Annotated in this window: 58 protein-coding genes and 1 tRNA gene (2 of these 59 running past the window's edge); 26 read left to right on the forward strand and 33 right to left on the reverse strand. The window is 61.2% G+C overall.

What is annotated here, in order from left to right:
- The 5 genes from OHD62_RS18925 to OHD62_RS18945 all read right to left on the reverse strand — a co-directional run.
- Positions 1-26: the 5' end (the start) of a Na+/H+ antiporter gene (locus OHD62_RS18925; protein WP_263784700.1), read on the reverse strand. It extends 1,615 nt beyond the left edge of the window; only the first 26 of its 1,641 coding nucleotides appear in the window; it begins with the start codon at positions 24-26; the stop codon falls past the left edge of the window.
- A 143-nt stretch (positions 27-169) separates the two neighbouring features.
- Entirely contained in the window at positions 170-1,423 is a 1,254-nt protein-coding gene (locus tag OHD62_RS18930) for a L,D-transpeptidase family protein (RefSeq protein ID WP_263784702.1), read from the reverse strand.
- A 333-nt stretch (positions 1,424-1,756) separates the two neighbouring features.
- Complete coding sequence (ldtR, locus tag OHD62_RS18935; RefSeq protein WP_008875359.1) at positions 1,757-2,272, reverse strand: transcriptional regulator LdtR; 516 nt, start codon at positions 2,270-2,272, stop codon at positions 1,757-1,759.
- A gap of 286 nt (positions 2,273-2,558) precedes the next feature.
- Positions 2,559-2,981 carry a DUF6163 family protein gene (locus tag OHD62_RS18940; protein ID WP_263784789.1) on the reverse strand — a complete coding sequence of 141 codons (423 nt, stop codon included), beginning with the start codon at positions 2,979-2,981 and terminating at the stop codon, positions 2,559-2,561.
- Complete coding sequence (locus OHD62_RS18945; protein WP_263784791.1) at positions 2,978-4,021, reverse strand: enoyl-CoA hydratase/isomerase family protein; 1,044 nt, start codon at positions 4,019-4,021, stop codon at positions 2,978-2,980. The genes OHD62_RS18940 and OHD62_RS18945 overlap by 4 nt, the downstream gene beginning before the upstream one ends.
- A 332-nt stretch (positions 4,022-4,353) precedes the next feature.
- Between OHD62_RS18945 and OHD62_RS18950 the strand changes: the two genes are divergently transcribed.
- The 4 genes from OHD62_RS18950 to OHD62_RS18965 all read left to right on the forward strand — a co-directional run bounded on the left by OHD62_RS18950 (position 4,354) and on the right by OHD62_RS18965 (position 7,661).
- The gene (locus OHD62_RS18950) at positions 4,354-4,854 is read left to right on the forward strand and encodes a pyridoxamine 5'-phosphate oxidase family protein (protein ID WP_263784793.1); all 501 of its coding nucleotides are present in this window, start codon (positions 4,354-4,356) and stop codon (positions 4,852-4,854) included.
- 20 nt (positions 4,855-4,874) lie between these two features.
- Positions 4,875-5,702, forward strand: a complete 828-nt coding sequence (locus tag OHD62_RS18955) for a DUF2066 domain-containing protein (RefSeq protein WP_263784795.1) — start codon at positions 4,875-4,877, stop codon at positions 5,700-5,702.
- Between the two features lie 73 nt (positions 5,703-5,775).
- Positions 5,776-6,807: a porphobilinogen synthase gene (gene hemB / locus OHD62_RS18960; protein WP_263784797.1), complete on the forward strand. Its 1,032-nt coding sequence runs from the start codon at positions 5,776-5,778 to the stop codon at positions 6,805-6,807.
- A 209-nt stretch (positions 6,808-7,016) separates the two neighbouring features.
- Positions 7,017-7,661: a dihydrofolate reductase family protein gene (locus tag OHD62_RS18965; protein WP_263784798.1), complete on the forward strand. Its 645-nt coding sequence runs from the start codon at positions 7,017-7,019 to the stop codon at positions 7,659-7,661.
- Between the two features lie 52 nt (positions 7,662-7,713).
- Here the strand turns inward: OHD62_RS18965 and ppk2 are convergent, their stop codons facing one another.
- On the reverse strand, positions 7,714-8,634 hold the full coding sequence (gene ppk2, locus OHD62_RS18970) for a polyphosphate kinase 2 (RefSeq protein WP_263784802.1): 921 nt from the start codon (positions 8,632-8,634) through the stop codon (positions 7,714-7,716).
- Between the two features lie 268 nt (positions 8,635-8,902).
- Here ppk2 and OHD62_RS18975 point away from each other — a divergent pair, with 268 nt between their 5' ends.
- Positions 8,903-9,940, forward strand: coding sequence for an aldo/keto reductase (locus tag OHD62_RS18975; protein WP_263784804.1), 1,038 nt, complete (start codon positions 8,903-8,905; stop codon positions 9,938-9,940).
- Positions 9,941-9,983: 43 nt separating this feature from the next.
- Here the strand turns inward: OHD62_RS18975 and OHD62_RS18980 are convergent, their stop codons facing one another.
- On the reverse strand, positions 9,984-10,955 hold the full coding sequence (locus OHD62_RS18980) for a glycosyl transferase family 90 (RefSeq protein ID WP_263784806.1): 972 nt from the start codon (positions 10,953-10,955) through the stop codon (positions 9,984-9,986).
- A gap of 208 nt (positions 10,956-11,163) precedes the next feature.
- On the opposite strand from OHD62_RS18980, the gene OHD62_RS18985 reads away from it, so the two are divergent.
- Positions 11,164-12,156, forward strand: a complete 993-nt coding sequence (locus OHD62_RS18985) for a glycosyltransferase family 8 protein (protein WP_263784808.1) — start codon at positions 11,164-11,166, stop codon at positions 12,154-12,156.
- Between the two features lie 72 nt (positions 12,157-12,228).
- Here OHD62_RS18985 and OHD62_RS18990 read toward each other — a convergent pair whose 3' ends face one another.
- From OHD62_RS18990 to OHD62_RS19005, 4 genes are all read right to left on the reverse strand, one after another.
- On the reverse strand, positions 12,229-12,888 hold the full coding sequence (locus OHD62_RS18990; RefSeq protein WP_263784810.1) for a TylF/MycF family methyltransferase: 660 nt from the start codon (positions 12,886-12,888) through the stop codon (positions 12,229-12,231).
- Between the two features lie 338 nt (positions 12,889-13,226).
- Positions 13,227-13,880, reverse strand: a complete 654-nt coding sequence (locus tag OHD62_RS18995) for a class I SAM-dependent methyltransferase (protein WP_263784812.1) — start codon at positions 13,878-13,880, stop codon at positions 13,227-13,229.
- Positions 13,881-14,206: 326 nt separating this feature from the next.
- Positions 14,207-15,040, reverse strand: coding sequence for a polysaccharide pyruvyl transferase family protein (locus OHD62_RS19000; RefSeq protein WP_263784814.1), 834 nt, complete (start codon positions 15,038-15,040; stop codon positions 14,207-14,209).
- A gap of 92 nt (positions 15,041-15,132) precedes the next feature.
- Positions 15,133-15,282 carry a hypothetical protein gene (locus OHD62_RS19005; RefSeq protein WP_263784816.1) on the reverse strand — a complete coding sequence of 50 codons (150 nt, stop codon included), beginning with the start codon at positions 15,280-15,282 and terminating at the stop codon, positions 15,133-15,135.
- Positions 15,283-15,484: 202 nt separating this feature from the next.
- On the opposite strand from OHD62_RS19005, the gene OHD62_RS19010 reads away from it, so the two are divergent.
- Positions 15,485-15,643 (forward strand): hypothetical protein, encoded by a 159-nt coding sequence (locus OHD62_RS19010; protein ID WP_263784817.1) that lies wholly within the window; start codon positions 15,485-15,487, stop codon positions 15,641-15,643.
- 55 nt (positions 15,644-15,698) lie between these two features.
- Here OHD62_RS19010 and OHD62_RS19015 read toward each other — a convergent pair whose 3' ends face one another.
- Together OHD62_RS19015 and OHD62_RS19020 are read right to left on the reverse strand one after the other, a co-directional pair.
- A complete protein-coding gene (locus tag OHD62_RS19015) occupies positions 15,699-15,959 on the reverse strand; it encodes a DUF982 domain-containing protein (protein WP_318528647.1) in 261 nt (86 codons plus the stop codon).
- Positions 15,960-16,063: 104 nt separating this feature from the next.
- Complete coding sequence (locus OHD62_RS19020) at positions 16,064-16,729, reverse strand: GntR family transcriptional regulator (protein WP_263784820.1); 666 nt, start codon at positions 16,727-16,729, stop codon at positions 16,064-16,066.
- A 115-nt stretch (positions 16,730-16,844) separates the two neighbouring features.
- On the opposite strand from OHD62_RS19020, the gene OHD62_RS19025 reads away from it, so the two are divergent.
- The 3 genes from OHD62_RS19025 to OHD62_RS19035 all read left to right on the forward strand — a co-directional run bounded on the left by OHD62_RS19025 (position 16,845) and on the right by OHD62_RS19035 (position 18,989).
- Entirely contained in the window at positions 16,845-18,098 is a 1,254-nt protein-coding gene (locus OHD62_RS19025; protein WP_263784822.1) for a multidrug efflux MFS transporter, read from the forward strand.
- A gap of 61 nt (positions 18,099-18,159) precedes the next feature.
- Positions 18,160-18,540 carry a YkvA family protein gene (locus OHD62_RS19030; protein WP_263784824.1) on the forward strand — a complete coding sequence of 127 codons (381 nt, stop codon included), beginning with the start codon at positions 18,160-18,162 and terminating at the stop codon, positions 18,538-18,540.
- A 74-nt stretch (positions 18,541-18,614) separates the two neighbouring features.
- Positions 18,615-18,989: a DUF423 domain-containing protein gene (locus OHD62_RS19035; RefSeq protein ID WP_263784827.1), complete on the forward strand. Its 375-nt coding sequence runs from the start codon at positions 18,615-18,617 to the stop codon at positions 18,987-18,989.
- A gap of 27 nt (positions 18,990-19,016) precedes the next feature.
- Here the strand turns inward: OHD62_RS19035 and OHD62_RS19040 are convergent, their stop codons facing one another.
- The gene (locus OHD62_RS19040) at positions 19,017-19,163 is read right to left on the reverse strand and encodes a hypothetical protein (RefSeq protein ID WP_263784830.1); all 147 of its coding nucleotides are present in this window, start codon (positions 19,161-19,163) and stop codon (positions 19,017-19,019) included.
- A 350-nt stretch (positions 19,164-19,513) separates the two neighbouring features.
- Here OHD62_RS19040 and OHD62_RS19045 point away from each other — a divergent pair, with 350 nt between their 5' ends.
- The gene (locus OHD62_RS19045) at positions 19,514-20,590 is read left to right on the forward strand and encodes a LacI family DNA-binding transcriptional regulator (protein WP_263784831.1); all 1,077 of its coding nucleotides are present in this window, start codon (positions 19,514-19,516) and stop codon (positions 20,588-20,590) included.
- 24 nt (positions 20,591-20,614) lie between these two features.
- Here OHD62_RS19045 and OHD62_RS19050 read toward each other — a convergent pair whose 3' ends face one another.
- The gene (locus OHD62_RS19050; RefSeq protein WP_263784833.1) at positions 20,615-21,817 is read right to left on the reverse strand and encodes an OpgC family protein; all 1,203 of its coding nucleotides are present in this window, start codon (positions 21,815-21,817) and stop codon (positions 20,615-20,617) included.
- A 202-nt stretch (positions 21,818-22,019) separates the two neighbouring features.
- Here OHD62_RS19050 and OHD62_RS19055 point away from each other — a divergent pair, with 202 nt between their 5' ends.
- The gene (locus OHD62_RS19055; protein WP_263784835.1) at positions 22,020-22,691 is read left to right on the forward strand and encodes an alpha/beta hydrolase; all 672 of its coding nucleotides are present in this window, start codon (positions 22,020-22,022) and stop codon (positions 22,689-22,691) included.
- A gap of 12 nt (positions 22,692-22,703) precedes the next feature.
- On the opposite strand, the gene sthA is transcribed toward OHD62_RS19055, so the two are convergent.
- Entirely contained in the window at positions 22,704-24,092 is a 1,389-nt protein-coding gene (gene sthA, locus OHD62_RS19060) for a Si-specific NAD(P)(+) transhydrogenase (protein WP_263786800.1), read from the reverse strand.
- A 188-nt stretch (positions 24,093-24,280) separates the two neighbouring features.
- On the opposite strand from sthA, the gene OHD62_RS19065 reads away from it, so the two are divergent.
- The 3 genes from OHD62_RS19065 (at position 24,281) to OHD62_RS19075 (ending at position 26,693) form a co-directional block, all read left to right on the forward strand.
- Positions 24,281-24,751 carry an RDD family protein gene (locus tag OHD62_RS19065; protein ID WP_263784837.1) on the forward strand — a complete coding sequence of 157 codons (471 nt, stop codon included), beginning with the start codon at positions 24,281-24,283 and terminating at the stop codon, positions 24,749-24,751.
- Positions 24,752-24,890: 139 nt separating this feature from the next.
- On the forward strand, positions 24,891-25,655 hold the full coding sequence (locus tag OHD62_RS19070; RefSeq protein ID WP_263784839.1) for an arginyltransferase: 765 nt from the start codon (positions 24,891-24,893) through the stop codon (positions 25,653-25,655).
- A gap of 126 nt (positions 25,656-25,781) precedes the next feature.
- A complete protein-coding gene (locus OHD62_RS19075; RefSeq protein WP_263784841.1) occupies positions 25,782-26,693 on the forward strand; it encodes a DMT family transporter in 912 nt (303 codons plus the stop codon).
- On the opposite strand, the gene OHD62_RS19080 is transcribed toward OHD62_RS19075, so the two are convergent.
- Both OHD62_RS19080 and parC read right to left on the reverse strand, forming a co-directional pair.
- Positions 26,681-27,892 (reverse strand): AI-2E family transporter, encoded by a 1,212-nt coding sequence (locus OHD62_RS19080; protein ID WP_263784842.1) that lies wholly within the window; start codon positions 27,890-27,892, stop codon positions 26,681-26,683. The two genes, OHD62_RS19075 and OHD62_RS19080, sit on opposite strands and share 13 nt — an antisense overlap.
- Before the next feature lie 259 nt (positions 27,893-28,151).
- On the reverse strand, positions 28,152-30,404 hold the full coding sequence (parC, locus tag OHD62_RS19085; RefSeq protein WP_263784845.1) for a DNA topoisomerase IV subunit A: 2,253 nt from the start codon (positions 30,402-30,404) through the stop codon (positions 28,152-28,154).
- A 263-nt stretch (positions 30,405-30,667) separates the two neighbouring features.
- Here parC and OHD62_RS19090 point away from each other — a divergent pair, with 263 nt between their 5' ends.
- Entirely contained in the window at positions 30,668-31,858 is a 1,191-nt protein-coding gene (locus OHD62_RS19090) for a hypothetical protein (protein ID WP_263784846.1), read from the forward strand.
- Between the two features lie 82 nt (positions 31,859-31,940).
- Here OHD62_RS19090 and aspS read toward each other — a convergent pair whose 3' ends face one another.
- From aspS to OHD62_RS19110, 4 genes are all read right to left on the reverse strand, one after another.
- Complete coding sequence (gene aspS, locus OHD62_RS19095; RefSeq protein ID WP_263784848.1) at positions 31,941-33,737, reverse strand: aspartate--tRNA ligase; 1,797 nt, start codon at positions 33,735-33,737, stop codon at positions 31,941-31,943.
- A gap of 133 nt (positions 33,738-33,870) precedes the next feature.
- A complete protein-coding gene (locus OHD62_RS19100) occupies positions 33,871-34,695 on the reverse strand; it encodes a carbohydrate ABC transporter permease (RefSeq protein ID WP_263784850.1) in 825 nt (274 codons plus the stop codon).
- Between the two features lie 17 nt (positions 34,696-34,712).
- A complete protein-coding gene (locus tag OHD62_RS19105; protein ID WP_263786801.1) occupies positions 34,713-35,627 on the reverse strand; it encodes a carbohydrate ABC transporter permease in 915 nt (304 codons plus the stop codon).
- A gap of 26 nt (positions 35,628-35,653) precedes the next feature.
- Positions 35,654-36,922, reverse strand: coding sequence for an ABC transporter substrate-binding protein (locus OHD62_RS19110; protein WP_263784852.1), 1,269 nt, complete (start codon positions 36,920-36,922; stop codon positions 35,654-35,656).
- Between the two features lie 215 nt (positions 36,923-37,137).
- Here OHD62_RS19110 and OHD62_RS19115 point away from each other — a divergent pair, with 215 nt between their 5' ends.
- Both OHD62_RS19115 and rnd read left to right on the forward strand, forming a co-directional pair.
- Complete coding sequence (locus tag OHD62_RS19115; protein WP_263784855.1) at positions 37,138-38,382, forward strand: MFS transporter; 1,245 nt, start codon at positions 37,138-37,140, stop codon at positions 38,380-38,382.
- 56 nt (positions 38,383-38,438) lie between these two features.
- On the forward strand, positions 38,439-39,590 hold the full coding sequence (gene rnd, locus OHD62_RS19120) for a ribonuclease D (RefSeq protein ID WP_263784857.1): 1,152 nt from the start codon (positions 38,439-38,441) through the stop codon (positions 39,588-39,590).
- Positions 39,591-39,637: 47 nt separating this feature from the next.
- Here the strand turns inward: rnd and OHD62_RS19125 are convergent, their stop codons facing one another.
- From OHD62_RS19125 to guaB, 3 genes are read right to left on the reverse strand one after another with little or no spacing between them, the layout of a single operon-like run.
- Positions 39,638-40,057 (reverse strand): MAPEG family protein, encoded by a 420-nt coding sequence (locus OHD62_RS19125; RefSeq protein WP_263784860.1) that lies wholly within the window; start codon positions 40,055-40,057, stop codon positions 39,638-39,640.
- Positions 40,058-40,085: 28 nt separating this feature from the next.
- The gene (locus OHD62_RS19130; RefSeq protein ID WP_263784862.1) at positions 40,086-40,625 is read right to left on the reverse strand and encodes a hypothetical protein; all 540 of its coding nucleotides are present in this window, start codon (positions 40,623-40,625) and stop codon (positions 40,086-40,088) included.
- A gap of 31 nt (positions 40,626-40,656) precedes the next feature.
- Positions 40,657-42,159 (reverse strand): IMP dehydrogenase, encoded by a 1,503-nt coding sequence (gene guaB / locus OHD62_RS19135; RefSeq protein ID WP_263784864.1) that lies wholly within the window; start codon positions 42,157-42,159, stop codon positions 40,657-40,659.
- 303 nt (positions 42,160-42,462) lie between these two features.
- Between guaB and OHD62_RS19140 the strand changes: the two genes are divergently transcribed.
- A complete protein-coding gene (locus OHD62_RS19140) occupies positions 42,463-43,884 on the forward strand; it encodes an MFS transporter (protein ID WP_263784866.1) in 1,422 nt (473 codons plus the stop codon).
- Positions 43,885-44,108: 224 nt separating this feature from the next.
- On the opposite strand, the gene OHD62_RS19145 is transcribed toward OHD62_RS19140, so the two are convergent.
- Entirely contained in the window at positions 44,109-44,831 is a 723-nt protein-coding gene (locus tag OHD62_RS19145; protein ID WP_263784868.1) for an RlmE family RNA methyltransferase, read from the reverse strand.
- Entirely contained in the window at positions 44,828-46,177 is a 1,350-nt protein-coding gene (locus tag OHD62_RS19150; protein WP_263784870.1) for a Ppx/GppA phosphatase family protein, read from the reverse strand. Before OHD62_RS19150 ends, OHD62_RS19145 begins: the two co-directional genes overlap by 4 nt.
- Before the next feature lie 289 nt (positions 46,178-46,466).
- Here OHD62_RS19150 and OHD62_RS19155 point away from each other — a divergent pair, with 289 nt between their 5' ends.
- Both OHD62_RS19155 and OHD62_RS19160 read left to right on the forward strand, forming a co-directional pair.
- Positions 46,467-47,399: a lysylphosphatidylglycerol synthase domain-containing protein gene (locus OHD62_RS19155; RefSeq protein WP_263784873.1), complete on the forward strand. Its 933-nt coding sequence runs from the start codon at positions 46,467-46,469 to the stop codon at positions 47,397-47,399.
- A 189-nt stretch (positions 47,400-47,588) separates the two neighbouring features.
- A tRNA-Gln gene (locus OHD62_RS19160) sits at positions 47,589-47,662 on the forward strand.
- A gap of 304 nt (positions 47,663-47,966) precedes the next feature.
- On the opposite strand, the gene OHD62_RS19165 is transcribed toward OHD62_RS19160, so the two are convergent.
- Both OHD62_RS19165 and OHD62_RS19170 read right to left on the reverse strand, forming a co-directional pair.
- Complete coding sequence (locus tag OHD62_RS19165; protein ID WP_263784875.1) at positions 47,967-48,605, reverse strand: DUF6766 family protein; 639 nt, start codon at positions 48,603-48,605, stop codon at positions 47,967-47,969.
- A 7-nt stretch (positions 48,606-48,612) separates the two neighbouring features.
- Entirely contained in the window at positions 48,613-49,197 is a 585-nt protein-coding gene (locus tag OHD62_RS19170) for a DUF6894 family protein (protein ID WP_263784877.1), read from the reverse strand.
- Between the two features lie 354 nt (positions 49,198-49,551).
- On the opposite strand from OHD62_RS19170, the gene OHD62_RS19175 reads away from it, so the two are divergent.
- From OHD62_RS19175 to OHD62_RS19185, 3 genes are all read left to right on the forward strand, one after another.
- Positions 49,552-49,755: a CsbD family protein gene (locus OHD62_RS19175; protein WP_006337269.1), complete on the forward strand. Its 204-nt coding sequence runs from the start codon at positions 49,552-49,554 to the stop codon at positions 49,753-49,755.
- A 317-nt stretch (positions 49,756-50,072) separates the two neighbouring features.
- Positions 50,073-50,483, forward strand: a complete 411-nt coding sequence (locus tag OHD62_RS19180) for a pyridoxamine 5'-phosphate oxidase family protein (protein WP_263784882.1) — start codon at positions 50,073-50,075, stop codon at positions 50,481-50,483.
- Between the two features lie 473 nt (positions 50,484-50,956).
- Positions 50,957-51,094 (forward strand): hypothetical protein, encoded by a 138-nt coding sequence (locus OHD62_RS19185; RefSeq protein WP_263784884.1) that lies wholly within the window; start codon positions 50,957-50,959, stop codon positions 51,092-51,094.
- A 972-nt stretch (positions 51,095-52,066) separates the two neighbouring features.
- Here OHD62_RS19185 and OHD62_RS19190 read toward each other — a convergent pair.
- From OHD62_RS19190 to OHD62_RS19200, 3 genes are read right to left on the reverse strand one after another with little or no spacing between them, the layout of a single operon-like run.
- On the reverse strand, positions 52,067-52,402 hold the full coding sequence (locus tag OHD62_RS19190) for a hypothetical protein (RefSeq protein WP_263784886.1): 336 nt from the start codon (positions 52,400-52,402) through the stop codon (positions 52,067-52,069).
- Between the two features lie 13 nt (positions 52,403-52,415).
- Positions 52,416-52,877, reverse strand: a complete 462-nt coding sequence (locus tag OHD62_RS19195; RefSeq protein ID WP_263784888.1) for a hypothetical protein — start codon at positions 52,875-52,877, stop codon at positions 52,416-52,418.
- A 2-nt stretch (positions 52,878-52,879) separates the two neighbouring features.
- Positions 52,880-53,089: a hypothetical protein gene (locus OHD62_RS19200; protein ID WP_263784889.1), complete on the reverse strand. Its 210-nt coding sequence runs from the start codon at positions 53,087-53,089 to the stop codon at positions 52,880-52,882.
- 122 nt (positions 53,090-53,211) lie between these two features.
- Here OHD62_RS19200 and OHD62_RS19205 point away from each other — a divergent pair, with 122 nt between their 5' ends.
- Both OHD62_RS19205 and OHD62_RS19210 read left to right on the forward strand, forming a co-directional pair.
- Positions 53,212-53,958 carry a hypothetical protein gene (locus tag OHD62_RS19205; RefSeq protein WP_263784891.1) on the forward strand — a complete coding sequence of 249 codons (747 nt, stop codon included), beginning with the start codon at positions 53,212-53,214 and terminating at the stop codon, positions 53,956-53,958.
- A gap of 44 nt (positions 53,959-54,002) precedes the next feature.
- Entirely contained in the window at positions 54,003-54,311 is a 309-nt protein-coding gene (locus OHD62_RS19210) for a hypothetical protein (protein WP_263784893.1), read from the forward strand.
- A gap of 1 nt (position 54,312) precedes the next feature.
- Here OHD62_RS19210 and OHD62_RS19215 read toward each other — a convergent pair whose 3' ends face one another.
- Positions 54,313-54,473: the end of an SOS response-associated peptidase gene (locus OHD62_RS19215; protein ID WP_263786803.1), read on the reverse strand. Its footprint extends 433 nt past the window's final position; the window shows 161 of its 594 coding nt (coding positions 434-594); its start codon lies off the right edge, out of view; the stop codon is at positions 54,313-54,315.

Genomic DNA, 54,473 nt, shown 5'->3' on the forward strand with positions numbered 1-54,473 from the left:
ACGAGGATGAAGACGGCGACTTGCATGGCCTGATTCCGAACGAGGTTTCCAAGATCGTGCGTAAACCGGACGGGAAGGTCCATCCAGAGTACGCAACAGACTCGCTTGCGGGAACTTGAAAGCAAAAAGGCCGCCTCATCGGCGGCCTTTTCAGCAAAAAATCAATCGCTTAAAGCGCAGAAGTGATTTGCAGCTCATTGGCTCCGTCGAGGCCATAGATGTCGTCGCGGAACTGTACGACGCCCGGCCCCGTCGACCAGGCCGACAGATAGAGGAAATAGACCGCCACCGGATTGGTGACCTGCACCGGGATGTTTTCGCCGCTTTTGATCGCCTGCTCGAAATGCTGGCGGTTCCAGCCCGGCGTGTCGCGCAGGATCCAGGTGACGAGGTCGCGCACGTTCTGGACGCGCACGCAGCCCGAGGAATCGAAGCGCATCATCTTGCCGAACAGGCTCTGCTGCGGCGTGTCGTGCATGTAGACGCCGTCCGGGCTCGGAAAATTGATCTTGACCGAGGCCATCGCGTTGCCTGCGCCCGGATCCTGACGGAAGCGGTATTTCTCGGCGTCGTCGGTCGACCAGTCCACGGTGAGCGGATCGACCTCACTGCCATCCGGCGCGAACAGCCTGATATGGCTGTCCTTGAGATAGTTGGGGTCCTTCCGCATCAGCGGAATGATGTCCTTGCGCACGATCGAGACCGGAGCATTCCAGTAGGGGTTGACGATGATCTCGTTGATCTTGGAATTGACGATCGGCGTCTGGCGGTCGATCTTGCCGACAACGGCGGTGTGGCGCAGCACGACGCGATCGTTCTCGACCGCCTCGACCTGGGCGCCCGGGATGTCAACCAGAACGTAGCGGTTGCCCAGAGTGCCGGCGCGCTCGCGCAGTCGCTGCAGGTTTGTCTGCAACTGGCCAAGCCGGATTGGCGCCGAAACATTCATCGCCGCATAGGTGTACTGGCCCAACGTTCCATCGGACGGCAGGCCATGGCGCGCCTGGAAGCGCTTGACGGCGGCGTCGACATAGGAATCGAAGGCCGTCGAGATGCCGGCGCTCTGCGCCAGATCGCCCGAAACCATCAGACGCTTGCGCAGCGGCACCACGTCCGGATCATCAACGCCGAGCTGCAATTTCTTGGTATCAGGAACCGGCTCCCAGCCGCCCTGGGCGACGATGTTCTGATACTGCGCGACCGCCTGCTCGGTAAACGCAACGGTCTGCAGGCTGAAGATCGGCAGCGTCGAGGCCACCTTGCCGCCCTGGCTGGGGCGGGCGTCGAACTGGTCGTCCCAATTGCCGCGGCCGGAGGACTTCAGGATGTCCCCGATCACGTCCTGGGCGCTGGCGGCGTTCGCTACCATGGCGGCGGCGAGCGCGGAGGCTCCGGAAAGGAAGAAACGGCGGCTGGTTCTCATGGACGTTCCAGACATTCTTGTAGCAATTCTTGTCACGGGCGATCTCGCCCACACACTAAAGTTGGCATTGTTAACAATTAGCCAACCAGCGCCCCATCACTTCGATGTGAAACAGGCAAGGTGTAACGCGCGTTCGAGGTGAATTCATGGCTTCCACCTCACCCGCATTCTCGCTTTCACCGGGAATATGGCGGCAACGTGGCCTTGTCAGCGATTTGGATCGGCTGGCCCATACGAAACGCAAGGACCGGTGCTTTTCGGCACCGGTCCTGATTGGCTGCTCCCCGGCCGCGCTTCTGTGGCGCGGCTTCCGATCTCGATGCGGCGGATGAATTACATCCGATAAGCAATCGTGTCATTCCAGAAGCGGTCCAGCCGCTGGAGCGCACGGTTCATCTGCTTGAACTCGTCGGTGTTGATGCCGCCGACCTGCTCGATCGAGCCGACATGGCGCTCGTAGAGACCGGCGACGACTTCCGCCACCTCGTTGCCCTTCGGCGTCAGCGAGACGCGGACCGAACGGCGGTCGATGCGCGAGCGCTGGTGGTTGATGAAGCCGAGATCGACCAGCTTCTTCAGATTGTAGGAGACGTTCGAGCCGAGATAGTAGCCGCGCGAGCGCAGTTCGCCGGCGGTCAGTTCCGAGTTGCCGATGTTGAAGAGCAGCAGCGCCTGGATGGCGTTGATGTCGGAACGGCCGTTGCGGTCGAATTCGTCCTTGATCACGTCAAGCAGACGGCGGTGCAGACGCTCCACAAGCTGCAGCGATTCCATGTAAAGCGAACGGATTGCCTCGCGGCGATCGTCGGATACGTTGGCGGTCTTCGCCGCCGGACGCGAATTGATCATTGTCTTTGCCTCTCGTTTGTCGCCCTGGTGATTTTTTGTTTTTCACCTTGATCGCGACACTATCGAATACTCATAAAATTCGACTTAAACGCCAAGGCTAACAAGAGCTTACCGGTAAGAGGTTTCGAAAGAGGCTTAACGAACGGTCACCCGAGCAAGGATAATTAACCTAAAGATTTCACCACTGATTCTGGGCGAAATCAGAGCGGGATGGGGCATCCCGTTCTATCTGCTTGTTTAACGGCATTTGCGCGACGCCAAGTCAGTCCATCTGGCTGCAAATGCTCTAGCGCCGGGTCTGGCGCTTCTGCAGCCAGATCACCACGCGAAAGACGATATAAAGCAGCGCCACCGCCGCATGTGAGGCAACGATCAGCAGCCGGTGGCCGAAGAGCTCGGGAAAGCCGGCATACATGACCGTCTCGGTCACCGCGCAGATGAACCATATTACCGGCCCCCAGGAGGCCAGCATCCAGAGGCCCGCGGCGGCGAAGGGGAAGAACACGGCGAGCATCACCGCCGCCACCTGCCAGTGCACAGGCATCAGGTCGAAGCGCCACAGCGGGCCCTGGTAGAAGCCGATCAGCCTGATCCAGTACAATATGCCGAACAGGAGGCAGTAGCCGGCAATGACACGCTGGAACCAGGCGAAGATGACTTCCACCGTCGTCGGCTGCAGCACGACGCGCCTCGAGGTGACTTCGCTCACAGCTCAAGTTCCCGTTCATCGAGCGGCGCGAAATAGGCGTCGACATCGGCAGCGCTGACCGCATCGAGGCTTGCCGGCAGCCAGAGCGGCGTCGAGCCCTTGTCGATGATGGCGGCGCGAATGCCCTCGTAGAAATCATGGCCCGACAGCATGCGGTTGAGGATGCGGAACTCCATCTTCATGCATTCGTCCATGGACAGCGTCAGCCCGGCGCTGATCTGACGCCAGGCGACATGCAGGCTGGTCGGCGAGCGGGTGCGGATCGTCGCCAGCGTCTTTGCCGCGAAATCGTCAGCAGCGGCTGCCAACTCCAGGCTGCCGACGATGTCGGCCAGCGACGGTTGCGCGAAATGGCGGGCGATCGCCTCCAACACCGGCCTGTCCGTCTCGCGCCGGGCCGGGACAAAAAAGCCGCGCAGCACCGATTCCGGATCGCCCGTCGCGCAAAGCCGGTCGAGAAAGCCCGCCTGATCCTGCGCCTTGATCGTGTGCGTCGCCAGGCCCGACCACAGCGCATCGCCGTGGCGGATGCGGTTTCCCGTGAGCGCCAGATACATGCCGAAGCTGCCGCCAAGGTCCGGCAGGAGGTGGCTGGCGCCGACATCCGGGAAAAAGCCGATGCCGACTTCCGGCATGGCGAACTGGGCGTTCTCGGTCATGATCCGCTGCGAGCCATGGAAAGAGACGCCGACGCCGCCGCCCATGACGATGCCGTCGATCAGCGCGACATAGGGTTTTTTGAACCGGGCGATACGGGCGTTGAGCCGGTATTCGTCGGCGAAGAACTCGACCGGCGGCTTTCCCGCACGGCCGGCTTCATAGATATGCAAGATGTCGCCGCCCGCGGAAAACGCCCTGCCCTCGGCCTTGACGACCACCACATCGACCTCGTGATCCCGCTCCCAGGCGCGCAAGGCCCTGTCGAGTGCCTTGACCATGCGATGCGTGACGGCATTGAGCGCCTGTGGCCGCGTCAGCGTGACGATGCCAGCCCGACCCAAATGTTCGAAGCGAATTTCGTCGCCTCCGTCAAAATCCATCGCCAGAGAATCCTCCCCCGCATCTGCGGGACTGAAGTGCTATCGCATCGGCCCGAAAATCGGAATCGATTTTTGCGGCGCTGACCTTCGGTTCGGAAAGCACGATGCGAAGACTCAAAATTCTTGAGACGCGTACTTTGTGCGTCCAAGTGGACGCACGTCGCTCTAATAGCTGGCGCATGGGTGCGTCAATGCCGGGGCCAATCGGTGGCGGGCTGGTTTGGATTTCGGGCGCAACGAGACCGTCCTTTGCGTCCGGCCCAAATGGGCGCAAAATTGCCGTCGAGGGCACGACCGTCCATCTATGCAGCAATCACCTCAGGGGCGAACGCATGATGCTTGAAACCGGAGCGTCGGGGTATGAGATGCCGCGAAAGTTCGACCCGGACGACGTTCTCAGTCGCCCGCTGATGGCGAATCTGGCGACCGTGACCGCGGACGGTGCGCCGCGCAGTGCTCCGGTATGGTTCATCTGGGAGGATGGCGCGATCTGGTTGCTCGGGTCAGCGGACGGCAGCGCGGTAAAACACCTTGAGATAGACCCGCGCTGCGCGGTTGAAATCGTTCACTTCGACAACGAGGCCGGCATCCTGCTCCATCTCGGGCTGCGCGGCGCCGCCACCATCGAAGCGATGTCGCCGGACCGCTTCAAACGGCTGCTTCACAAATATCTTGGTCGAGAAGCAAGCTGGAACCAGTGGTTCATCGACAATGTGGCCCAGATCGAACATCCGGACGGGCGCATGATCAGGCTTGCCCCGGTCAGCATCTTCACCAACAATGTGTCGTTCTTCAGAACCGGTCCCGAGCTGGCGTGGCCGCCAAAGCCGTAGATACCGAAGGACTGTGAGCCATGCCCTGGTTTTCGCGCCTTGCGCTCATGGCGATCGTCCTGACGGCGGGCTTTTTGACGGTGCGTTCCGCAATCACTGCAACAGTCGACGAACTCTACCAGTCGCAAACCATCGTCAACGGTCAGGGTGAGAAAAACCGCCAAGCCGGCTTCAAGCGCTGTCTCGACGCCGTTCTGGTCCGAGTTTCCGGCGATCAGCGCCTGCCAGCGAAACCTGCTATGTCGGCACTGCGCGACAAGGCCGGCAGCTTCGTCACCAGCTTCCGCTATCGCGACCGCATGGAAGGCATTCCCAACCATGACGATCAAGGGACGTACGACCGGCCCCACAATCTTTATTGCCAGTACAGGCCAGCGGTGATCGACCCGGTGCTGGCTTCGCTCGACAGCAGGCCATGGCTGGCCGAGAGGCCGCGGCTGGCGGTGTTTTTAGCGACCGAGCGCGGCGCAAGGCATTTCACGCTCGATGCCGAAGGCGAACGCGGTGAGCTGATGCGTGAATCGTTGGACAATGCCGCCGGGCCACTTGCCATGCAAGTGGCCCTTCCCAAGGCGGCGGCGCTGTCGCAGGCCGGGCTGGTCGACAAGACGTTGCGCGATGCCGGGATGGCGATGCTAGACGCGACCGCAAGAAAGGTCGGCGCCGACCAGGCACTGGCCGGCAGCCTCGTCTGGAGCGACAAGGAGCTGGGCTGGATCGCCGACTGGCGGCTTGCCATGGCCGGCAAGACCTACAAATGGCAAGTGCGCGGCGTCAGTTTCGACGAGGCGTTCCGCGTCGCCATGCGCGGCGCCGCGCAGGTGCTGTCCGGCAATGGGCAGCCGTAGGCTGGCACAAACGTGTCGCATTGGTCAGCAGCATAGGCTCGTGGTAAAAGCTGCCCGATCCGGAGTATAGGCGATGAACAAATTCACCCCCGCAAAGGCTGCCGGCGCGCGCAGCGTCGACGAGATCACCGGCAGCCGACGTCTGCGGCGCATGCGCAAGGCCGACTGGTCGCGCCGCCTCGTCCAGGAGAACCGGCTCACGGTCGACGATCTGATCTGGCCGATCTTCGTCGTCGACGGCAGACAAGTGCGCGAGCCGATCGCAGCCATGCCCGGCGTCTTTCGCCTGTCGCTCGATCTCGCCGTGAAGGAAGCCGAACGCGCGGCGAAGCTCGGCATTCCGGCGATCGCCACCTTCCCCAATGTCGAGCTTTCGCTCCGCGACCAGACCGGCTCGCACATCCTCGACCCGGAAAACATCATCAACCGCGCCACCCGCGCCATCAAGGACGCGGTGCCGGAGATCGGCATCATCACCGATGCCGCGCTCGACCCCTTCACCAGCCATGGCCATGACGGGATCTTGCGCCACGGCATCATCGTCAATGACGAGACGGTGGAACAGGTAACGGCGGCGGCCGTCATCCAGGCGGCGGCGGGCGCCGACATCATCGCGCCTTCCGACATGATGGACGGCCGCATCGGTGCCATCCGCGACGCACTCGACGCCAATGGCTTTTCCGACGTGGCGATCATGTCCTACGCAACGAAGTTCGCCTCCGCCTTCTACGGCCCATACCGCGAGGCGGTCGGTACCGCCGGCCTGCTCAAGGGCGACAAGAAGACCTACTACATCGACCACGCCAATTCCGACGAAGCGGTGCGCGAGGCCGAGCAGGATCTCGCCGAAGGCGCCGACATGCTGATGGTCAAGCCCGGCCTGCCCTATCTCGACATCATCCGGCGGCTGAAGGACGAGTTCCGGGTACCGACCTTCGCCTACCAGGTGTCGGGCGAGTATTCGATGATCAAGGCCGCCGGCGCCAATGGCTGGATCGATGGCGAAAAGGCGATGCTGGAATCGCTTCTCGCCTTCAAGCGTGCCGGTTGCGACGGCATTCTCACCTATTTCGCGCCCGAGGTGGCGGCGATGCTGAAGGGGTAATTCCTATCCGGATGTTCGGCCGCGACCAGTAGCGCCGGCGATCCCCTTCACCACTCAGAACAATTTCCGGCTTTGCGCCCGGTGAACAAGCGCGGAGGTCGCTCGACCTCTTGCTCTGCTTGCCATGCCCGAAAAATACCGCTTGCAATTCGCAATCAGTTTGCTACAACGAAACTGCTTGCAAATTACAACTGGTTTAGGAGGCAATCGTGTCCAAGCTGCGTGTCAATGCTTTCACCCTGTCGATCGACGGTTTCGGCGCCGGTCCCGACCAGGACCTGAAGAACCCGCTGGGTGTGGGTGGGGAAGCCCTGCACAAATGGATGATCGGCACCCGCACCTTTCGCAACATGGTCGGCAAGGATGGCGGGACCACGGACACGGACGAGGCATTCACGGCGCGCAGCTTCGACAATGTCGGGGCATGGATCCTGGGCCGCAACATGTTCGGGCCGATCCGCGGCGAATGGCCGGATGACAACTGGAAAGGCTGGTGGGGCGACAACCCGCCCTATCACGTGCCGGTCTTCGTGCTCACCCATCACAAGCGGGACCCCATCGTCATGAAGGGTGGCACGACCTTTCATTTCGTCACCGACGGCATCCACTCGGCGCTGGAACAGGCGAAGGCAGCGGCCGGCGGCAAGGATGTACGCGTCGGCGGCGGCGTCGCCACGATCCGGCAATACCTCCAGGAAAAGCTCATCGACGAGATGCATCTGGCGATCTCGCCGATGCTGCTCGGCTCCGGAGAGAACCTTTTTGCCGGCATCGACATGGTCAAGCTCGGCTACCGCTGCAGCGAACAGGTGGCCACGGCGAATGCCACGCATGTCATCATCGAGCGGGCGTAATCCGTTGAGGGCGCCGTCACCGAAGATGGCGCGCCCTCCCCTCTGCTTTGTCTCAATATTTTTCCGGCACGTAAAGCTCGCGGGGCAGCACCTGGCGTTCGTATTCGGGATTGAAGACACGCTCCGGCAGCGTGATCTCCTCATGCGGGACCTCCTCATAGGGCATCTGCTTGAGAAGATGGTCGATGCAGTTCAGCCGCGCCCGCTTCTTGTCATTGCCCTCGACGATGAACCAGGGAGCTTCCGGGATGTTGGTGCGGGCGAAGGTCTCTTCCTTGGCCTTGGTGTACTGTTCCCAGCGCACACGCGACTGCAGGTCCATCGGTGATAGCTTCCACTGCTTCATCGGATCATGGATGCGCATCAGGAAGCGCATCTGCTGCTCCTCGTCGGTGATCGAGAACCAGTATTTGACCAGTGTCACCCCGGAACGGACGAGCATGCGTTCGAAATCCGGCACGTCGCGGAAAAACTCCTCGACCTGATCCGGCTGGGCAAAGCCCATCACCCGCTCAACGCCGGAGCGGTTGTACCAGGAACGATCGAACAGCACGATCTCGCCGCCGGCCGGCAGATGCGGAACATAGCGCTGGAAATACCATTGCGACTTCTCGCGCTCGGTCGGCGCCGGAAGTGCTACGACGCGGCAGATGCGCGGATTGAGCCGCTGGGTGATGCGCTTGATAACGCCGCCCTTGCCGGCCGAGTCGCGGCCCTCGAAAATCACCACCAGCTTCTTCTTGTGGTAGGCCACCCAGGACTGCAATTTGATCAATTCGGATTGCAGCGTGATCAGGTCGCGAAAATATTGCTGGCGCTCGATCGATGGTGGATGCGAGTTCTTGTAGATTTTTGCGATCTCCAGCGACAGCGCCGGTTCCGACATTTCGAGCTCATAGTCTTCATCGAGCGTGTCGGCGAGTTCCGCTTCCAGCCAATCCTTGGCCGCAGAATTCTGTCTTGTCTCGGTCATTTTGCGCTGCTCCGCGTGCAAGCCTGCCGGCTTTTGTCCGACGCCCCTAGTCCCAGCCTGCCGACTGCTGATGGGACACCTTGAGCCGACTTCAATATAGACCGGCAATGACGGTTTTATTGCAGAGGGCCAGTGCGCCGATCGCCACCAGATATTAACGGTCAGTGCGCGCGGAGGGCGACAAGCCGCGCGAGTTGTCCTACAAATGCACGTCTCATACCCGGCGCTATGCCAGGCGCCCTCTTCAACGCCATTGCGAGGACCTGACATGGAATACCGCACCCTCGGCCGTTCCGGGCTGAAAGTTTCGACACTGACCATGGGCACCATGACCTTCGGCGGCGGCGGCGCCTTCGCCGCCGTGGGCAAGACCGATCTCAAAGAAGCGAGCCGGATGATCGATATGTGCATCGATGCCGGCATCAACGTTATCGATACCGCCAACGTGTATTCGAACGGGCTTTCGGAAGAGATCATCGGCGAAGCACTTGGCGGCAAGCGCAAGAATGACGTGCTGATCGCCTCCAAGGCGCGCATGCGGATCGGCAACGGCCCCAACGATGAGGGCCTGTCGCGCTACCATCTGATCCGCGAGTGCGAAAGGAGCCTGAAGCGCCTTCGCACCGATGTCATCGACATCTATTTCCTGCATGAATGGGACGGCACGACGCCGCTCGAGGAAACCATCGCCGCGATGGACACGCTCGTAACCCAGGGCAAGGTCCGCTATGCCGGCTGCTCCAACTACTCCGGCTGGCAGGTGATGAAGGCGCTCGGCATCAGCGACCGCCATAACCAGCAACGCTTCATCACCCAGCAGATCCACTACACTCTGGAAGCGCGCGAAGCCGAATATGAACTGCTGCCGATTTCGGTCGACCAGGGGCTCGGCGTGCTGGTCTGGAGCCCGCTCGCCGGTGGATTGCTGTCCGGCAAATACAATCGTGACAGCCCCACAGCCCGCCAGCTCAGCGGCTGGTCGGAACCGCCGATCCGCGACGAGGACCGGCTATGGCGGATCGTCGACGTGCTTGCCTATATCGGCAAGAACCACGGCGTGTCCGCGGCGCAGGTGGCGCTTGCCTGGCTGCTAGGCCGGCCAGCCGTCAGTTCGCTGGTGATCGGCGGACGGACCGAAGCGCAGTTCAAGGACAATATCGCCGCCGCAAGCCTGGTGCTCACCGATGACGACCGCAAACGGCTCGACGCGGTCAGCCGCCCTCCCGTGCTCTACCCCTACTGGCATCAGCAGCAGACGGCAAAGGACCGGTTCGGTCCGGCCGATCTGGTTCTCGACCGGGAATAGTGCCCGACAAGGTCCAATCCCCTTGGGTTCAATCCCGCTGGCGCTATGCCGAAATGTAGCGCCAGACCTCGGCGTCGGGTTCGACCTGGCCGCTGAGAACGAAATATTTGTAGAGCACGAGCAGGCAGATCGCCTGCTCGGTCGGTTCATCGGCAAATTTTCGGCAATAGGCATTGGCCGCGACAACGATGCGCTCAGCCTCGGCAGGGTGCCGTTCGAGATATTGCACCCGTTCAGCGAGATCCGAAAAATCCGGGGCGAGCGGCACGTAGTGAAGATCAGCTACCAGTTCGCTTTCGGCGAACCATGTCTCGTATGTTGGCGGCGGCATCAGACACAGCGAATTCGAGCTCATGATCCATTTGAGGTTGGTCGCGACGTCGTTGCCTTCGAGCGAAATGATGTAGCGATAGCGCCGCTGCTGATCGATGCTCAGATAGGGCTTGCGATACTCGACAGCCGCCGTCCTTTTGGGCGTGCCGACGTCGCAGAACGGCAAGTCGCGGGCGACCTCCAGAAGCAAGGTGCGTATCGGATTGTTGAGATCGCCGCGCCAGACCGCGGCCGGAAGCTTGTCGGCGAACGCAATATCGTCGGCGGGCATGTGGAAATGACGGAACTTGTTGAGCTTGAACAGAACGCCGTTCTTGTTGTCGCCGGCGATCGGCCGATCCTTCACGATCGAAGGCATTTTCGGCACTTCGATGACGTCGCCGAATTCGAGGTCGACGAGCAGGCCGGGATCGAAGTAGCGGGTAAACTCCTTCAAATCGTAATAATACATGCTCCGGTCGGTCGGCAGCCGGCTGACCGGCACGGCATCGGGGCTCGGCGCGAAAGCGTCCTGCAGCCGGTTATAATAGTTCAGGCGTTCGCGCACCGAGCCGTCCGAAAGCCTGGCCTGGTCGAGCAGTCCGGCAAGCCGGCGACGAAACAGTGCCTGCGGAGCGATGTCGCGCATGGCATTGCGCGCATAGTAGAACAGCTTCTGTGCGTTTCTTTGAAGCGTGGCCATCGGTCACTTGGAAGAAAAGTCGTCTTGTTATTTGGTACCTGGTTTCTCTCCTACATCATTGTGCCAGCCATCTTGCAACCCGGAACCGCGTGAAACCCGCATCACAGGCCCATCCATCAGGGAATTTCGCACGTGTTATGCCCCAACGCTATTGCATCTGCACATACTGGCCGGATAGAGGTCTGACTGCTCCTGGGGCGTTCACAATATGTCGCAAAATCCGTGTTTCTTTTTCGCTGCCGATCAAAACTATTTCCCATACGCGTGCTTAGCCGCGCGCCGTGTGTTGGATGTATCCGGCCCTATCAAGGGCTTTATCCTTCAGATTGGTGTCAGCACAGAAGACCTAGAGGTCGGTGACCGCGTACTAGGGTCCGCGGTCAGTATCCTTGACGTGTCGAAGTTCATGGAAGCGACGAATTTTGATCCGGGCCATCTGACCTTGGCGACCTATATCAGACTGTTCGCAGACCAGTTGGCTGAATTCAAGCCTTATGATCATGTTGTCTATGCCGACAGCGACGTCCTTTTTAATCGATCGATAGTCGACCTCGCCCACACACAACTGCAGGCGCCATTATTGGCCGCTCATGATGAGCAATGCTATTTCGACACGAAGTATCGCCGACGCCTGCCGATGAAGCCCGGCGCGCCGAAATTCAATGCGGGCGTGCTGGTGTTCAACATGCCCATGGTGCGGCGAGAGGGGCTATTGCAGAGGACTCGAGAACTCGCCTCGCAGCGCATCGATAATATGGACCAAGGTGCACTCAATGTCGCTTTTGAAGACAGATGGCAAACGATGCACCCCTACTGGAACGTCATGACGAATTTCACCAGCCAAGTACGATTCGACAAGGCATTTGCACGGCATTTCACGCGTGGCAAGCCCTGGTCGAACCGCCCGATCGGTGTCGAGTTGGAAGCGTTGGCCATCTATCGCCATCTCGCAAAGGACACGCCTTGGGCTGGTCATTTTGCCCGGCAGGCGCGGTTCGTTCTCAAACGGTTTACTAGAAAGCTTGATGCCATAACAGGTTTCCTCGTCAACGACGAGAAACGCCGCCGAAGATCCCTGTTCGACGCTGAACAGGTCAGCGCGGTTTTTGCCGAGCATGCGGATCGGTTGATGATGGCCGTGCGATATCCCGAGCGTGTCTCGGGAATTGAAAGTAAAAAAACGACAATCTCTCCCCGTTAGCCTTCAAACACCGTCAATGAACACGGGCTTCAGCGGGTCGCGCAACGCCGAGCACGGAAGTGACGGTGCGACTTATGATCGCTGGACCACCGCATGGGGGAGCGTTCGTATGAGACGGCAGTCAGAACGGCCTGCAAGGAATTGATCGGTCGCTATCCGGCATCCGCCGTAGTCGTTGTAATCGTCAAGGATCATGAGCCCGCCTGGGCTCAGCACCTCTAGTGTCCGCTCAAGGCAGAACTTGACCGGATCGTGCCAATCGCAATCGAGATGGGCCAACGCTATCCTGCTTTTCGGATGAAAGTGCACCGTGTCTTCAAACAGGCCTTTGTGAAAGACGATCCTTTCGCCATCGACCGGGACGCCAAAGTCCATGAAGCTGGCACTCACCTTGTCGAACAGATCGCCTTGATACCCGTAATACGTGTCACCGCCAATGCCCTTGGACCGTCCCGATCGGATGGTCTCGTAACGGGCCTTGGATTTTTCGTCGTCCTGTTCGGTTGGGCTCGGAATCATGCCAAACACATCGTAGCCATGGAAATGACGGTCACCGTCGAGCTCGGACGCGATGTAGATGGCCGAGCCACCGAGTGCGATACCATATTCGATGAAGTCGCCGGGGACCTTTTCACGCCTTACCTGCCTGATCGCATCGCGGAGGCTGACAAACTTTGCGTCCGAAAGATACGTCAGCCGAGCGCGCTGCACCGAACGGGCGACTGCCGGCACTCTAAGCCCGTTCGCATTCTTCAATAAGCGTCGAGTCAATTCTGACAGCATCGTGTGAGGCTAAACAGCAGCCTAAAGATTTACAAGGTGCAATGAAGACCGCCCTAAGTGAATACTTGTTTTGCTCCCAGAAGTATCCTGCTCCTCATGGTCGTGCGACGGATTTCTACCTTATCACCAGGCCAGCCGCGGAGGCTCGGTAGCTGCCTCCTCGCCGCTCACCCCATGTGCTCACACCCTGGCTGCGTCGATCGCGCAATGAGATGGATCACGTCCTCAGCGTCCGCACTCATCCTCATTTGCGCTCGCCGCGTTCAGGTAAAACTAAATACCGGCCGCTATTTCAACATCCTGCCGATGGCATTACGCCTTTTGCGCACGGATCGGGCGGTCTTTGCCATAAATTTCTTGATTCCGCGCTCGGTAAAAAGGAAATCGGTAATCGGTCGGTCATTGATCCATTGAACACCGCCACCAGCCGACAGCGTGGCACTGACGAAGATCGTGTCCCCGCGCGCTGCCACGATGTCGACGTGTGAGAGAGCAAAATTGATGTGTGATAGGAGGGCGTCGCCGGTCGCGAAATTGTTATGTATTTTCATGCCGGCGCGTCGCCACTTCGCCGGATTAAGAAAGTATGTGAAGATCACTTGACGGTCCGGCGCATGCGCGGCAAGTGCCCGGAAAAATCCGGCTAGATCATTGATATATTCGAGCGATCCCGCGCAAACGACAACATTGAAAGGCACGTTTGGTAGCCTGAACTCCTTGTTGAAGTCTACGACAAAGGTTCCAGGAAGATCATCGACGCAATCGACCGGGATATACGTACAGGCGGGGGAAATGAACTTCTTCAGTTTCTGATCGCCCGCACCTATGTCGAGAACGGTGTCTGTCGCTCGGATTAGCTTTGCGATGATACCTGCCCTGAATTCCCAATTGGGCTGTGTCCCGACTGCTACGCTGCGCCATTCGTCAATGTCTGTTTGCATCTTTCGCCCCTTAGCCTGCATCGCGTGAACATAGCCCCTAGTTCCACGTCAGAGGCCGGGTACGAAATATACAACTCGCCGTTAGCAGATCAAAAAATCGAAATGGACGATCGCGGCAACAACGCCCTGGTCAGGGGCTATCTGCAATCTAGCTGACTGCAAAGCGCCAGCCTTCATAAATCGCCTGAGCGACATATTTGGCACAATCCGGCCGATACGAGCCGCGCCGAGGCGAACAAGAAGATGGTGCTCGACAGGACCGAGGCTGCCCGCCTTCGCAACAAAGCCGTTCAGACGCCAAGCTTGCCATAAAGCTTCGCGAACAGCTAAAGCGACGTCGGAGCTTTCACCTTCACGCCATGGGCTTCTAAACGTGCGTGAAGGTCACTGGCGATGCGCTTTTTCACGTCATCGAATGCCGGCTGGCGTGCGGGTAAGCTCTCGATGCGCGTGCGCGGGAACCACTTTGTTCGAACCGACGGGATACCGATCAGGTCGATGATCGCAGTCCGGCCGTCGCGACGACCGGTGTAAACGACCGGGATGCCCATCGCTGCGCAAGGCATAGCGCTGTGAATGCGGCTAGTGACGACTAAGCCCGCATTGAGGCGGTAGAAGTCGAGCAGGTTCTTTGCCGCCTCAAATTTGACTTCGCTCGCTATCGGAAACGGCAAAATGTGCCCGATCTGGCTAGCCCGCTTGCGCTCCGACCGTGCGAAGTGGCCCCGTTTCTGATCCACTAGGATTACCTTCGGCTCGGCAGGTTCCTTCTTTCGGGCCGGAAATGTCATCGTCGCGCAGCCGCTCACATAGGTATCGACACCCCATGACTTGATAACGTCGGCCGTCGCTTGATCACGGCATCCGATCGGCGCAAAGCGCGCGAAATATGCCTTATGCTTTTCGAACACGGACGCCGCCTTCGGGGTCAGATGAAAGCCGAAGAAGATCGGCGTGATCGCTGGTGCAGGTGGCCAGTTCTGCGGCTCATGCGTGAACCAGCCGTTCATGACGACGACGCACGGCTCGCCATCATATCGATGCAAGAAGTCACGGTCGACCAAGCTGTATTCCTGATCGATGTGCTGCGCGACAGCGAGCGTCTGTATATTGTCTCCGATGTTGTTGGTGTTAGGGTAATTCAGCAGTGCGATATTCATTCTCTGTTCTCAAGCCCCGAGGCATAATGAATCCCGCGGTCCCGTTACGCCTGATGAATGCAGAGATCAACATCAATTGCCACGCCCGGAGTTTAAGACGCGCGAACCGAGCCGTCCGAAAGCCTGGCCTGATCGAGCAGTCCGGCAAGCCTGCGGCGGAACAAAGCCTGCGTGGCGATGTCGCGTATGGCATTGCGCGCGTAGTAGAACAGCTTCTGTGCGTTTCTTTGAAGCGTGGCCATCGGTCACTTGATTCAAAATAGTCTGGCGGCTGTCAGCGTCTGTACCCCGGTCTTTCCTACACCATTGTGCCAGCCATCTTGCAAGCCCCCGCACGGCCTGGAACCAAACTGCCCGCAAACTATGCAGCCGATCGCCCCTTGCGGTGTTGTGTTTGTGACCCAATGCTCCTAGGCAGGGTCCAGCATAGTGAAAGGAAACAATATGGCGCGAGCACCGAATTACGGTCAGGAACGCAAGGAGCGCGACCGGCAGAAGGCCGCCAAGAAGGCGGAGAAGCAGGCTGCCAAGGTGGCGGCCAAGGAACGGTCGAAGCCCGAGGACGAGGCCAACTCCGAAACCCAAACGGAAACGGCAGAGTAAAACATCATCCAGCCCGTGCGGTGGGCTGGATTGCACCCAGGCCTCCGCCGTGCCTTCAGGCCGGCGTTTTGTCGCTGACGAAGACGTTCACTTCGCGCGCCGCTGCGATGAAAGCGCGCCTTGCGTTCATCGCCGGCTTGTCGCCGGCCAGCGCATCATGGCAGGCCTGTAGCGCTTCGCGATGCTTGGGACTGCGCTTGCCGGGCCAGTTGTTCAGGAGGTAGTCGGAAGCCTCCCGAGCCGTGCGCAGGAGCTGGTTGGTCCCATCCGTGGCCGACTTGACAGTCACGGGTGTTTCAAATCGGTTGTTTTCCATCGCCGCTCTTACGCCATCGCTGCTCGCGAAGCGAGGGCGAAAGTGTGCTCCACGTTCGCGCACCGGCTTTTGCGCGACGACACCGCGCCCTATGCCTGGCGAGATCAAGCGGCAACGACTGCAAATCCCCTGGCGCGCAGGCCGCGCCGGTCATTGTGCAGCGACGTCACTAGCCGGTCGCGGCTGCCGACGATGTGCGCCGAAAGCCGGCTTGCCGCCTCATCGGCATCGCCGGCCCGCACCGCCGCCAGAATGGCATGGTGCTCGGCCCAGGCACGGCTGAGTGCCGCCTCGTCGCGAACCTCCAGCCAGCGGGCGCGCGACAGCCGGATCATCGCATCACGGACCGCCCTGAACAGGAACTCGTTGCCGGACAGGCGCGCCAGCTCAATGTGGAAATCCATGCCGACGCGGTGCCATTCCTCGCGCGGGGTGCTGGCGCTACAGGAGTCGAGCATCGCTTCGATGACATCGACGCCGCTTCTGTCGCCCTGCGCGCAGGTCAGCCTGAGCGCGGCGACTTCAACCGCCTCGCGGTAGACCGCGATCTGCTCGAGCTCGGCGAGATTGATGGGCGAGACCGTCCAGCCGCGCCCGTCGCGGCAGATCAGGCCTTCGGTTTCGAGCCGCAGCAGTGCTGCCCTGACCGGCGTGCGCGAGGCGCCGAACCGGCTTTCGATCCAGCGTTCGGTCAGCCGTTCGCCCGGACCGATCTCGAGGCCGAGGATCATCTCGCGTAGCTGCTTTTCGACACTCTGCATCTGCGACATCGTGGTCCATTCCTGGCGGCCGCATTGACAGCGGCTGGGTTGAAGTGCATGACGGATACCGACTTGGTATCCCAAATTGGTATCCGTAACAAGCCCGATGGCGGGCAGGACAGACATGGCGCAGGGCAATACGGAACACGGCACCTACAACATTCATTGGCGGCGCAATCTTGCGGTGTGCTTTGCCGGTTCGTTCAGCACGCTCATCGCGATGACCCTGCTGTTGCCCTTCCTGCCGCTCTATGTCGAACAGCTCGGCGCCGAGGGCCACGCAGCGATCGTGCAGTGGTCCGGCATCGCCTATGGCGCTACCTTCTTTGCCGCCGCGCTGGTGGCGCCGCTCTGGGGACGGCTGGGCGACCGCTATGGCCGCAAGCTGATGCTGGTGCGGGCGAGTTTCGGCATGGCGATTTGCATGTCGCTGACCGGCATGGTGCAGAGTGTGTGGCAACTGGTGCTGCTGCGCCTGCTGATCGGTTTCGCCGGCGGCTATTCCTCCGGCTCGACCATTCTCGTCGCCATGCAGACGCCGAAGGACCGTTCAGGCTGGGCGCTCGGCGTGCTGTCGGCCGGCATCACCGCCGGCGCACTCGTCGGTCCCCTGCTCGGCGGCGCGCTGCCGCCGGTGATCGGCATCCGCGCCACGTTCCTCCTCGCCGGCAGCGTTATCTTCCTGGCGTTCCTGGCGACGACCTTCCTCATCAAGGAGAACCCTCGCCCGGCAGTCGACAAGACAGCATCGACCGAGAAGCCGAAGGGCGGCTGGGCGCAAATTCCCGACAAGCGGCCCGTCGTCGCCATGCTGGCGACCGGCATGCTGTTGAGTTTCGCCACCATGTCGATCGAGCCGATCATCACGGTCTATGTCCAGCAGCTCATCGAGGATCAAAGCCGGGTCACGCTGATCTCCGGCGTCGTCATGTCGGCGGCGGCACTCGGTGCCATACTGTCGGCCTCGCGGCTCGGCAAGCTCGCCGACCGCATCGGCCACTGGAATGTCATTGTCGCAGCACTTGCCGTCTCGGCGCTGCTCTTGATCCCGCAGGCCTTCGTCACACAGGGCTGGCAGCTCATCGGCCTGCGTTTCCTGATGGGCCTGGCGCTTGGCGGCCTCCTGCCCTGCATCACCAGCGTCATCCGCCACAATGTTCCGGACGGTGTCGGCGGCAATGTGCTTGGCCTGTCTATCTCGGCGCAATATGTCGGGCAGGTCGCCGGGCCGCTGCTCGGCGGCTTCGTCGGCGGTCATTTCGGCATGCGCGCGGTGTTTCTCGGCACATCCGTGCTGATGGCGGGCGGAGCTGCATATAACTGGCTGGTCCAGTCACGCCGCGCACGCGACATGCTGGTGGAAGCCGGTAAATCCTGACGCGGTTCCGCAGTTCCGGTTTAAATTGTCGGCCGCCGCCTTTTGCGGATAAAGCCGTTAGATGAACAGCAAGCTGAGAGACTGGGCACGCACGATCAAGCGAGACGTGCATGCTGTTTACCTTGCCGCCGACGATCCTCGCACGCCTTGGTACGCAAAGGCGCTGGCGCTATTGGTTGCCGGATACGCACTGTCGCCCATAGACCTGATTCCCGACTTCATACCGCTGCTGGGATATCTCGATGACGCGATAATCGTGCCGCTCGGCATTCTGGCCGTGGTGAAAATGATCCCGCCGGAGGTCATGGCAGAACATCGAGCCGCCGCCGCGCTTGCAGCTGAGCGGCCGGTGAGCAAAACCGCCGCCGTGGTGATCGCCAGCGTCTGGGGCGCATCGGTCGCACTGGCTGCGTGGCTCGGCTATCGCTACTTCATCGGCTGAACTTCAAATCGAGACAGTATCCACGTCTCACAAAACCATACTTGTCGTTTGGCAATTCACGGAGGCACCCCAGGATGAACACGACCGAACACCCAGCAAGCGGCATAGGCCGCATCCTTGTTTTGGCCGGCGGCCTGTGCGGTGCGGCTGGAGTGGCGCTGTCGGCCGCTGCGGCGCATCTGGGTGGCACCTTCGTTGGCACGGCCGCGTCCTTCCTCATGATGCACGCGCCGGTTTTCCTGGCCGTCGGACTGCTTGGTGCAAACCGGATCCTGCGAACCGGAAGCCTCGTTCTTCTCGTCGGGCTTGTCTTGTTCTGCGGCGACCTTCTCGCCCGGGACTTCATTGGCTCGCGGCTTTTCCCGATGTCGGCGCCGATCGGCGGCACGTTGCTCATCGGCGGCTGGCTGGTGCTTGCCGCCTCGGCACTGGTGCGCCCGCGCGCCTGAGGCGGCAAGTCCGCCAAGGGGCGCGGCTCAATCCTGCTGGCGCTCGGGCCGGACAAGCAGTTCGCGATTGCGCGCGGCCTTGGTCAAGCGCAGGCGCTCCGGCCGGCGGGAGGCCGGCGAGATGCCCCAATAGTTGCGGTAGATGTCCTCGAACAGATAGCTGACGGGATGCATGGCTTGGTCTCCTCTTGAACTTATCAAGAAATTGAATCGATCCAATCGACAGGCACAAAAAACCTCTGCCGATCAGCTCCGCTTGCGCTCCACGAGGAAGCGTGGATCGCGGACCCAAGGACTGGTTCCGCCTCGGCGTTTCTGGGTCACCGCGTTCGACCTGATGCTCCAGTCATTGCGGTAGATGTCTTCAAACAGATAATTTACGGGATGCATCGCACCCTCCTCGGTCCAACATGAACATCGGAAACACTTGGATCGATTCAAAAATAGCTCATGACCAGCCAAAGTCAAGCAAAAATTTGAATCGATCCAACAAAAGTGCTAGCTGGAGTCCGGAGGCAAGCAAAATGGTACGCATCGTAGGCAATACAAGACCTGTCCGGCTGGCCGACATCGCCAAAGCCGCCGGTGTTTCGCACGGCACCGCTTCCAACGTCTTCAGCCGTCCCGAGATCGTGCGCGAGGAAGTGCGCGAGCGGGTCAAGGCGGCAGCGGAAGCGATGGGCTATGCCGGCCCCGACCCCAAGGGCCGACTGCTGCGCGCCGGCAAGGTCAACGCGATCGGTGTCGCCACGACAGAGCCCCTGTCCTATTTCTTCGACGATCCCTTTGCCCGCGTGATGATGTCTGGCATCTCCGAGGCATGCGACGCCACAGGTGCTGGCATCGCTCTCGTTTCGGCCGGCAATGAGGAGAAACTGGCCTGGAACATCCAGAGCGCGCTGGTCGACGGCTTCATCCTGTTCTGCATCGAGGGTGGCTCGCGCCTCGTCGAACTGACACTCGAACGCAAGCTCCCCTTCGTCGCGCTTGAACTCGGCTTCGAAGACGACAGGGTTTCGGCGATCGGCGTCGACAATGTCGCCGGCGCCCGCTTGGCGGCGCGCCATCTGGCGGAGCTTGGGCATCGCCGCTTCGCCGTGCTATCGCTGCAATTCGCCGATGACAGAACCGGTCTTGTTTCGCGCGAACAGATCGAGGCTGCGGTTTACACCGGAACGCGCGACCGCCTTGTCGGCTATTTCGAGACGCTTTCCGGCTTCGGCATCGATACCGCCAAGGTGCCGGTCTACGAGACCGAAAACGACGAAGCCAGCACCAAGGCTGGCCTCGAAACGATTTTCGCCTTGCCAGAACCGCCAACGGCCATCCTGGCGATGTCGGACCGGATTGCCATGATCGCGATCGAATGGTTGGCCGCGCGTGGCATCGCGGTGCCCCGCGATGTCTCCATCGTCGGCTTCGACGGCGTGCCCGACGCCGCGCTTTGCGAGCCTCCGCTCACCACGGTTGCCCAGCCGATCGCCGAGATCGGCCGCAGGGCGGCGCGACGGATCCTCGATTTCGACGGCGCGGTGCGGCGCGAAACGCTCGACGTCGAACTTGTCGTCAGGGCCTCTTCCGGGCCACCGCCGGCCGCCTGACTCCGGCAGATCATCCGCTACGCCTTATCGATTGGCGCTTGTCGCCATCGCCCCCACACCAAAGGACGTACGCACCGGCGATGTCTCGTTGCGGACCGGCTTGCTCTTGCTGGACCACCCAATACCCGACAGCCATTCGAGATAGTAGGCGAGCGCGAACTGCATGGCGATGCCGGCTGATATCAACAAACTGTCGTAGGCAAAGCCACCAGGATTGATCAGCTTCATCACCTGCGCCGCCATGGCGATCACCGTGCCGGCGATGAAAACCGGCAATGATCGCTTGCCCAATATGGCGAGCGGGTGGTCACGGCTCGTACGGAACAGGTTCGAGACGGACGGAATGGCCACGACCAGATAGCTCACGGCCAGGATGTGCAGCAGTCTCGGCAGCGACAGGAACGTCTTGTCGAAGCCGGTCAGTACCACCGGAAGATCCAGCCACGATACGTGCCCCCAGAGCGGGCTGTGCACCCAGACCAGCGCCCCGGCGACATAGGTCGCCGCCGCGCTTACCAGCCAGCGATTGACCGGAATGGTGCCGCCGCGCCTGACATGCAGCATGGCCGCCACGCCGATGTTGAAAAGGAACTGCCACGACAGCGGATTGAGGAACCAGAAGCCAGGCTCCGGATAGTTCGGTGGAGCGATCTGGTAGATCCCGGCAACCAGCCACAGAGTTCCGGATACGGCAAGCGTCGCCAAGGGCCTGCTGCTGATGAACAGCAGGAAGACTGGCGTCACCAAAAGCAGCACCGCATAGACCGGCAAGATGTTGTTGTAGCCGAGCTGATGGCCGAGCGTGACAATGCCGACCAGCACTTCCGGCGTGTTCTTCATCAGCGGCTCGATGTTGATCATCGCCAGAATGTCCGGCCGCTTCGAGAACACCGCCGCCGCACAGAAGATGGCCATCACCACCATCGTCGTGACGATGTGGGCGGTATAGAGTACGCCTGCGCGCCGCCACAGTTTGAGCGTCGCGAGCAGCCGGCTTCCGGGCTGGAATTTTGTGCCATAGGCGAGAGCGACCGACATGCCGGAGATCAGCACGAAGGCCTCCGCGGCATCCGAGAATCCGAAATTCTTGTAGGTCAGGTACTCGTAAGCGGTGCCCGGCACGTGGTCGACATATATGGTCAGGAGAGCGAGAGCCCGGAACACGTCTATGCGTGTATCGCGTTCCGGGATACGCGTCCCGCGAACGGGCGAAACTGGCAGGGTCATCGATAAAAGGCCTCAAAGCTGTTTGTTCATGCCCGGCAATGCGACCATGTCGGCGCACCGCTCGATTCCTCCCGAGGGATCAATACCAGTGAAAAACGGATTGAAATGCGCCCGGTTCGATCAACTTTATAGGAGGTCGAAAATATTCCGTTTTGAAGCCGGCAAATTAAGAAAAATCGCATGAAATCAAAAGGATGCAACTATGGTGGAAAAACCTCCGGAAGATGGCTTTTTGCGGCGCGATCTGGCGTTTTCCTATCGCCTGTACAAGCCGGCAAAGCCAAATAGCGAATGCCTTTTCCTGCTGCATGGATCGGGTGTCGACGAGACGACGCTGGTGGCGCTGGGGCGTCAGATCGCACCGCGCGCCGTGCTGGTGGCGGTGCGTGGCCGCATCGCCCAGGAGGACGGTTTCCGCTGGTTTACACGGATCACGCCGACGCGCTTCGAACAGACCAGCATCCGCAGTGAGGCAGACGCGTTCGCGGACTTCGTCGTCGAGGCCACGAAGCGTCATGGCCTCGATCTCTCCCGCACGATTTTCCTTGGTTATTCGAACGGCGCCAATCTGGTTTCGAGCGTGATGCTGCTGCATCCGCACCTCATCGAAAAGGCAGCGTTGCTGCGCCCGATGCCGGTGCTCGACGATTTGCTGCCTGCGGACCTGTCCAAAGCGCGCGTGCTGATCATCGCCGGCGCCGCCGACCTGACCTACGCGCCCTTTGCACCGGCTCTGGTCAGTCTGCTCAGCCAGCATGGCGCCGAGGTCGACGCCCGGATTGTCCCCTCAGGCCACGAATTCGGCGATCGCGACGCGGCGATCGTCAGGCAATGGCTGTCGGAACAGGCGGCCATCGTCGCACAGGCAAATTGACGAGCTACCGCCCTAGCCTCGCCCCATGCGATTCCACGCATCCAGGCCGGCGATCTTGTAGGCTTCGGCCAGCGTCGGATAGTTGAAGGTGTTGTTGACGAAGAAGTCGACGGTGCCGCCGAGATTGATCACCGCCTGGCCGATATGGATCAGTTCGGTGGCGCCTTCGCCGACGATGTGGGCGCCGAGCAGCCGGCGCGTTTCGACCGAAAATAGCAGCTTTAGGAAGCCGGTGTTGACGCCCATGATGTGGCCGCGCGAGGTCTCGCGAAAACGCGCCACGCCGACCTCGTAGGCAGCACCACTCTCGCGCACCTGCTCCTCGGACTGGCCGACGGTGGAGATTTCCGGCACGGCGTAGATGCCGTAGGGAAAAGTTTCCGGCGGTGGCGGCAGCGGCACGCCGAAGGCGTGGCAGGCAGCCACCCTGCCCTGCTCCATCGATGTGGAGGCAAGGCTCGGAAAGCCGATGACGTCGCCGGTCGCATAGATGTTGGGCGCACTGGTCTGGAAGGTATTCGGGTCAACCTTGATGCGCCCTCTGGAGTCAGCCTCGATGCCGACCACGTCGAGGCCAAGGCTGCCGAGATTACCGCTGCGGCCGGCGGCATAAAGCACGATCTCGGAGCGGATGGTGCGGCCGTCGGCAAGCGTCACCTCGGCATAGTCGGGTTTGGAGGCGATTTCCTTGACCGTGCTGCCCAAACGGATCGTCATGCCACGGTCGCGCATCTGATGGATGAAATCGTCGACGATTTCGCGGTCGACGAAATCGAGGATGGTGTTGCGCGGCTCGACAAGCGTCACCGGCACGTCGAGCGCCGAAAAGATGGTCGCATATTCGACACCGATGACGCCGGCGCCAATCACCGTCAGCGTGCGCGGCAATCGGCCGAGTTCAAGCATCTCGTCGCTGTCGAAGATACGGGTCTGGTCGAACGGCACATCGCGCGGCCGGTGTGGCCTCGTGCCGACCGCGATCAGCGCATTGGCGAAACCAACCTCGCTATAGTCGCCATTGTCGGTGGTCAGGCTGATCTTGTTGGCACCGACGAATTTTGCCGTAGCGCGCACGCTCTTGACCGCATTGCGCATGAACTGGTGCTGCAGCACCTCGACCTCGTGGTCGAGCGTCTTGTGCAGGCGCTCGACCAGATCGCCGATGGAAATGTCCTGCTTGACCCGGTAGCCGCGACCGTAGAAGCCGCGCTCGCGCCAGCCGGAGAGGTTCAGCACGGTCTCGCGCAGCGTCTTAGAGGGAATGGTGCCGGTATGCACGGAAACACCGCCGAGGCGCCGGCCCCTGTCAACCACCAGAACCGATTTGCCTAGCTTGGCCGATTGCACCGCGGCGCGACGCCCGGAAGGGCCGCTGCCGATGACCAGCATGTCGTAGTCCATATCGCCCCATCCCCTCGGCGTCTTGTTGCGCCGCAGCAAGCTAACGCCATCCACGCCGTGAATTCAACCGGTTCACCCCGGCAAGCGCATGCTGGCTGAATCGACCACCTTGATTCCGTCACCGGCTTTCACCATTTCAATGACGGTTGGCTCGCACCCTATTCCGGGCCTGATTACTAGGAAATGACATGAACGCGCGCGTTCTCGACGGCGAAATCATCACCACCAGGCTCGACGATGTCAGGGCCTATGAGGGCGTGCGCACGCGGCGCATCTTTGCCTTCATTCTTGACTATTGCATCGTGGCTCTGCTCACCATCCCGTTCGCGATTCTGGTGTTCTTCCTCGGGATTTTGACGCTCGGACTCGGCTGGATGCTGTTTTCAGTCCTCGTGCCGGTCGTTGCCATCCTCTATATCTGGAACACCCTGGGCAGCGCCGACCAGGCCACCACGGGCATGAAGATGATGGGCATCAGGCTCGACCGCCTCGACGGCACCCGCATCGATGGGCTGACCGCCGTCGTCCATTCGGTGCTGTTCTGGGCCGGCAATGTCATCCTGACGCCGCTGATCCTCCTGGTGACGCTGTTTTCCGACCGCAAGCGCACGCTGCACGACCTGTTGCTCGGCACGGTGGTCAGCCGCAGCGGTCGTTGAAACAGCTTTTGAAGAGTCAATGCAGCCGCTTACGCACAAATGCGAAGGCGTCCAGTCAACCACGCCTGCACAATCCTGTTGAATTTTTCGCCGTCCGCGCCAAAGGTAGAGCGATTCGCAGGAGTGTCTCCAAGGCTCGATGACGCAGCACCCGACCCAGTCGCCGCAGTTCTTCCTGACCGCGCCATCGCCGTGCCCCTATCTTGAGGGCCAGTTCGAGCGCAAGGTGTTCACGCATTTGGTCGGCGACAAGGCGCCGGAGATGAACGACCTGTTGACGCAAGGCGGCTTCCGGCGTTCGCAGAACATCGCCTACAGGCCGGCCTGCGAGACCTGCCGCGCCTGCGTTTCGGTGCGCATCCTGGCGCAGGAATTCACTGCCAGCCGCAACATGAAGCGGGTGATCCAGCACAATTCGGACCTCGTCGGCGCCATGCACGACGCGCAGCCGTCCACAGAGCAATATTCGCTGTTTCGCAGCTACCTCGACGCCCGCCACCGCCGCGGCGGCATGTCCGACATGACGGTGCTCGACTATGCCATGATGGTGGAAGACACTCATGTCGACACCAAGGTCATCGAATATAGGCGCCGTGGTCCCGACACGTTCATCACCGGCAAGGGCCAGGGCGAGCTGATCGCGGTGGCGCTTACCGACAAGATGGCCGACGGTCTGTCGATGGTCTATTCCTACTTCAACCCCGACTTCGAGGATCGCTCGCTCGGCACCTTCATGATCCTCGACCACATCGCCCGTGCCAAGGCGATGGGCCTGCCCCATGTCTATCTCGGCTACTGGGTCAACGGCTCGCGCAAGATGAATTATAAGATGCGCTTCATGCCGCAGGAGCATCTCGGCCCGAAGGGCTGGGAACGCTACGAACACGAAGCGGTTTCGCGCTGACCTTTTCTTCCGCCACTCATTCCTAAACTGTTTCAAGGAGGAGGATGCTGGTCTTGCAGCCGCGCGGCTGGAAGACAGGCACCGGGTCGATTTGCGACCTGCCTCCCCATACATTGCGAGACCGGCATGTCATCTCCCACCCAAAAGGGCCACACCGATCACCAAAAGGGCCTTCTCGTCACCGCCATTGGCGGGTTGATACTAACCGTCGATATTCCGCTGATCCGGCTAGCGGATGGCGGCGCCTGGACGATCCTGTTGCTGCGCACTGGCTCCACCCTTTTGGCGGCGCTGATCATCTGGGCCATCTGGCGCTCGCTGAGCAGGAATGCGCCGCAACTCATCCCCGGCTGGACGGGGCTCGTGGTGGCCCTATGCTACGGGCTGACCTCGGTCACTTTCGTCACCGCCGTCTATCACACCTCGACCGCCAATCTGGTCTTCATCCTGGCCTTCAGCACCGTTTTCACGGCTTTGCTGTCCTGGTTGTTCCTGAAGGAGCGGTTGCGGCTGGGCACCGTGGTGGCGATGCTGGTCATGATCCTTGGCGTGCTGATCATCGTCGGCGGCTCGATCGGCACCGGGCACCTGTTCGGCGATTTCATGGCGCTGTGCTCGGCGTTCTTCATTGCCCTGGCGATCACCATCTCACGCGCCAGTGGCAAGGACATGGGCTTCACCTCGCTGGTCGGTTGCGTCCTGCCCCTGGCCGTGGCGGTGTTCATGGTTTCGGGCGAAGGCTTTCAGGTGAACGCGCCGTGGTGGGTCATTTTCGACGGCGCTGTCATCATGCCGATCTCGTTCTTCTGCCTCGCCAACGGCCCGAAATACATTTCCGGACCGGAAGTGGCGATGTTCTATCTCCTCGAAACCGTGCTGGCGCCGGTCTGGGTGTGGATGATCTTTGCCGAAACGCCGACGCGCGACAGCCTCATCGGCGGCGCGATCCTCATCATTGCGCTCGTCGCGCATTCGGTGTGGCAATTGCACGAGGGTCGCAAGCGCCGCGCCACGCTCGCCGTCTCTCACCCGGCCTGAATCTTTTTCGCGTCGGCGACGATCTCGATCTGCGGCGGGGCGCCCTCCGCTCCAGCGGGCGCTTCCGAGGCGGGCTCGTCGGCCAGTTCCACCTCGCGCAGCCATTCGCGCCAGATCGCAACCAGCAGCGCCATCAGCACCGGGCCGATGAACAGGCCGAGAAAGCCCATCGTCTTGACGCCGCCGATCAGGCCGAAGAAGGTCGGCAGGAACGGCAGCTTTATCGGACCGCCGACCAGTTTCGGGCGCAATGTCTTGTCGACGATGAAGAGTTCGACCGCGCCCCAGATGAACAGCGCAAGCCCGGCCATCGGCGAGCCGCTGGCCGCGAGATAGATCGAGACAAGGGTAAAAGACAGAGGCGCGCCGCCAGGGATCAGCGCCATGATGCCGGTCAGTGCGCCGAGCGTCACTGGCGACGGCACGCCGGCCAGCCAGTAGGCGACGCCTAGCACCAGCCCCTCGCCGATGGCGATCACGGTCATGCCGGTCACCGTCGAGGAGATCGTCGCCGGCACCACGCGCGAGATCCGCTCCCACCTTGTCGGCAGGATGCGTTCGCCGAGACGGTCGACCTGCCCGGCGAAATGTTCGCCGTCGCGATAGGCGAAGAACAGCGCGATCATCATGAACAGCAGCGTCAGCAGAAGACCGAAGGCGCTGCCGCCGGCGGCCAGCACGCCGCGATAGATGCTGCCAATATTGGCGCCGCTGATCAGCTGGATCAGCTCGCCGATGCCGCCGGGATGGCCGAAATTGCGCGTCCATTGCTCGTTCAGCCACTCGCCGACGACGGGCAGCGTGGCGATCCAGTGCGGCGTCGGCGCGCCATGCCGGTTGGTCTCGATCGCCCAGCCGACCCATTCGCGGACCTCGTTGATGGCATAGGTGCCGGCGAGCGCGATCGGCACCACCAGGAAGGTCAGGATGAACAGGATCGCCAATGTCGCGGCGATCGTGCGGTTGCCGCCGACGCCGGCAAGCAGCCGCCGATAGAGCGGCCAGCTGGCGAAGGCGATGACGAGAGCGGCCAGAACCGGGAACAGGAAGCCATGGAAGAAATAGACGCCGGCGGCGACGATCAGCACCAGCAGCCAGCGCGCGGCAGACAACGGCGGAATGACGGCCGCCCTGAGCGGCGTCGACAGGCCGAACAGGCGCTGCTGGCGTTCCGGTTTCTGGATTTTTGCTTCCTTCAAATGCCCGACTCTCCCACCCGTGTCGCTTCAGGCGATGCTTATGCACTGTTATAGTGCAGCAATCGTGACGACATTCCAAATGTTTGGGTGGAGCTGCTAATCTCCCCCCTTGAGGGGGAGATGGCCGGCAGGCCAGAGGGGGTCGCCGCGCAAAAAGCGCCGGCGTCCTCAGTCCACAATAGGAAGTCGCGTCAGGACGTACCGACCCCCTCTGTCGCCTTCGGCGACATCTCCCCCTCGAGTGGGGAGATTAGCGGCGCTACCCGAACTTGCCCGTCCTTGGAAAACCCTTCGGCACCATGCGGCCGGCGGACGCCCGGGCGCCAATCCATTCCGCCAGTTCCTCACGCGACCTGGTGAAAGTGCGGTCGGCCGAATCCTGCCAGGAGAGGCCGCTTTCGAGCGTGAAAGTTTTCAGGTCGAGAACGCCGCCATCCTTGTATTTCTGCAGGCGCACACCCTTGCCGCGTCCCATTTCGGGGATCTCGGAGAGCGGGAACACTAGCATCTTGCGGTTCTCGCCGACGATGGCGAGATGGTCGCCGGTGACCGTCACGCAGCGCTTGGCCTCATCGGGCGCCTTGACGTTCATCACCTGCTTGCCCTTGCGGGTGTTGGCCACGACCTCCTCTTCCGGCACGACAAAGCCGTTGGCGTCGTATGACACCAGGAGCAGCTTGCGCTTGGGGTCGTGGACGAAGGCGGTGACGATATCCTGGTCGTTGTCCATGTCGACGATGATGCGGATTGGCTCGCCATGGCCGCGGCCGCCCGGCAGCCGGTCGGCGCCGATCGTGTAGAACTTGCCACCAGTGGTGAAGACCAGCACCTTGTCGGTGGTCTGCGCATGGAAGGCAAGCTTGAGGCTGTCGCCCTCCTTGAAGGTCAGCGTCGAATGGTCGGTCAGATGACCCTTCATCGCCCGCAGCCAGCCCTTTTCAGAGACGACGACGGTGACCGGCTCGCGCTCGATCATGGCGTGCGCAATGTCGGTCAGATCATGTTCGGGCGCGTCGGCGAACTGGGTCCGGCGCTTGCCGAGCTCGGTCTCCGGTCCGAATTTCTCACGGATGCTGGAGACTTCCCATTTGATCGTCGCCCACTGCTTGGCGTCGGAGGCGAGCAGCACCTCGATCTGCTTCTTCTCGGTGGTCAGACCGTCGAACTCCTTGCGGATCTCGATCTCTTCCAGCTTGCGCAAAGCGCGCAGCCGCATGTTGAGGATGGCTTCGGCCTGGTTGTCGGTCAGCGACCAGCGCGCCATCATCACTTGCTTGGGCTCGTCCTCCTCACGGATGATCCTGATCACTTCGTCGATGTTGAGATAGGCGATCAGATAGCCGGCGAGTATCTCCAGCCGCCTTTCGATCTCGCCGAGGCGATGTTTCGAGCGGCGGATCAGCACCTCGCGGCGGTGCTCCAGCCACTCCTTGAGCACGCCCTTCAGCGACAGCACGTTAGGCACCTTGCCGCGCGACAGCACGTTCATGTTAAGCGGGAAGCGGCTTTCCAACTCAGTCAGCTTGAACAGCGATTCCATCAAAATGCCGGGATCGACCGAACGGCTCTTCGGCACCAGCACGACGCGGATGTCTTCCGCGCTTTCATCGCGGATGTCTTCCAAGAGCGGCAATTTGCGCGCCATCAAAAGCTCGGCGATCTTTTCGATCAGCCGGGCCTTCTGGACGCCATAGGGGATTTCGGTGACGACGATGCTCCAGGTGCCCCTGCCCTGGTCCTCCTGGCCCCATTTGGCCCGGACGCGGAAACCGCCGCGGCCGGTTTCGTAGGCTTCGAGGATCGAGGCGCGGCCGTCGACGATGATGCCGCCGGTCGGGAAGTCCGGCCCCTGGACGAACTCCATCAGCTTCGTCACCGGCGCATCCGGATGTTCGATCAGATGCAAGGCGGCATCGCAAAGTTCGGCGGCATTGTGCGGTGGAATCGAGGTCGCCATGCCGACCGCAATGCCGGACGAACCGTTGGCAAGCAGGTTCGGGAAGGCGCCGGGCAGCACGACCGGCTCCTCGTCCTCCTCATTGTAGGTTGGCCGGTAGTCGACCGCATCCTCGGTGATGCCGGAAAGCAGCTCGGTCGCCACGTCGGTCATGCGCGCTTCGGTGTAGCGCATTGCAGCGGCGTTATCGCCGTCGATATTGCCGAAATTGCCTTGCCCGTCGACCAGCGGGTAGCGCATCGAAAAATCCTGCGCCAGGCGCACCAGCGCATCGTAGATCGACTGGTCGCCATGCGGATGGAACTTGCCCATCACCTCGCCGACGATGCGGGCGCATTTGGCAAAACCCTGGTCGGGATTGAGCCTGAGCAGCCGCATGGCATGCATGATGCGGCGATGGACCGGCTTCAGTCCGTCGCGCACGTCCGGCAATGCCCGGTGCATGATGGTCGACAGCGCATAGGCGAGATAGCGCTCTTCCAGCGCCTTCTTCAGATCGACCGGCTCAATATTGTCGCCGCCGCCATCTTCAGGCGGCAAAAGCCTTTTTCCCATGGTCTGGGACTAGCCGAGCGGGTGATTCGCGGCAAGAGGCGCCCGAAAGGAGTACCCATTCTGCAACAGGAATTGGGAGCCCTCCCGCGCCGGCCAACATCAACCTGTTACATGGCGGCTCTAGGCCGTGAACGGGTTTGCCTTTCGCTGTGATTTTCGACCATTGTGCGGGGATGCGCCTTTTTCCCGTCCAGTTCGTCACGGAATGGTGAGGGCGCAAAGAAATTCGAAAAACAATTCAGGACACTCTCAGGGAACTCGCGATGACAATCAAACGCTCGACTCTCCAAAAGCTTGCTTTTTCGACCTTTTTGCTGACGCTGCCACTGAACGCGGCATTCGCGCAGGATACGGCGGTTGCCGACCGGCTGAAGGCGGCCATGGCCGCCCAGGGCGTTGACATCTCCTGGACAGGGGTGAGCGGCGATGCTTCCAGCATGGTGCTGCAAGGCGTGTCCGTCAAACCGGCGGCCGAGAAGGAACCTCTGGCGATCGGCGACGTCAAACTCGAAGGCGTAACCGAGGCCAATGGCGGTTACGCCATCGCGACCGTATCGACTTCGGCCTTCCAGCACAGCCAGGACGGGGTCACACTCAACCTCAGCCCTTTCGTCATCCATGACATGACTGTTCCGGCGGACGGCGCCACGGGACCGCTGGGTTCGCTGATGATGTACAAGTCGGCCGAACTCAACAACATGACGGTCAAGGTCGCCGACAAGACCGCCTTCTCGATGGACGGGCTTGCCATCGAAATCACGCCGCCGGCCGACGGCAAGGCGATGGCGTTTTCCGGCACGACAGAAAAGTTCAATGCCGACCTGACGCTGGTCGACGATCCGAAATCCAAGGAGGTGATCAACGCCCTCGGTTACCAGAATATCACCGGCAACCTTGAAATGGCCGGCACCTGGCAGCCCTCGGACGGCAAGATGGAACTGTCGAAATACGACATCTCCGTCGACAATGCCGGCACGCTTGGCATGACCTTCGACCTCGGTGGCTACACGCTGGACGTCATCAAGTCGCTGCAGGAGATGCAGAAGAAGATGGCGGCGCAGCCCGAAGGCGCCGACAAATCGGCTGAGGGCATGGCCATGCTCGGCATTCTGCAGCAGCTCTCCTTCAACAGCGCCAGCGTCCGCTTCGACGACGATTCACTGACCAACAAGGTGCTGGATTATGTCGGCAAGCAGCAAGGCATGTCCGGCAAGGACATTGCCAACCAGGCCAAGGCGATCGTGCCTTTCGGCATGGCGCAGCTCAACAATCCAGAATTGACCGCCGAGGTGACGGCCGCGGTCAGCAAATATCTCGACGATCCGCAGAGCCTCGAGATCTCGGCCGCGCCGCCGGCAGCAGTGCCTTTCGCGCTGATCATGGCGGGCGCCATGTCCAACCCGCTCGACCTGCCGAAGACGCTTGGCGTGAAGGTCAAGGCAAACGAAGACTGAGCGAGACTACGGCTCGAACAGAAAAAGCCCGGCGCGAAGCCGGGCTTTTTCATGAATCAATTTAATCTGTTGCTGGAGGTTTCTAAGCCTCTTTCTTGGTCGCCACGACGCGCAGCGACAGCTCGCGAAGCTGCTGCGGCGTGGCTTCCGACGGTGCGTTCATCAGAAGGTCGTAGGCTTGCTGGTTCATCGGGAACATGGTCACTTCGCGCAGGTTCCTGGCGCCGACCAGAAGCATGACGACGCGGTCGATACCGGCCGCCATGCCGCCATGCGGCGGCGCGCCGTACTGGAAGGCCCGATAGAGGCCGCCGAAGCGCTCCTCGACCGTTTCGCGATCCAGCCCGACGGTCTCGAACGCCTTGACCATGGTCTCGGGCAGATGGTTGCGGATGCCGCCGGAGGCGATCTCGAAACCGTTGCAGACCATGTCGTACTGGAATGCCTTGATGCCGAGCAGATCATCGCCTTTTAGCGCCTCAATGCCGCCCTGCGGCATCGAGAACGGGTTGTGAGCGAAATCGATCTTCTTCTCTTCCTCATTCCATTCAAAGAATGGGAAGTCGACGATCCAGCAAAGCTCAAAGCGATCGCGGTCGACGAGGTTCAGCTCCTCGCCGGCACGCGTGCGCGCCGCGCCCGCGAAGGAGACGAATTTCTTCGGGTCGCCAGCGACGAAGAAAGCGGCGTCGCCATCGGCAAGGCCGAGCTGGAGGCGGATCGCCTCGGTGCGCTCCTCGCCGATGTTCTTGGCCAGTGGCCCCGCGCCTTCGAGCTTCTCGCCTTCCTTGCGCCAGAAGATGTAGCCCAGCCCCGGCTGGCCCTCGCCCTGTGCCCAGGAATTCATGCGGTCGCAGAAGGCACGGCTGCCACCCGTTTTGGCCGGGATGGCCCAGACCTCGGCCTTCGGGTCGTTGGCCAGGATGTTGGCGAACACCTTGAAGCCTGAATTGCGAAAATGATCGGAGACGGCCTGCATTTCGATCGGGTTGCGCAGATCCGGTTTGTCGGTGCCGTATTTGCGCATGGCCACATCGTAGGGAATGCGCTGGAATTTCTGCGTTACCGGTTTGCCGTTGGCGAAGGTCTCAAAGACCCCGCGCATCACCGGTTCCATTGTCGACAGCACATCGTCCTGTTCGACGAAGCTCATCTCAAGGTCGAGCTGGTAGAACTCGCCGGGCAGACGGTCGGCGCGCGGGTCCTCGTCGCGGAAGCACGGCGCGATCTGGAAATAGCGGTCGAAACCCGACACCATGATCAGCTGCTTGTACTGCTGCGGCGCCTGCGGCAGCGCGTAGAAAGTGCCGGGATGGATGCGTGACGGCACCAGGAAGTCGCGCGCGCCTTCCGGCGAAGAAGCGGTCAGGATCGGCGTCGAGAATTCGGTGAAGCCGACCTCGCCCATGCGCTTGCGCATCTCGGCGATGATCCTGGTACGCGCCATGATGTTCCTGTGCAGCGTGTCGCGGCGCAGGTCGAGGAAACGGTATTTGAGGCGGATGTCTTCGGGATAATCCGGCTCGCCGAACACCGGCAGCGGCAATTCCTTGGCCGCCGACAGCACTTCGATCTCGCGCGCGAAAATCTCGATCTCGCCAGTCGGCAGGTTGGCGTTGGTGGTCTCTGGCAAGCGCGCCTTGACCTCGCCGTCGACGCGGATGACCCATTCGCCGCGCACGGTCTCAGCGATCTTGAAGGCCGGCGAATCCGGATCGGCGACGATCTGGGTCAGGCCATAATGGTCGCGCAAATCGATGAACAGCAGGCCGCCATGATCGCGCACGCGATGCACCCAGCCCGACAGGCGGACGGAGGAGCCGACGTCGCTCTTCCTCAACTGGGCACAGGTATGGCTGCGGTAACGATGCATTGTCATTGCTAGGTCCGGATGCTGAGTTGTGGCCGAAGCACGATGGCCTGGCCCGAAAATTTGCGCGAAAAGCACATGAGAGGCCGCCTTTGTCAAGGCAGGCAGCGTCCCGGGCGGCATCTCCGTGGTGTTCACTACCTCATCCCTTGACCCCGCCCGCGGTGAGGCCGGCGATGATCTTGCGCTGGAAGATGAGGACGAGGATGACGAGCGGCACGGTGACGATCACCGATGCGGCCATGATGTTGCCCCAGGGGATTTCGAACTGGGAGCTGCCGGAGAGCAGCGCGATCACGACAGGCACGGTTCGTTGCTCGTTGTTGGAGGTAAACGTCAGAGCGAACAGGAACTCGTTCCACGCGCCGATGAAGGCGAGAAGCCCGGTGGCCGCCAGCGCCGGCCACATCAGCGGCAGGAAAACGCGCGTGATGATGATCCAGGGGGTCGCGCCGTCGAGGATCGCCGCCTCCTCGAGCTCGATCGGCAGGTCGCGAACGAAGGCGGTTAGCACCCAGACCGTGAACGGCAAGGTGAAGATCATGTAGGAGAAAATCAGCGCGAAGAGCGAATTGTAGAGGCCCAGCGTCCGGATCAGTTCGAAAAGGCCGGCAAGCACCGCCACTTGCGGGAACATCGAGACGGACAGGATGATGAAAAGCAGAGCCGAGCGGCCACGAAAGCGGATGCGCGCAAGCGCATAGGCGGCGGTGACGCCGAGAAATAGCGAAATGACGACGACGGCGCTGGAGACGAACAACGAGTTCAACAGGTTGCGCAGGAAGCTCCCTTCGGTGAAGACGCTCCTGTAATTACTGAAGCTGATCATCTTCGGCCAGTAGTCGACCTCAAACAGCGCGGACCCTGATTTCAGGCTGGTGATGATGGCGTAGTAGAATGGGAACACCGCGACGAGGACGATGACGGCGACGAGGAGGTAAAAGGCCGTGCGCTTGACGATCCACATGGTCGATGGCCCCTGTATCAATAGCTTCTGTCCAGTTTCACCCGGCCGAACCGCAGAACGAGCATGGTCAGCAGCACGAGGATGACGAAGAGCAGCGTCGAGGCGGCGGACCCGTAGGCGAATTTGTCGAATTCGAACAGGTTCTCGCGGGCAAATACCGACATCGACTTGGTGCGGACGTTATTCGGTGTGAGCACGTAGATCAGGTCGAAGATGCGCAGAGCGTCGAGGCCGCGGAAGATGACAGCCACCATCAGCGCCGGCCGGATGAGCGGCAAGGTGACCTTCCAGAAAACCTTCCATGGGCTCACGCCATCGAGCCTGGTGACCTCGTAGATTTCCTGCGGCAGCATCTGCAGGGCGGCGAGGATGAGCAGCGCCATGAACGGCGTCGTCTTCCAGATATCGACGATCAGGACGGCGAACATCGCCGTATCGGCGCTGGCCGTCCAGGCGATCTTCGTGCTGATCAAACCAAGCCTGAGAAGGGCGTCGTTGATGATGCCGAACTGGTCGTTGAGCATCCACTGCCACATCTTCGCCGAGACGATGGTCGGGATCGCCCAGGGAATGAGGATCGCGGCGCGCACGACGCCACGGCCCGGGAATTCGGCGTTGAGCACCAGCGCGACGATCATGCCCAGGATGGTCTCGCAGGTCACCGAAATCACCGCGAAGCGCACCGTGTTCCAGACCGCGCGCCACCAGACCGGGTCGGCGAGCAGGCCGTCATAGATGATCCGCCCGCTCGGCATATGCAGGACCGAGAAATAATTGGCGAAGCCAACCCACCGGCCGGCCTCGAGGTCCGTCAGCGAGGCATCGGTGAAGCCGAAATAGATCGTACGCAGAAGCGGCCAGCCGGCAACGGCGGCGAGCACGATGAGCATCGGGGCAAGGAACAGCCATGCCGAGCGCGCGCGCTGGCGCATCAACAGCGAGCCTTGACGCGGCGAGGTCACCAGGCGGTGCCTTTGAGCCTGGTCAAGGAGAATTCGAGATCGGCAAGGTTGTCTGCAGCCGTGCCGTCGCCGGACAGGGTGTTGTGGACAGCGGTCCAGAACTCGCTCGATGCCTCGTTGTACCTGCTCTTGGCCTGGGCCGAGGGACGCGGTACCGCGTTGAGAACGACGTCCTTCCAGCGCGGAATGACCGGCTGCGCGCTGGCAATTTCGGCATCGTCGTAGAGCGCCTGGATGGTCGGCAGATATGCCCCCTTCAAGGCGCGGTACTTCTGCATCCCAGGAGAGGCGATCCATTTGACAAGCTCGATCGCTACGTCCGGGTTCTTCGAATATCTGGAAACCGCGAGGTTCCAGCCGCCAAGCGTTGCAGCAGGGCGCGCGCCCTCACCCGACCCCGGCGGCAGGGTCGCCACCTCGAACTTGCCTCTGATGGGCGAGCCTTCGCTATTGCCAAGCGCATAGGCGTAGGGCCAGTTGCGCATGAAGACGGCGTTGCCGGTCTGCCAGACACCGCGCGACTCTTCTTCCTGGTAGGCCAGAACGCCGGGAGGCGAGATGGTTCCCACCCAGCTCCTCGCCATTTCCAGCGCTGCGGCTGCTTGCGGATTGTTGATGGAGATGGTGCCGTCCGGCTCGACAATCTGGCCGCCGCCGTTCGACTTGACCCATTCGAGTGCATCGCAGGTCAGCCCTTCATAAGCGTTGCCCTGGAAGACGAAGCCCCACATATCCTTGTTGCCGGCCTCGCGCTCCTTGTCCATGACAAGCTTGGCAGTGTAGGCAAGTTCGGCCCAGGTCGTGGGAACCTTGGCGCCATATTTGTCGAGCAGGTCCTTGCGGTAGTAGAGCGCCGGAGCGTCAGTGAAAATCGGCAAGGCGACGAGTTTACCGTCGACGGTCTGCGATTGGATGATCGATGGGAAATGGGCGCCAACGACATCCTTGGTCGCCTCGGTCAGGTCAACGAGCTGCTTTGCAAGCTGCGGGGCCCAGATGATATCCGTCTGATAGACGTCGATGTCACTGCTTCCAGCGGCGAGCCAAAGCCTGTATTGGCCGAACTGGTCCGTCCCCGATGACGGCACCGGAACGACGGTGACCTTGTTGCCGGTCTTCTTCTCGTATTGATCGAGTATCTCGCGAAGGATTCTCTGGCCGTTGCCGGTATCGCCCGACACGATGGCGAGGTCGACAGCTCGCGCCGGGCTTGCCGCCAGGACAGCGCCGACAACAAGCGCAAGAAGTGCGTGGCGAAACGTCATGATGGCGGGCTCTCCTTGGAACTTCAGGCCGGGCGGCAGAACAGACAAGCCACATCTGGCACATTCCTCGGCGCATTCGCCCCCTTCCCTTGAACTGCAAAGACACGTTTTGGGTTCCCAACCAAAGCCGTCAGCCGGTGCCGCCGGCAATTGCCGCTGGCATTGGCGGGAACGATGGTTCAATAAGGATCAACGAAAAGTGATTGCCTTCCTTCATGTCTTCCATCCGCCCGCTGATCCCGCTCCTCATTGCCGCCGGCATCCTTTTGGGCGGCAACGGCCTGCAGAGCACGCTGATCGCACTGCGCGGCGCGCAGGAAGGGTTTCCCGCCTCGACCATCGGCCTGATGGGCACGTTCTATTTCGCCGGCTTCCTGCTCGGCTGCCTTGCCGTCACCCGCATCATGAAGGCGGTCGGCCATGTCCGCGCCTTTTCGGCGCTGGCGGCGATCGCCTCGGCCGGCACGCTGCTGCTGGTGCTGGTCATCGATCCTGTTATGTGGTGCGCGGTGCGCTTTGCCGGCGGCTTCTGCTTTGCCGGCCTGTTCACCATCATGGAAGCCTGGCTCAATTCGGGGGTCGCCAACAAGGATCGCGCGCGGGTGCTGGCGATCTACCGGATGGTCGACATCGGTTCAGTGACGGGCGCGCAGTTCCTGATCCCGATCTTCGGCGCCGGCGGCTTCGCCATCTTCGCCATCATGTCGATCATGATCACGCTCTCGCTGGTGCCGGTCTCGCTCGGTGACCGCTCCAACCCTGCCGCGCCCGAAGATGTCAAGCTCGATCTGGCGCGTGTCTGGCGGATCTCGCCGCTCGGCTGCTTCGGCTGCATTGCCGTCGGCGTCACCAACAGTGCCTTCCGCACGCTGTCGCCGGTCTATGCCGAGCAGATCGGCATGTCGGTCGCCGACGTCGTTACCTTCGTCAGTGTCGGCATCTTCGGCGGCGCCATCATCCAGTATCCGCTCGGCTATCTTTCCGACCGCTGGGACCGGCGCTCGGTGCTGTTGATGACGACGTGCTGCGCCATGTTCGCAGCGCTTGCGCTGGCGCTTTTGGCCGGAAGCAATCCCGCGCTCAACTTCCTGATCGTCTTCATCTTCGGCTGCTTCGCCATGCCGCTCTACTCGCTGTCCGCGGCGCATTCCAACGACCGCGCCGACAAGGGCGAGTTCGTGCTGATCAACGCGGCGCTGATGCTGTTCTATTCATTCGGCGCCATTGGCGGCCCGTTCGCCGCCTCGACGGCGATGCAATATTTCGGGCCAAGCGCGCTGTTCGTGTTCTGCGCTGTCGTCTACGTGATCTTCGTCGTCGTCATCCTCTATCGGATGCAGGTGCGATCCGGCGTGCCGGCAGGCCATCGCAGCCGTTTCATCGCCCTTTTGCGGACATCGACGGTTTTCGCCCGGCTGGCCAGGCGCAATGGCGATTCCGACGGGCCCGCTGACCCTTGACGAAAGCCTGCGCGGCTGAAATTGAAGGAGACCTTACCTTTGCCAAAAGCGATTTGATGCACGTCATCACCACCCAAAAAGAACTCGAAACCGTTCTTGCCGCGTTCGAAAAGTCGGATTTCGTCACCGTCGACACCGAATTCATTCGCGAAACGACCTTCTGGCCGATCCTCTGCCTGATCCAGATGGCGGCGCCCGGCGTGACCGCGCTGATCGATCCTTTGTCGCCGGACATCGACCTGAAGCCGTTCTTCAGGCTGATGGCCAACGAGGCTGTCGTCAAAGTCTTCCACGCCGCGCGCCAGGATATCGAAATCATCGTCCATCTCGGCGATCTGGTGCCGCATCCGGTGTTCGACACCCAGGTGGCGGCGATGGTCTGCGGCTTCGGCGACAGCGTCTCCTACGACCAGCTGGTGCAGCGGGTCACCGGGGCGCGGCTCGACAAATCCTCGCGTTTCACCGACTGGCGCCACCGCCCGCTTTCCGACAAGCAGCTCGACTATGCGCTTGCCGACGTCACCCATCTGATCGAGGTCTACCAGCATCTCAGCGCCGAGCTTGAGCGGGAAAACCGCGCCCACTGGCTGAACGAGGAAATGGAGGTGCTGACCTCGCGCGAAACCTACGACCCGCATCCGGAGGATGCCTGGAAGCGGTTGAAGATGCGGCTGCGCAAGCCGCAGGAACTGGCGATCGTGCAAGCCGTGGCGGCCTGGCGAGAGCGGGAAGCGCGCGAACGCGACGTGCCGCGCGGCCGGGTGCTCAAGGACGACGCCATCTACGAGATCGCGCAGCAGGCGCCCCGCGATGCGGCAGCGCTCGGCAAGCTGCGCACCACGCCGAAGGGCTGGGAGCGGTCGGCGACGGCAACGGCACTGCTTGGCGCGGTGAACAGCGCGCTTGCCTTGCCCAGGGAAGATATGCCGAAGCTGCCGAAGAGTTTTCAGCCGCCCGAAGGCTCCAATGCCGCGGCGGAATTGCTGAAAGTGCTTTTGCGGATCGTCGCCGAAAAGGAAGGCGTCGCCTCGAAAGTGCTGGCCTCGAGTGACGACATCGACCGTATCGCCGCCGAGGGCGAGGCCGCCGACGTGCCGGCCTTGCAAGGCTGGCGGCGCGCCGTGTTCGGCGAGGCGGCGCTGAAGCTGGTGCGCGGCGAGATCGGCATCAAGTTCGACAAGCGCAAGATCGCGCTGTTCGATTTATAGCGTCTGCCACCTTCCCCCTTGTAAGAGAAGGGCAAGCCAATGTCGGCTCAAACCACCCCGAGCAGGTGGAGCGCGAACCATATCCATGCCAGCAAGAGAACCACCGCACTGAAGTAGAAGATGCGGCTGCGCAAGCGCAGATCGTTGATGGTGAGGTGAACCCAGGCGTGGGCGTAGCGCGAAATCACGAAAATCCACATCAGGGCCAGCGTCAGGTAGTTGACGCCGTTGGTCTGGTGCAGCGCCAGGCACAGAACGTAGAAGAGCACCGGCAGTTCGAACTGATTGCTCAGATTGTTGGCGACCGTGACGCTGGATGCCGGCTCGGTCGAGCGGGTCTTGAACTGGCCGGCCTTGGCCTCGCCTGACCTCATGGCACCGTATCTGCGGCGGCCCATCACGAGATAGACGATGTAGACCAGAAGCACCTGCGCCAAAACAGGCCAGAAGATCGCGGTCTGGTTCAAGAAGCCCCTCCGCCCTTGTTACCCCGACTCAAAGCCGTTTCTGGCCAGCCAGGTAGAAAACCACAATGACCGCCAAGGGTATCGTCAGCAGCGCGAATTTGGTGACGATCAGCGCCGAGGCGAAAGACAGCGAATCCGGATTGGCCGACAGGAAATCGGACAACAGCCGCGCCACGGCTATGTTCTGCGCATAATCGGCAAGCGTGTATGGCAGCACCAGAACAACCGCAAGCAGGGATTGCAGTTGCGCTGGCATCGCCCGGAAATTCTTCAGCCGCCGTCCGGTGGCAAGGATCAGGCTGACCATGGTCAGCGACAGCAGCGCCGGGAACAAAAGGTCGAAGGTCAGATAATGCCAGACCAGGATAATCTCGCCGCCGCGCCGGCCGAGCGCCGTCAACCAGGCCATGCCCTCGTCGGGCGTGAACCCGGCAAAGCGCATGTCGAGCGACGGCAGTCCCCCGCTCAATTGGCGGAAATAGAGAAACTCCATCGCCGTCATGGCGATGAAAACCGCCGCGGATGCAAAACACAGCGCTGCGACGTGGCGCGACAGCCGCAGGATCATTGCCGTCAGACTCCGCCCGACGGCATTCTGATCAAATTCCGCCGGGATAATTCGGGCTTTCGCGGGTAATCGTGACGTCATGAGCGTGGCTTTCACGAAGTCCGGCATTGGATATGCGAACAAAAGTGGCGCGGTCGCGGAAATCGGCAAGGTCGCGGCCGCCGACATAACCCATAGCGGCTTTCAGGCCGCCTGCAAGCTGGTGCAGCACGCCAGACACAGGTCCTTTGTAAGGAACCTGCCCTTCAATGCCCTCAGGAACCAATTTCAGCGTGTCGCGCACCTCGGCCTGGAAGTAGCGATCGGCCGAGCCGCGGGCCATGGCGCCAACCGAACCCATGCCGCGATAGGCCTTGAAGGAGCGACCCTGGTGCAGATAGACCTCGCCCGGGCTCTCGTCGGTGCCGGCCAGCAACGAACCGATCATGGCGGCACTGGCGCCGGCGGCGAGCGCCTTGGCCAGATCGCCGGAGTATTTGATGCCGCCATCGGCGATGACTGAAGCACCCGATTTCTGCGCCGTCTCGACCGCCGACATGATCGCCGAAAGCTGCGGCACACCGACGCCGGCGACGATGCGGGTGGTGCAGATGGACCCCGGCCCGATGCCGACCTTGACGGCGTCGGCTCCGGCATCGATCAGCGCCTGCGCGCCTTCCGATGTGGCGACGTTGCCGGCCAGGATGCGGACCGAGTTGGACAGTTTTTTCGCCCGGGTCACCGCATCCAGCACGCGCTGCGAATGACCATGCGCGGTATCGACCACCAGAAGGTCGACGCCGGCGTCGATAAGACGCTCGGCGCGCTCGAAGCCGTCATCGCCGACGCTGGTGGCCGCGGCGGCGCGCAGTCGCCCCTGCGCATCCTTAGTGGCGTGCGGATTGAGCTGCGACTTCTCGATGTCCTTGACGGTGATCAGGCCGACGCAATTGCCTGATTTGTCAACAACAACCAGCTTTTCGATGCGGTGCTGGTGCAGCAGGCGCTTGGCCTCGTCCTGGTCGACATTCTCCTTGACTGTGATCAGCTTGTCGCGGGTCATCAGTTCGTAGACTTTCTGCGCCGGGTCGGAGGCGAAACGCACGTCGCGGTTGGTCAGGATGCCGACCAGCCGGCCGATCTTCTGGCCGCCGGTGCCACCATTCTCGACCACCGGAATACCTGAGATGCTGTAGGTGCGCATCAGACCGAGTGCGTCGGCAAGTGTGGCGTCGGGGCCGATGGTGACGGGGTTGACCACCATGCCGGATTCGAATTTCTTGACCTGCCGCACCTGCTCGGCCTGTTCGGCCGGCGTAAAATTGCGGTGGATGACGCCGATGCCACCAGCCTGGGCCATGGCGATGGCAAGACGCGCCTCGGTGACCGTATCCATGGCGGCCGACAGGATCGGCACGTTGAGGTCGATGTCGCCGGCGATGCGGGTGCGGATATCGGTCTCGCCGGGCATGACCTCGGAATGACCCGGCTGCAGCAGCACGTCGTCAAATGTCAGCGCCAATGCGCCGGTGGACGTTTCGATGATTTTTGCCATGGCCAGCCCTTGGTGTACAAAAGTGCGGGGGAATACAAAAAAGCGCTGGACCGAAATGGACAGCGCCGACTCGTTTCTTCCCTTTCAGGATTGGCGCTGGCTCGTAACACGTCCCGCCGCCGATGAAAAGCCGATGATTGCACATGGGCCAGCGCCCGTTTTTGCGCGAAAGCCCGCTAATGTCCGTCAGTCGCACAAATGTGACAGCAAATTAATGCGACATCCGGCGCAAGGCATGATAACCGCCCCTCGTGTCGGCTTGCCCCGGTCGACGACACATAGAATCAAGTCCGGACGCGTTTTGTGAACCGCATCATCCCGCTTATCCTGGCGGTCGCTCTTTTCATGGAAAACATGGATTCGACCGTTATAGCGACATCGCTGCCGGCGATTGCCGTCGACATCCATACCAGCCCGATCGCGCTGAAACTGGCGCTGACAGCCTATCTGGTGTCGCTGGCGATCTTCATTCCAATCAGCGGCTGGATGGCCGACCGCTTCGGCGCCAAGAATGTGTTTCGCGCCGCAATCGCCGTCTTCATCATCGGTTCGATCGCCTGTGCCATCTCCAATTCGCTGCCGGCCTTCGTGGTGTCGCGCTTCCTGCAAGGCATTGGCGGCGCCATGATGACGCCTGTGGGACGCCTGGTGCTGGTGCGCGCCACGCCGAAGAGCGAACTCGTCGCCGCGATGTCCTGGCTGACCGTGCCGGCGCTGGTCGGGCCACTGGTCGGGCCGCCGATCGGCGGCTTCATCACAACCTATTTCACCTGGCACTGGATCTTCCTGATCAACGTGCCGATCGGGCTGATGGGCATCTGGCTCGCCACCCGCTTCTTGCCGGACACCGACGCGACGGAGACCCCGCCGCTCGATTTCACCGGTTTCGTGCTGAGCGGGCTTGCGGCATCGGGCGTCGTCTTCGGTCTTTCCGTGGTCAGCCTGCCCGCCTTGCCGCCGGCGACCGGCTTCATCACCGTGGCCGTCGGGCTGGTATCGGGTGCACTCTACCTCATGCACGCGCGGCGCGCCAAAAACCCGCTGCTGGCGCTAGAGCTGTTCCGCAACCAGGTGTTCCGTTCGTCCGTGCTTGGCGGCTCGCTGTTTCGCATCGGTATCGGCGCGGTGCCGTTTTTGCTCCCGCTGATGTTCCAGATCGGCTTCGGGATGACGCCGTTCCAGTCGGGCATGATCACCTTCGTCTCGGCGATCGGCGCCATTGGCATGAAGTTCGTCACCGCACTGATCTTCCGGCTCGCCGGATTCCGCCGTGTGCTGATTTCGGGCTCGCTGATCGCGGCCGGGTCGATTGCCATCTACGGCCTCTTCACCCCGGAAACGCCCTATGCGCTGATGCTTGCCATATTGCTGGTTGGCGGCTTCATCCGTTCGATGTTCTTCACCGGCGTCAACGCGCTCTCCTATGCCGAGGTGTCGGCCGAAGATACCAGCAAGGCAACGCCGATTACGGCGGTGTTCCAGCAGTTGTCGATCGCGCTCGGCGTGGCGCTGGCCGGCGGCATACTGGAAGTGTCGACGTCGATCCATGGCGGGCCACTGACGCTGGCCGACTTCCACACAGCCTTCTTCATCGTGGCGGCGGTTTCGGCGGCGGCGTCGCTGACATTCATGCGGCTGGCGCCCGACGCCGGCAACGCCGTTTCGGGTCACGGCAGGCTGACGACGCCCAAGACGCTGGAGCCGGTCAGATCACCGGGGGAGTGAGGAAGTTCAGACCCCTCGCCACTTCGTCATCCTAGGGCGAAGCGATGCGAAGCGTCGCGCAGACCCTAGGATCCATGCCGTGACATTAGAGCGTCTCAGCGTTGCAGAATCGGTGTTCAACGAGGCGACATAAACGAGCATTATTCTGCGACGTGGTCTTCTTCGGCGAAGGTAACGGCATGGATCCTAGGGTCTGCGCGCGTCGCTTCGCTCCTTGCTCCGCCCTAGGATGACGATGTAACCGATGCCTCTCGCCCCTTGAAATCCTTGGCCAACAAATACAGCTCCACTGACTCGTCGCGCGAGGCCGGCGGCTTGACGTGGTGCACCGAGCGGAAATTCTGCTTGAGCCGCGTGAGCAACTCGTTCTCGGCGCCGCCCTGGAAGGTCTTGGCCAGGAAATGCCCGCCGGGCTTCAGCACCGAGAGCGCGAAATCGGCCGCCACTTCACACAGATACATGGTGCGGATGTGATCGGTCCTTTTGTGGCCGGTGGTAGGGGCGGCCATGTCGGAGAGCACGATATCGGGCTGACCGCCCAACGTCTCGGCAAGCTTCTGCGGCGCCTCGGGATCGAGGAAATCCATCAGCAGCACCGGCGCGCCGGGCACCGCGTCCATTTCGAGATAGTCGATGCCGACGACATGCGGATTGTCCGCCGTCGATTTGGTGCGCGCGGCGGCGACCTGGCACCAGCCGCCGGGCGCCGCACCGAGATCGATCACCTTCATGCCTGGCTTCAAGAGGTGATGCTTGTCGTCGATCTCGATCAGCTTGTAAGCGGCGCGGGATCTGTAACCGTCAGCCTTGGAGCGCTGGACATAGGGGTCGTTGATGTGGCGCTGAAGCCAGCGGCGCGACGATTCCTTCAGGCCGCTCTTCTTCTTGATTCTGGTCTTCAGCACACGAATGCCGCCGGCGCCAGGCTTCTGCGGTTTCTTGGTCATTGCCGGCCACGCCCGCCATTGCGCCAAGCACCGTCGTCGGCCATCAATTCGCTCAATATGCCCTCGCGCAGGCCGCGGTCGGCAACGCGCAGCCGTTCCGATGGCCAGACGGCGCGGATCGCTTCCAGAATGGCACAGCCGGCCAGCACGAGGTCGGCGCGGTCGGCGCCGATGCACGGGTTGGCGACACGCTGGTGGAAATCCCAGCCGACCAGTTTTTCGACCATGCGGTCGACGCTGTCGCGGTCCATCCACAGCCCGTCGACGCGGCGGCGGTCGTAGCGCTCCAGGTCGAGGTGAACGCCGGCCAGCGTCGTCACCGTGCCCGAGGTGCCGAGCAAATGGAATTTCGGGCTGGCCAGCACATGGCTCAGCCGGTCGCGCCCGTCAAAGGCGTGCAGGCGCACGGCGACATCTTCGACCATGGCGGCGAAGATGTCGCGGGTCACCATGCGGCCGCCGAAGCGCTCGGCCAGCGAGACGACGCCGACCGGCAGCGACGTCCATGAGACGATGTGGTTGGCGAGCCTGGGCGAGCGGTGGCCGGTGAGGTCGATCAGCGCGATTTCGGAAGAGCCGCCGCCAATGTCGAACAGGACGACGCCTTGCGTGTCGCGCTCGACCAGCGAGCCGCAGCCCGAAACCGCCAGCCGCGCCTCGGTCTGGCGGTCGATGATCTCGAGCTTGAGGCCTGCCTCGCGCTCGACACGGTCGAGGAACTCGACGCCGTTTGCGGCGGTGCGGCAGGCTTCGGTGGCGATCAATCTCGCCTTCCTGATCTTGCGGCCGCGCAATTTGTCACCGCAGATCTTGAGCGCCTCGACGGCGCGATCCATTGCCGCCTGCCCGAGGCGGCCATTGGCGGTGAGCCCCTCGCCCAGCCTGACGATGCGCGAGAAAGCATCGATGACGCGGAACTGGCCATGGCGCGTCGGCACGGCCACCAGCAGCCGGCAATTGTTGGTGCCAAGGTCGAGTGCCGCAAACACCGGCAATTCCTGCAGCGGCGGACGGCGAATACCCTGTTCCGGCCGCGCCTGCGAAGCCGGAGGCAAAGGCGTAGCCGTTGTCTCTTGCGGGCGGCTGGCTGGAGCGCCGGCGGCGGCCGACGGTGCGGCCACTATCGCGTGATTGTCGTCGCGAGCGAAAACCTTGCGGCCGCGCCGGCGCTTGCGCCGCTTCCTGGCCTTGCCCTTCTGGTGCTCGCCCTGATGGTCGGCATGCCCTGGCCGGGAGCCCGCCTGACGATCAAGACGCCCGACGGATGGACTTGCCTGGCCTGACGACGGCGAAGCCCTGGACACGCCCACTGCCGGCGCGCCAGCGCCGGTGTCGTGGTCTTCCACTTCAGTTCCTTCCGGCGCCGCGCGAACCGAGGACCGGACGCAGCAGGCGCTTTCATGTGTTTCAAGTTGCCGCCAGCCTAGCAGCGCCGCGCCGGATCACCAAGAGCGCTGGCGGCGAATTTTACCAGCGGCACGAGACTGCGACACGAAGAGCCGCGCCTTGCCGGTTGAATAGCCGGCTTCGATAAGGCATTTCTGAAATGGAGGGGTGAACACTCGGAATCGTCGGCGATCTTTCCTGCCGCGAGCCGGAAAAGGGCATCGAGCTGCAACGCATGACGATCACGCCATGAACTGGAGGCGCTATTTCTGGCCGGTCGTCGGCATTGCCGCAGTGATTTTCTCGCTGCTGCTGCTCTGGCACGAATTGCGTGGCATTTCGCTCGACGATGTCAGGGCCGGCATCACAGCCATTCCCGCACGCGGCTGGATGCTCGCGGCGCTGAGCTCGGTCGTCGCCTATGCCTCGCTCGCCGGCTACGACCACATCGCGCTGCTGCATATTGGCAAGAAAGTCTCATGGTTGTTCGTCACCCTGTGCTCGTTCACCACCTACGCGCTGTCCCACAATATCGGCGGCTCGGTGTTTTCCGGCGCCGTGATCCGCTACCGCGCCTATGGCACAAGAGGGCTGACCGGGCAGGATGTCGGCATTCTGGTGGCGATCTGCTGGATCACCTTCGTGCTGTCGACGATCCTCGTCTCCGGCCTCGTGCTGGTGTTCGAGCCCGAGATCATCGACCGGTTTTCCGGCGCGCCGCATCATGGCCTGGCGATCGCGGCGGGCCTCGCCATGCTGATCCTGGTGGCGGCCTATGTGTTCGGGAGCTGGCTGCATCTGCGGCCCCTCAAGATCGGTGGCTTCCAGTTGCACTATCCGGCCCTGCCGATCGTGGCGCGGCAATTGCTGATCGGCCCGATCGAGCTTCTGGCGGCGGCGGCGATCATCTTCTTCGCCCTGCCCGTATCAGGCAATCCCGGCTATTTCGTCGTGCTCGGCGTCTTCCTGGTATCATTCTCGGTCGCGCAGATCTCGCATGCGCCGGGCGGGCTCGGCGTGTTCGAGGTCGTGTTCCTCACCGGGCTGTCACACATGGACCCGGTCGGCGTGCTGGCCGCTCTGCTGGTGTTCCGGCTGTTCTACCTGATCATCCCGCTGCTGATCGCTCTCGGTGTCGTGCTGTTCTTCGAGCACTTGCAATACAGCCGGGGCGAGGATTGAGGCGCTGGACACGTCTCCCCAGGTAGGTTCCGGGTCTGAACGCCGGGGCCTGAAACGTGGCGCGCGCCCGTCTGACGAAACGTGGTGATTGAAACGCGGGGCAGGCTTGACTATTTTCCGGCGGCAGCTACAAGGCACGCGCGGCGACATCGCCGCCCTGCCCGCGCGGTTTTTGAGAACCGCGCCTACTGGGGAATAGGTTAACGGTAGACCCACGGACTCTGACTCCGTTAGTCCTGGTTCGAATCCAGGTTCCCCAGCCATCCTATTTTAAGCAAATAAATCAACCACTTAGGTTTTCTTATTAGCAGTGTTCGTTAGCACCTTTTGTGAGCTCCGAGAGGGTGGATATCGCCGTCAATCTTCCCGGTCGGTATAGACCCAAGCGCCCGCTTCCTCGATCCGGAAGTTCGACCATTGCTTGCAACTTCCTCCGGAACACAACAAGAACATATAGAACGCCGACCGGTATGCGCGCTAATTTGCGCGGGGGCGACTCGGTTTAGAGGTAAGGGCGACGACGGTTTTAACGTAAGGAAGTATATTCGCCGCGCGATGTTGAGGCGATTATGCCCCAGTCTCATCATTCCCGGCACCGGCTGGTTTAGATTCCGGAGAGCCCTTGTGCCGGAGAAAAATCGACAGCACCACGAGGACAGCCGTCGACATGAATTCCGATTGCCAGTTCTGAAAGGACTCAAACCAAAGCTGTTCATCAAATAGATAGCTGCTAATGGTCAGAACCTCGCCACCGTGGCGAACAGCTTCATCGTTCGCGGCCACAAAGCTCGCACACCAGTGAAGCACGAATGACGCGATGAAGAGCAGCCCAAGGGATATGCCGAGAGAATACGAATAGAGCCAGGAGAGGATTGGGCTGCGTCTTCGACGGGCCAGAGGCAGATCGTCGTCCGGTCGATCAGGATCGTCAGGGTCGCGAGATTCTGCTGATCCTCGCTGAAACAGCATTGCTGTAAGCATGACGTAGGCGGACATTTGCAGGAATTCGCTCTCCCAGTTTTCGAACAATGCCGAAAGGAAATCGCCGCTTACCAGGTAGGCCATAATGCCGATTGCGGCTCGGCCGTGTTTTTCGAGTTCTGTGTTGTGAACTGCATGACCCGAAAAGATCATGCCTACCACACTGACTAGAAACAGCGTCACAAGTGCAATCGTAAGGCCATTATCTCGGAAAAAAACTTTCAACGTCGCCTCACACCAGCGCGAAAGAGCCAACGAGAACGAGGTTTTCGCCGCAAACTTTGGCCACCATGGATGCCAAGCCTCCCTGGTTCGCCTGGCGGGCAGCCTCTGCCTCGGCCACATCAATGGTGCAAATCAGTTCGCCGCTTTGGTTAGAGACCCGAACCAGCCAGCCGGACAGATTGGCAGAACCGGGCTGTAAGTCCACCAATAGATCAACCGCACAGCGGGTTGCCTCCGACCGAGCAGCATCAAGGCTAGGCATCCTGGACGGCGGAATGCGGCGGCTGCCCTCTCCATCGCGATATTCAAAAATATACACGTCGCCAGTTTCATCGCTCGCGGACGTGACCGCGACTTCATCAAAATTGCCGTTGCTTGTTGCGTCGTAATCGTTAGCGGCAAGGCCGAACGTAGCGGTCTGGATCAAAATCGCCTTCGCTCGGTCTAGCGCGGCGGGATCACCATCTGTGCCATCGCCGTTCGCCATATCCACGGTGACACACTCGCCACTCTCGCCGCAAAAGATGACGCGGAGGACCTGTTGCCCGTCCAGTGCAGTAGCTTTGGCAACTTCAGTCCGAACGATCTGCATTTGAGCCTCCCAGATGTGTCCCCTCAATGCCGGGATCGCTGTTCGGTTCCTGGGCGAGCACGTTTGAATTTACGGCGGCCGCGAGCGACCCTGAGCGATACACTGAAGTCCCCTCATCGACATGTGGATTGTTGCAAGGCTCTACGTCTGCGGTCCAGCTTCGCCAGCTGCCGCGACGACCACATGCCGTTAGAGCGATTGTGCACGGGCTACGCTACGTCTTCGACGTCCCGCCCAGTCGCAGAATCGTTTGCGCCGCGCCCTTTGCTCAACTGAACCTTTGACTTGTCGGAACCTCGCGGGCCGAGCGTCGTTTCACCTTCTCTGAAACTGAAGTAATGGAGGTCACGCACCATGGATTGGAACCGCGTCGAAGGAAACTGGAAGCAGGTCAAAGGCAAGGTGAAAGAACAGTGGGGTAAGCTCACTGACGACGATCTCGATCGGATCGCCGGAAAACGCGACCAGCTCGAAGGCAAGATCCAGGAACGCTACGGTATCGAGAAGGATCGCGTCCGGAAGGATGTGGACGATTGGTATGGCCAGCAGGGCTGGTAGGGATCGCTTTTGATCAAAAGCAAAAGGGGGCGCTGTCACACGGCAGCGCCCCCCTTTTGTTGCAGCGGTAGCGGGGCCGGCGTCAGTTAGAAGCCGAGATACATCGAGAGGGAGCTCTTCCACGACCGCAAGCGATGCTCTCAGAGCGCCAGTTCGACATGTGGACGATTTAGGCAGTGGCCCTGCGCATAGGAATAAGCGGCAACGAGCCATGATGTCGCCGTCCTCTCAATGCTGCGCTCTAGGGACACTGATCCCAGCAAGAATAGGAACCTTGGCACCACCGCGACGTTTGGCTGTCTCGCAGGAGCCACGATATGCACGACAATCACGAATTCGAAGGACAGTTCTGGAAGTCAATCCGCTCAGATATGACGGCCATGGTCGGGGTTCCCGGCGTTAATCCTCGGCCCATGACGGCGCAGTTCGACGGTGATCGGGAGGTCATTTATTTCTTCACCGCAAGAGATACTGAACTTGCAGAAAACGCCTCAAGCCCCAAAGCAGCAACCCTTGTTTACGCGGCGAAAGGCCATGACCTTTTCGCTACTGTCCACGGTACTTTACAGACCGACAATGACCGCGCCACAATCGATCGATTATGGAATCCCTTTGTTGCAGCCTGGTTTGAGCAGGGGAAAGAAGATCCCAAGCTCTGTTTGCTGCGGTTTGAGACGCTTCCAGCGTGGTGCCGGAATAAAGATGTTCCTCGGCATGGGGGATCCTAAGGAAGACTTCAAAGACAGCGTGGCAAAAGTTAGCCTGACGTAGCGACATGCGCCCGGCCGCCGCGCCAAGGCAAGCGCGACGGCGAAGCGTCGAAGGAACACCTTACGCGATCCTCGAATGGCCGAGCTTGTCACCATCCATGGCGGCGGACCCCAAAGAGGCCGGCGACACCTCTTCGCGGGCGCCAAACGCGTGCCCTGAGGCTTGCTTGCCGCAGATCATGAGATGCCGTCGCCTTTAGATGACGATGTCTGCTTCCCTATTCGCATGCTTCGTTAATATCAACGTTGATGCATATCTCTCCTCGCCATACGGTCTCCACAACGCCACCCCGTCGGGCCAAGGCACAGGCCAGGCCGTTCTCAGACCCAAAGAGAATTGATATGCTACGCGAAATACTAAGCAAATTCCTGACTCCTGAAGATCGGGCGATGTGCCAACGGGTGGTCGACCAGGTTACTGCTGACGCCAAATGTACAAGACCTCAATAGACGACGAGATTCTGGCCTCGACCACGCTAGCTCTGTTCCAGGCCGGCATCGTCAACGAGACGAACTTGCCCTCACATGTTCGCGCGCGCCGCCACGACTTCACGAAGCGGATCGGTTAGCCCGAGATCGGCGCACAATGCATATTCAGCAAGTCGTGAATTGACCTGCGTTCTTGGAACCAGCATGCTGCGCTGCACAAATCATGGATAATCAGATGGCGTTGCGGATCAAGTTGCCGAAAGGCATCCTGAAGGTGAAGACCTATTGAGAACTGCGGACTCGCGAACGCGAACGGCGTGTGAAGATCGGATCGATGTACGTGATTTGGTGGTCGAACAAACAGATGTCTGCGGAGGATCGGCAGCAGGATCGCTGAGGGAACCCCTTTGAGAACAACTGCAATACGCGAGGGAGCGCCGCATCCTGTGCAGCGGATGCCATAGGGCTGACAACCAGTGGAGGCCTGCCTCTCCATTTGCGAAGAGACAGGCCCTTCCCCCTGCCCCCAATTTCATCGATGCAATTGCGATGCCAACTTTTTGACCCATTTCGGGTCAGCTTTCAGATCTCATACCGGCTAGCGCTCGGGAGAATTAGCCGGCGTAGATCATTCTGATGTTTCGCGCCAAAATCCCGTTGGCTCATGTTCGCCCGCCGGCGATCCCCCGCCCCCCCGCACCGCTGGTTAAGGCCCTGCGGCTGTAGCGTGTAGTCTACTAGCCGCAGGGCCATGCGGAGGTCCGCCGCGCTGACGATTGAGGAAGATGATAGGCCGCCGAAAGTTGCAGCAGACAGCGGCCTTTGCGTGTTTGCCCAATTCCCCGCCAAGTCACGCAATGGACGGACATTAGCGGCAGCGAAAACACTGGATCAAGATCGGCTTCTGTGGATAAGATCATCAAAATTGATCTGTGACAAAAATGCCGTAGAGAAGTTCTCGACAGATGAGGCAGTCATCCGCCAATCGTCGATAACAAGGGCGAATGGTATAGCTCGAGCGAACTGTTCCAGCCTTCCTGCCGACCAAACCCGAAATGGAACACCGTCCGCGCGGTCAACCACTGGCTCGCTTGCGGGACGATGGATGGCTGTCACGACTGACTGAGACGTATCTCTTCTTCGGTGTGGATGAGTAGACCACCGGCGAGCATCGCGCTCTCTTCATCACCCCACTCGGCCTTGGCGGCCATGATGGGCACCGCTGGCAGTTCAAGTTCATTTGCAGTTGATCGTCCCTGTTTGAGTTCGGCAATCTCTTCATCGCGCTTCGCGATCCGGCTTTCAAGATTGGCGATGCGCTCAGCCAGGAAGTAGCGTCCAACCCAAAAGCCTCCACTTCCAAAAAGCACGGCCAAGGTTGCGAACGCTAGCGGGTTTGCCAGTACTAGCGTGGAATTGACTTGTAGAAATTCGATAAGCTCCTGCATCTCTTACATCCCTTCAATTCCTGGGGAGTCTGTGGATCTCCAGCCTTACCGGGCCGCCACGGTCGCAGCTGGTGCAGAACAGCGCTCTCTCGACGGTGCTGAACAGCGCAGCCTTCCCATATTTTCGAATGAGAGCCGCTGGCTTTACCCCCGCATGATGGGAGCAGTTCTTGCACCAGGCACGCAGCTTGTGCCATTCTCGCAGGTCACCCAGCGACACATCGAGTCCAGCATGCACGCTGCCGTCGATGATTGTCTGTGGTGGAATGCTCACTTCGCCTGGCGTGACGATTTTCTCCATGACGTGACGGCTGTTGTAGTGGATCAGCAGCATGCCAGGGCGGCGTCGGATGGCTGCTTGCCAAGCTGCCTGACTGACCATCGCGTCCGGCGATCGGGATATCGTTTCAAGATGCGTTTTCTCCTCTCGGTCCCAAACCTCAATCCGGAAATTGTCTTCTGCCGTGTCCGCCATGGCTAGGGTCGCGCCTTGTGCCAGCCGCGAGAAAAGCCGTTCGAGATCGCTCCCCGCGATAAGGCGAGTTCGCGCTCAAGGTCGGCATTCCTGACGAGCACGTTCAGCAGTGCAGCCACGGCATCTCCATCTGCGGCGGCTATCGCCTGCTGGGCAGCCAATTCCAATTCAGCCATGGCTTCGCCGGCCGGCGCGTTTTGGCGCTTTCCCATAGCCCTTCCCTGAGTAGATACAGCAGGAATAAGGAACATATTCCTCTGGCGTCAAGGTCCCGGCTTGACATTTTTGTTCTCATTTTGTTCACTATCGGCAGAACAGCCACATGGAGGCCAAAATGCCGCTCCGCTTAGTGATTGAGAACGCATCGCCTGAGGAAATGGCGCGGGGGATCGCCGCAGCCGAAGCAGTTTTCAAAACCTCAGATGTCGACCCATGGGATGCAGCCAACGGCATGTTTGCCGTGGAGGGTTGGGACATCAAAGGATTTCCCGAAGACGCTGAGCCAAGCGACGATGAGAAGGCAGCGGCAGCTGTCTGGACCAGGGCCGAGCGCGCCGCCTGTGAGGCATGTTGTGCTGGGTGGCCCGAAGACAAGGTCGTTCGACATAAAGCATTGGGTATTGGGCCAACGGAACCAAAGGCGAAAACGGCAAACCCTGCAACCTGGCCGGAAAGGAAGCTGCTGCACCCCAAGGTGATCGAACGGCTCGAAACAGCAACCGGTCCTGACCGACAGCTCGACATCGACATCTGCTATGTGATGGGTTGGGTCAATGAACCGGGAACACCGGAAGAGGCCGCCGAATTGGGCCTGCCCTATCTCACCGGCAATTCGGCTGAGGTAGTCGAAATCACCCAGAAATCTCTTCAGGGCTGGAAGATTGAGATCGACCAGGATCCTTGCGATGCCCGCATCATGGAGCCGGAGCACGACGAAGACGACGACGATATGAGCGTGGCCGCATGGCGTTGTTCCGACGGCCGGCTGCACATGGAGAAGCCGCCGGCCAACACCGCTATTGCTCTGACACTAGCGGCTATGCGCCTTCAGGCTGACAGCTTTTTGGAGCAGGCGTGGTAAGGCGCAGTCGGGGCGCCCCAACACCTTCGGCCATTGATCGCGAATTGCCGAACCAGATCGCACTACCCGACGACATTTGCACGGATCGGAACTTCCCGCTGATCAACCGTTTTCTGACGGAACGTGGCTTGACGTGTCGGACCAGAGCGGTGATTGCCGTTTGGGAGGACGGCAAGCATGAGCAGTGGCGGCTGCATTGCTTTGGCGATCCTGCGGCGGCGGCCTTCCTTGCCCGTTTCGGGCTGCGTCAGGCAGGAGATGGGCGCACGCGCGGCGTCTGGCGCAGGCAGGGCGCCTGTGAGCACATTCTGGAGCTGGGGCCGCTGAGCGTGCCCGAGATCCTGCGCAATTGAGTCATGCGCGTTCGGCGCGCACCGTCTCGGCAGAGAGCGAGCCTGTTGGCAGGGGTCGCAAAAGCTCGGCCTCTGGCTTCGTCAGATTGATCCAAGCCGTCCAGTTCTCAGGCTGAAGCACCACGACCTGCCGGTTGTGGTAGGGCGCGACATCCGGTCCGG

The organism is Mesorhizobium sp. YC-39 (genome assembly GCF_025753795.1).
In the GTDB taxonomy this organism is placed as follows: domain Bacteria; phylum Pseudomonadota; class Alphaproteobacteria; order Rhizobiales; family Rhizobiaceae; genus Mesorhizobium.

Excerpts from the sequence above, each read along its gene's own strand:
- OHD62_RS19200 (WP_263784889.1), bottom strand. The coding sequence starts at position 53,089 with ATGGGAAAGCGCCAAAACGCGCCGGCCGGCGAAGCCATGGCTGAATTG.
- OHD62_RS19055 (WP_263784835.1), top strand. The coding sequence starts at position 22,020 with ATGGTGGAAAAACCTCCGGAAGATGGCTTTTTGCGGCGCGATCTGGCG.
- OHD62_RS19105 (WP_263786801.1), bottom strand. The coding sequence starts at position 35,627 with ATGCGCCAGCGCGCGCGCTCGGCATGGCTGTTCCTTGCCCCGATGCTC.
- OHD62_RS19170 (WP_263784877.1), bottom strand. The coding sequence starts at position 49,197 with ATGCAGATCGTTCGGACTGAAGTTGCCAAAGCTACTGCACTGGACGGG.
- parC (WP_263784845.1), bottom strand. The coding sequence starts at position 30,404 with ATGGGAAAAAGGCTTTTGCCGCCTGAAGATGGCGGCGGCGACAATATT.
- OHD62_RS18955 (WP_263784795.1), top strand. The coding sequence starts at position 4,875 with ATGCCCTGGTTTTCGCGCCTTGCGCTCATGGCGATCGTCCTGACGGCG.
- OHD62_RS19090 (WP_263784846.1), top strand. The coding sequence starts at position 30,668 with ATGACAATCAAACGCTCGACTCTCCAAAAGCTTGCTTTTTCGACCTTT.
- sthA (WP_263786800.1), bottom strand. The coding sequence starts at position 24,092 with ATGGACTACGACATGCTGGTCATCGGCAGCGGCCCTTCCGGGCGTCGC.
- OHD62_RS19185 (WP_263784884.1), top strand. The coding sequence starts at position 50,957 with ATGTACAAGACCTCAATAGACGACGAGATTCTGGCCTCGACCACGCTA.
- OHD62_RS19195 (WP_263784888.1), bottom strand. The coding sequence starts at position 52,877 with ATGGCGGACACGGCAGAAGACAATTTCCGGATTGAGGTTTGGGACCGA.
- OHD62_RS19010 (WP_263784817.1), top strand. The coding sequence starts at position 15,485 with ATGGCGCGAGCACCGAATTACGGTCAGGAACGCAAGGAGCGCGACCGG.
- guaB (WP_263784864.1), bottom strand. The coding sequence starts at position 42,159 with ATGGCAAAAATCATCGAAACGTCCACCGGCGCATTGGCGCTGACATTT.
- ldtR (WP_008875359.1), bottom strand. The coding sequence starts at position 2,272 with ATGATCAATTCGCGTCCGGCGGCGAAGACCGCCAACGTATCCGACGAT.
- OHD62_RS19100 (WP_263784850.1), bottom strand. The coding sequence starts at position 34,695 with ATGTGGATCGTCAAGCGCACGGCCTTTTACCTCCTCGTCGCCGTCATC.
- OHD62_RS19005 (WP_263784816.1), bottom strand. The coding sequence starts at position 15,282 with ATGGCCACGCTTCAAAGAAACGCACAGAAGCTGTTCTACTACGCGCGC.
- OHD62_RS19050 (WP_263784833.1), bottom strand. The coding sequence starts at position 21,817 with ATGACCCTGCCAGTTTCGCCCGTTCGCGGGACGCGTATCCCGGAACGC.
- OHD62_RS19025 (WP_263784822.1), top strand. The coding sequence starts at position 16,845 with ATGGCGCAGGGCAATACGGAACACGGCACCTACAACATTCATTGGCGG.
- OHD62_RS19115 (WP_263784855.1), top strand. The coding sequence starts at position 37,138 with ATGTCTTCCATCCGCCCGCTGATCCCGCTCCTCATTGCCGCCGGCATC.
- OHD62_RS19145 (WP_263784868.1), bottom strand. The coding sequence starts at position 44,831 with ATGACCAAGAAACCGCAGAAGCCTGGCGCCGGCGGCATTCGTGTGCTG.
- OHD62_RS19045 (WP_263784831.1), top strand. The coding sequence starts at position 19,514 with ATGGTACGCATCGTAGGCAATACAAGACCTGTCCGGCTGGCCGACATC.
- OHD62_RS19030 (WP_263784824.1), top strand. The coding sequence starts at position 18,160 with ATGAACAGCAAGCTGAGAGACTGGGCACGCACGATCAAGCGAGACGTG.
- OHD62_RS19205 (WP_263784891.1), top strand. The coding sequence starts at position 53,212 with ATGCCGCTCCGCTTAGTGATTGAGAACGCATCGCCTGAGGAAATGGCG.
- OHD62_RS18985 (WP_263784808.1), top strand. The coding sequence starts at position 11,164 with ATGTCGCAAAATCCGTGTTTCTTTTTCGCTGCCGATCAAAACTATTTC.
- OHD62_RS19065 (WP_263784837.1), top strand. The coding sequence starts at position 24,281 with ATGAACGCGCGCGTTCTCGACGGCGAAATCATCACCACCAGGCTCGAC.
- OHD62_RS18930 (WP_263784702.1), bottom strand. The coding sequence starts at position 1,423 with ATGAGAACCAGCCGCCGTTTCTTCCTTTCCGGAGCCTCCGCGCTCGCC.
- OHD62_RS19175 (WP_006337269.1), top strand. The coding sequence starts at position 49,552 with ATGGATTGGAACCGCGTCGAAGGAAACTGGAAGCAGGTCAAAGGCAAG.
- OHD62_RS18950 (WP_263784793.1), top strand. The coding sequence starts at position 4,354 with ATGATGCTTGAAACCGGAGCGTCGGGGTATGAGATGCCGCGAAAGTTC.
- OHD62_RS19130 (WP_263784862.1), bottom strand. The coding sequence starts at position 40,625 with ATGATCCTGCGGCTGTCGCGCCACGTCGCAGCGCTGTGTTTTGCATCC.
- OHD62_RS19015 (WP_318528647.1), bottom strand. The coding sequence starts at position 15,959 with ATGGAAAACAACCGATTTGAAACACCCGTGACTGTCAAGTCGGCCACG.
- OHD62_RS19075 (WP_263784841.1), top strand. The coding sequence starts at position 25,782 with ATGTCATCTCCCACCCAAAAGGGCCACACCGATCACCAAAAGGGCCTT.
- OHD62_RS19110 (WP_263784852.1), bottom strand. The coding sequence starts at position 36,922 with ATGACGTTTCGCCACGCACTTCTTGCGCTTGTTGTCGGCGCTGTCCTG.
- OHD62_RS18995 (WP_263784812.1), bottom strand. The coding sequence starts at position 13,880 with ATGCAAACAGACATTGACGAATGGCGCAGCGTAGCAGTCGGGACACAG.
- aspS (WP_263784848.1), bottom strand. The coding sequence starts at position 33,737 with ATGACAATGCATCGTTACCGCAGCCATACCTGTGCCCAGTTGAGGAAG.
- OHD62_RS18975 (WP_263784804.1), top strand. The coding sequence starts at position 8,903 with ATGGAATACCGCACCCTCGGCCGTTCCGGGCTGAAAGTTTCGACACTG.
- OHD62_RS19020 (WP_263784820.1), bottom strand. The coding sequence starts at position 16,729 with ATGTCGCAGATGCAGAGTGTCGAAAAGCAGCTACGCGAGATGATCCTC.
- OHD62_RS19000 (WP_263784814.1), bottom strand. The coding sequence starts at position 15,040 with ATGAATATCGCACTGCTGAATTACCCTAACACCAACAACATCGGAGAC.
- OHD62_RS18945 (WP_263784791.1), bottom strand. The coding sequence starts at position 4,021 with ATGGATTTTGACGGAGGCGACGAAATTCGCTTCGAACATTTGGGTCGG.
- OHD62_RS19040 (WP_263784830.1), bottom strand. The coding sequence starts at position 19,163 with ATGCATCCCGTCAGCTATCTGTTCGAGGACATCTACCGCAACTATTGG.
- OHD62_RS19155 (WP_263784873.1), top strand. The coding sequence starts at position 46,467 with ATGAACTGGAGGCGCTATTTCTGGCCGGTCGTCGGCATTGCCGCAGTG.
- rnd (WP_263784857.1), top strand. The coding sequence starts at position 38,439 with ATGCACGTCATCACCACCCAAAAAGAACTCGAAACCGTTCTTGCCGCG.
- OHD62_RS19180 (WP_263784882.1), top strand. The coding sequence starts at position 50,073 with ATGCACGACAATCACGAATTCGAAGGACAGTTCTGGAAGTCAATCCGC.
- hemB (WP_263784797.1), top strand. The coding sequence starts at position 5,776 with ATGAACAAATTCACCCCCGCAAAGGCTGCCGGCGCGCGCAGCGTCGAC.
- OHD62_RS19190 (WP_263784886.1), bottom strand. The coding sequence starts at position 52,402 with ATGCAGGAGCTTATCGAATTTCTACAAGTCAATTCCACGCTAGTACTG.
- ppk2 (WP_263784802.1), bottom strand. The coding sequence starts at position 8,634 with ATGACCGAGACAAGACAGAATTCTGCGGCCAAGGATTGGCTGGAAGCG.
- OHD62_RS18980 (WP_263784806.1), bottom strand. The coding sequence starts at position 10,955 with ATGGCCACGCTTCAAAGAAACGCACAGAAGCTGTTCTACTATGCGCGC.
- OHD62_RS19035 (WP_263784827.1), top strand. The coding sequence starts at position 18,615 with ATGAACACGACCGAACACCCAGCAAGCGGCATAGGCCGCATCCTTGTT.
- OHD62_RS19070 (WP_263784839.1), top strand. The coding sequence starts at position 24,891 with ATGACGCAGCACCCGACCCAGTCGCCGCAGTTCTTCCTGACCGCGCCA.